Raw genomic sequence first — 57,671 nt, forward strand, 5'->3', positions numbered from 1 at the left:
CATCCCTATAACATGATAATCCTCTTTGATAAACCTGTCGCACAGGTGCGACCCTAAAAAACCGGCCGCGCCGGTTATCAATATCCGTTTACGTTTTGACATGAATTAATTAGAGTAAGTAATAATGGTTAAGTGATCTTTTAAAATACAATGCAACGGCAGGCGCAATAAATTTTATTAGTGTGGTAAGCAGCCCCTTTAAGCACCAATTGCCCATACGGGCTTAAAATGTCGCATGGGCAATTAGCTAAGTAATACAACAACAGTGCATTATTTGATATGATTAAGCTACGAGTTGCTCAATACTTTGTTGAGTTTAAAATGCTGGCGTTGCTCAGCCCGCAGTTTATCAATTGTTCTTCCTTCTGGTAGAATCACATCATCGTAAGTAAGTACTGCATCTTTGGCTAAATCGTGTTTAAGAATACAGTTTTCGGCTACTCCAATAGGCAACAGGTTTTCCATTTCCGCTACATCTGCGTTTTCGCATAAGCCGTAAGTCATGTAATGGCCAATACCATCAAGTATATCGCCTGCTTTTAAAGCAATTTTAGCGGCGGCAACCACCTCAACATATGGTTTATCCAATGGTGTTAAAGCCGCGTCGGTAAACAATACAGCGCGGGCAATAGTAGCCGGAACTTCAAAATGGCACAAATGGTAAGGCGTATAAAAAAGATACAACGGCCCCTCTCCCAATTTATATAAGTTAAGATAATGTTTTTGCTGCGGATGATCATGTGTGCCAATAACAAATACCCCCGGCCCGGGCTCGGCAGCCACTACATAATCTACTATTCCGGGGCCATCGTTCAATAATTCATCAAGCGGGTACAGCTCAATAGCCTCTTTAAGTGGTGTACCCGGCTTTGCGGTGGGGCCAAGCATCCCTCGCCTGGCTACGCGCATACCGGTGCCATTAGCAACAATTGCCTGCTCAAATGAAATTTTACTTCCGTCGGCAAATGACGATACCATAGCTGGTTTTTGCCCCCATCTTTTTGCAAAGCCTTCCTGGGTTGTAGGGTTGCGGTATGGGTCATGCAGGCCCTTTATATTACCTATAAGCACAGGCTTTACGCCCAGGCCCTTTACAAAACGGTAAAGGTTCATTTGTACTCCGGGCTGGTCGCCGTCTACATTTGTATAAACTACGCCGGCTTTATCTGCATAAACTTTTAATATTGGGCCAACAGTACCGTCGACCTCGGCATTCATTAAAATGACATGCTTTTTATTTTCAATGGCAGCAAGAATAACATTCGCGCCAAATTCAACGGATCCGGTCACTTCTACTATAGCGTCTATTCCGTTTGCCTGGCAAAGCAAAAAGGCATCGCTTGTAATGCTTGCAATACCGTTTTTGATATTTCCTTCCAATTGCTCAACCGTAGTTATTTCTTCTACATTAAACACATCTGCCTCATTATAAGCAATTTCAGCTTTCCGGACATCACGGTTTGATATGGCTACCAGTTCCATACCTGGTATGTAATTGCAAATTTGTAAAGCAATGCCTTTGGCCATAAAACCAGCGCCAACCATTGCAACCCTTACAGGGTTATTATCGGCCTCTCGTTTGGCCAAAGCGGTATCAACTATAATCATATTGGTTTGATTGAATAATTAATGAAAGGGAAACACAGACTTTTCAGGCTAATACAGGCGACTCAAACATGGCGTGTGAGCGGTCTTTTTCAGATATAACGATAGGGTCGACAGGCCACTTGATGTTGAACGCCGGGTCGTCCCAACGGTAAGCACGCTCTGCTACAGGCACATACATCTGCGTTACCTGGTAAGTAACATCAGTATTATCCTGCAGGGTTATAAAGCCGTGGGCAAATCCTTCGGGCACATACAACATACGGTAATTATCTGCGCTGAGCGAAACCCCTATCCATTGTTTAAAGGTGTCAGAGTCTGGCCGCATATCAATTATCACATCATATATAGAGCCTCGGGTACAGCGCACCAGTTTTGTTTCGCCAAATGGCGCTGCCTGCATATGCATGCCGCGTAAAGTACCCTTCTTTTTATTGTAGCTTACATTTGCCTGCATTACATTAATGTTCAGGCCATGCATTTCAAACTCCTGCATGCAATATGAACGTCCAAAAAATCCGCGCTCATCTTCAAGGCGTTTTACATCAATAATGTACGCGCCTTTTAATTTGGTTTCGGTAAAAATCATGTGTTTAGGTTAAACTGTTTCAAATGGTGACGATTTTTCTGCGATGTAAGTGGCTTTATCTGTCCACTCCAGATCGGTATTGATCAGATTGTTATCCTGCAGGCCGGTGAGTACTTTAAGCCGCATCAGGTTGGAGTTTCGAAAATCAGCATCGGCAAAATTGATGGCACGAAGCCCTTCTGCCAGCTCTTTTATTGTTTGCCCAAGGGTGTATTGTGGCTGATGATGAGGCGCAAGCAAACCAAACAAATTAAAGTTTACACAGTATGACCGCTTATCTGGCGGAGCATCTGTATTCAGGCTTATTTCGGTACCGGGTATTTCAAGGGCTACAGCCGATGCCAGTTCATGCACCTGATAATTCCATTGATTGCTGCCAGCATTAACAGCTAAAAACCTGCCACCGGTAGTATAATCTCTCTTTACAGCCCACTCAATTGCCCGGGCCATATCTTTAACATGGATAAGCGGCCTCCAGGGGCTGCCATCACTTAGAATACTGATATGGCCTGATGAAACCGCACAGGCCACAAAATCGTTCAATACCAGATCAAGCCGCAGCCTGTTGCTCATGCCGCATGCTGTAGCAAAACGCAGGCATGTTACCGTGAAATTTTCATCGGCCAATGGCTTGAGGTCCATTTCGGTAAATACCTTTGAGCGCGCATAAGCCGTAAGCGGGTTTAATGACGAATCCTCTGTTTTTGGTTCGCTTTCTGCCGCACCATACATGCTGCAGCTTGATGCGAAAATAAACGATCTAACACCGGCATTTTTAGCTATCTGCGCCAATCGTATACTGGACAAATAGTTGACATCCAGCGTTATATCTTCAAAGCGGCTTCCCATTGGGTCGTTAGAAATGGCTGCAAGGTGTATAACAACATCTACCCCCTGCAATACATCCGGCTTTAAATTTCTTACATCACCAAATATCTGCAGATCAAGTTTTCTTTCAGGCAATATTTCGGCATTGGTTAAACATGACCCAAAATAGGCCATATCGTAGCCAATAAGTGTAGCATTAGGTAAGGCAGAGCGCAATTGTGCAACAACTCCCGGGCCAACATAGCCCATGTTTCCGGTAATTAAAATCTTCATAGTTAATTAAGTTGGTTTTATGGGTTAATACTTTGATTATAAAGCGGGGTAGCTAATTTTTGGAACCACGCGGCTTTGCCTGCGGCCCAAAGCTCTTCTAAATACATTTTATCGCGCAGGGTATCCATTGGCTGCCAAAAACCGGTATGTTTATATGCCGACAATTCGCCTTGCCGGGCCAGGTACTCCATCGGTTCTTTTTCCCAGGTTGTATCATCATCGGTTATATAATCCAGCACTTCAGGTTCCAGCACAAAAAAGCCACCGTTTATCCATGGCATATCAGCCCCCGATGGTTTTTCATGGAAATGATTGATGTGGGTATCGCCCTCATTTAAATTAAAAGCCCCAAACCGGCCTGGCTGTTGTACCGCTGTAAGCGTTGCCAATGTGCCCTGCGCTTTATGAAAACTAATGAGTTTGCTGATGTCAACATCACTTACCCCATCACCATAAGTCATGCAAAACGTATCGCTGCCTATATAATCTTTAACCCTTTTAAGGCGCCCCCCTGTCATGGTGTTGTGCCCGGTGTATACCAGTGTAACCTTCCATGGCTCAGCGTGCTGCTTATGCACTTCAACGCTGTTGTTAACCATATCAAAGGTTACATCAGAGTTATTAAGACAGTACTGGGCAAAATATTCTTTTATAACATGCGCTTTATAACCGCAGCATATTATAAACTCATTAACGCCATGATAAGAGTATATCTTCATCACGTGCCAAAGGATGGGTTTACCTGCAATTTCAACCATTGGTTTGGGCCTGACACCGCTTTCTTCGCTTATGCGTGTACCAAGCCCGCCGGCAAGAATTACTGCTTTCATAAAAATATTTTTTTGAGATTAGAAAATGACTGGTATGATGCGGCGCTTTGAGAGTAATTATTAACCGCAATACTTTGTATGAGAATAATTACCTGTTATAAGCCAGGGCCGATTTTAGCTTTTGAATAACCCCTGCCCTGAAAACATATTTTAGAAAGGGGATATAATGCAGGGTTTGCGTGGATAGCCTGATATCGGCATTGGTTCTGTTCAAACGGACTACACTTTCCAGCAAATAGGTAAAAAAAACTTCTGGTGAAAAAAAATTCTCCCAGGCTTCCCGGCTTAGGGCGCATCTCAGGGGCCATTCCTTATCGGCCTTTTCTATTATTGCAGGTACTTGAGCTACATCTTTTTCAGGTATAAACAATGCAAAGTCGCTCCACCTGGGGCCTTTGGGGGCTACCCAGTTATCTGATATAATAACGGGCACTCTGCCGGCCTGCATGGTTTCAAATATCCTGAATGATGATGTACCCGCCCCACGCGGGCATAACACAAATTTGCTTTGGCTAAGCAGCTTAGCGTAACTTAACTTTTCATCTGTCAGATCCTGCCCTCCGAACATATTGCTGGCAGATGCTTTTATAAAGGCGTGCGGGTGGCTTAGTTTTAAAATACTGCGGCGTGGTGCAGAGTTAGGACTACCAACAAATGAGAACAGGTATTCAGGCTTAACTGCCGCGTCATACTTAATGTAAGGGTTGATGTTCTCTATATACGGTGTAGCGGCTATATAATTTTTATTAAAAAACTGTTTGGGCATAGATGCATATAAGCCGGGCAAAACAAGCCAGGGCTTATCATGTGGATTATACATAAATACCTTATCGGGATATTTTTTAACCAGGTAATGGCTTTTAAGTTTATTATAAAACCTGTCGGCATGATACCTGGAGTTTTCAACAAAAAGTATGAAATCAGCATCATCGGCACTATCAACAAGCTCAAATTTTTTAAGCCTATCTAACGATGCATACCTAATTATTGAAGCCAGGGGTTCGGCATCGTTGTATGCCGAAGTTATGTATACTTTAATCCAGGCTGAACCTTGGTTGTACATCATGCTTAGTTTGCTAAAACAGCGGATGCCTGGCTGTTTACAGTGTTAGTGTTAACTTGGGTAACCGGTATATTTATCTCCTCCAATATCCTTTTACAGATATCCTGATTACCCACACCGTTTTTCAGCACACGGTTTCTTCCGGCCATCCGGATGGTATCATTTAGCAGATCATTATCAAGAAGCCTTTTGCACACCTGGACGCATTCTTCAGGCGTGGACCAAAAAACCGCTTCTACCCCTTCCTGGTACATTTCCTGGTGTTCGCTTGTACGCTCGGCACAAAATAAACCACCTGCAAAAGGTATTTCCAACGAGCGCTGCGTATGGAGGTCGCGGTTACCTTTAGAGAGCAGGCCAAGACAAACCTTTGCACCCTGAATAGCAGCTACATAATTTCTGCCGCTTAAAGCACCACCGGCATAATAGGGTTTTAATACTTCCCAATGAGGCGATTTTTGCCACCTGATACCCCATATGCGAAAAGGAATATTCGCCTCTATCAATTTTAAAAATAACTCATCACGCTTTTCGCGGCGCATCCAGGTGCCTATAAAAGCTACTGCCGACCGGTATTCTGTTGGTATGTCGGTATAATTTTTAAAGGGCTGGTGTGCAACTTCATCATAACTTCGCAGTACCCGTAACACATGTTTGGCACCCAGTTTCAGGCATTCTTCTTCAGTATCTTTCCGTACAACTACTACCAGATCATAAATATCAAGCGCCTTAAGTAACAAATCAAACTTTCTTCCGTCGCGTTTACCGGTTGGATCATCAACATTGTACAGTATAACCGGGCAATTATAGCTTTTTAATAATTTTATACAATCAGGGCCAAGTAACTCCCCGCTGTCAACCCAAATAACGTCAGGCTTATATAGTACAACCAATATTGATTTTACCCACTTAAGCATTTTGCCCTGGATTAATCTGTACCCTGTACGTAAATGAAGGGGTTCAAATAAACTTGTGGCAAATACCTTGTAAGGATCTTTAATCAATACAGTGTGCCCCAGGCGTTGAAGAGCGCCGGCCCGGTGCGCGGAGGTTGAACCGGGATTACTATCACCGATATATAAAATGTTAGCCATTACCTTAATACCACATTTGTTTTTAATGATTCAACTTCTTTAAGTATCTGTTCACACACATCCTCATTGCCTACTTTATTACTCCTAACCCTTTGCATGCCATTATAAACTATTTTTTTACGATGGCTGTCTTTATCAATCAACCACCTGCAAACTTTAATACACTCTTTGGCATCGCTCCAAAATACTGCATCTTTGCCTTCTTCATAAAGGTCAAGATGTTCTGAGGTGCGTTCCGCACATAACAATCCACCTGCAAACGGCACCTCCAATGAGCGTTGCGTGTGTAAATCGCGGTTACCCTTTGATAGCAGGCCTAAACAGATTTTTGCTCCTTGTATGGCAGCAACATAATTACTGCCACTTAGGCTTTTGCCTTTATAATACGGTTGCAGTTCTTTAAAGTGAGTAGATTTTTTCCACCGGTCACCGTAAATGGATAGCCCAAGCCCGCCCCTTATCAATTCAAGTAAAAACTCATCGCGTTTTTCGTGCCTCATCCAGGTACCAATAAATACTATATCTGTTTTAAAATCATGCGGTATATCAGCATGGCTGGTATAAGGTTTATGCAAAATTTCATCGTATGACATCCACACCCGCATCACGTTTTTGGCACCTTTAGATTTAAATTCATCTACATTAGTTTCGCGCATTACCGCACAAAGATCATAGTATGGCAAAGCTTTTATCAATGAATTGAATCGCCCGCCATCACGCCCGCCCGTAGGGTCATCGTTATTGTACAAGACGATGGGTACACCTATTTTTTTTAATTCGCGCATGGATCGCGGCCCTAACTTATCGCCACTGTTTACCCATATCAGATCAGCACCGCGGTTGTTTTCAACCACTTTTTTGGTCCATTTAGTTACCCGGTTTTGCAAAAAACTGTACCCCGTTCTAAAATGTAATGGTTCCAGGTATCGCGACAAAGTCAGGTTGCCTATCATTTCGTCGATATCAAAAACTTTAACAACATGCCCCAGCCTGCGTAACGCATTTGCCCTGTGACTTGAAGTAGTTGACGGATGATCGTTACCGAGGTACAGTATCTTAGCCATAATGCAATTATTAAAAATTAAAAAGAAGACGGAATTTGTCAGACCGGGTTATTGATGAGAGCCCTGTTGCCGTAAGAGATACTGGCGGGCTTATGTTTTATCAAGTTAAACAGGCGCGTTAAGTGGTATACAACCAGATAAAGGGCAACAAATTGTATAAAATCGCGCATTAAAAAGGTAATTGTAGCTGTAGCACTCTCTGCCGGCAAAAACCTGAAAATCGCATCGAGCGATAGCATACCGCATAAACTAAAGCATAGTTTGGTATTTACCTGCCCGTTGCCGAGAATAAGCTTCTTAATGAAGAGCAAATCAAATAAATAAAATACAGGAATTATACCTACCCCAAGTATTGCAAGGTACCACCACCCAAAAGCTGCCATGCCTATACCAGCCATGCTACCTGTGCGGTAGCCCCCTAAAGCTGTTTCAGATGCACCCGCGCGGTAATAAAGATAATCGCCTATGGAGTTACCGCGCAGCATTTTCTTATCAATATCAATTTTAAGCAGATCTAATACCGGTTGGGGCAAAACGGATAAAACGTAATCAACGTTAAACTTTTGCATCAGCGGATCTACTTTGCCCATGCGTTTAGCCTCTATTAAACTGGCGTCGTTAAACTTGATGTTTGAAAAGCGTGCAAGAAAAATATTATTCAGATAATTCTCATCCCAGTCCCTTTTTTCGGTAATGTCAGACATGCGGTACTTTTCAATACTATATTTATCCTTATAAGCTTCAAAGGTGAGGCCAATGAGTTCGTTGTAAGGTATATCCATCCGCTTTGCACGCACCAGTACCATAGCAGTACCTATATCTGCAATGGGGCCTGTAAATAACAGGTAAGCACCTAATGCTATAACGGCATTTTTAACAGTAAAAAACTTGGCTTTGTAAACGCCAAGCAATAAGCCTAAAAAGTAAGAAAAACCTACTGATGTGAAACCTATCATAAAACCGCCGCGGCTATTGCGGCCTATGCTCACTAAAAATAATAATAATGTAAAACCTGCCAGATAAAGCAACAGCCGTTTAGGCAGGGGCTCTTTGCTGCCATACATGCTTACAAAAGGAATGAAAAATGGAGCATACGAAAAAGGCATTAAAGATTGAATGGCTTTATCTGATGGTGAACCTGTAACCTCCCATCCTATATTTGGCGAGTACAAATAAACATAAAAGGTAGCTCCTATGCCTATCAAGCCCATAGCCCATAATTGTATGCTTGTTGGTGCATCATATAAACCAGCTTTTGCTAAAAGTGAATCCTGGCGCTTATGAAGATTGTAAGGCAATAAGCGATAAAGGCTATGCGCCAAAACCAGGATGATGAATGTAACAGAAGAATGAAAAAACACCTCATATGGCAGCTTTAAATTGAACACCACTGGCTTCCACTCTGATAAGGTAAATATTAAGGGGAAATAGAACTGGGTTAACGTAAAGCCTAAAATCAAAAATGTGGAAAGTGGATAATCTTTTATCATTTCTATCCGCAGGTAAACGCTTTTTACAACATACCATGCCATTATTACACAAACCACAGCAACGGTATTTGGCAGGGTTGTAAAAATAAATACCTGGAGTACCGAGGCTACAAGCAAAACTATCCATGACCACTTTGCAAGGTCTTTTATAAATGAAGATGAGTTATCGGTACCGGCGCCTGCCATATTTGTAACTGTCATAACGAAATGGTGATAAAAAAACGGCGCTTACTTTCTGAAAACAGATAAGCTACGGAACATTTGCTTTGTTCTGAACCGCGCGAAAAATGGCATAGTGCGCCAGTAATCATATAAATTCAGGAGCAGCATAAACAGGATAACAGCTAATAAGATATATTTATCATGCTTTAACATGATAATAAGGCCCATACCCACTGCTGCAATAAAAACAGACCTGTTTGCTATATATGATGCCTGGCGCGGCCAAATTAATTGATTATTATGCAGCCATGCTTTAGCAGCTGATATGTAACTTACACAGGTAACAATTTCTGCAGCCAGCAATACCAGCCCTGCACCCAGCAACCCAATACGCGGTACAAGCACAATCATGCCGACCAATACAATTAATGCCGCTATGGCGGATATTTTCAATTGCACACGCAGCAGGTTATTGCCTGTAACAATGGCAATTGCCGGCTGGGCGATTGCAAAAACCAATACGCTTAATGATAGTACAGCAAACAACATGGGGTTAAATACCACTTTCCCTCGCGTCCATAAATTAAACAATGGTTCTATAAATGTTTGCAGCGCCACTACGCCCGGCGACATTATGGCAACAATAATTATCCATATGGTTCCTAAAGCAGTTTCACTGCGTTCCTGATCGCGCTTATTTAAAAAATGCATCAGTTCTGGCATCAATGGATTTGTAATCGTATTAAGGCCCTGCATAGCAAAATTAGCACCTGTACGTAAGGTTGAAAATGCAACCAGATTTACAGCCCCGGTTAGGGGTGCAAGTATTACCCTTACGCCTACATTACGGGCGTTTTCCAATATGCTCTTTGCAGATATATGAATTGATTTTAAAAAGTTTTTCCATCCTAAGCGCAATGAGCCTTTGCTAATTCTTATTTTATTTTTATGCAGCAGGTAAAAAAAATCGATATACTGCAAGGCATAATAAATGCCGCATACAACGGTTCTTACAATTGCAGCCTCTAATAAATTTGCCCCGTAAGCTACAGCAATAGCGGGGGCTATTGCAGCTACGGCCATTGCCCCGGCCGTCCACCAGGCTGTTCTTGGATAATAGCCAAATGTGCCAAGCACACGGTTTATGACCCCCCCTCCGCTTAAACATAAACAGTTACTTACACTTTGAATGATCAGCACCAGTCCTGCCGATTGTATTAATGAACTGCTTAAACCCTGGGCCTCATTTAACAACAAACCAAGCAGGTTGGTGAATACAATAATCAATATGAGTAAGACTTGCAAAATACCTACCCCAAAACCAACCCAAACCCCCGACCATAAATATAGACTGACTTTTTTAGGATTGTTTTGACCGATGCGCAGAAACTCAAAATTCAGGTAGGTTTGATGGCCGGTATCAAGCGTAATGAACAGGATGGAAAGTGCCTGTATGGCAAGCCACAAACCATAAGTTTCAACATCCCATGACAATAAGTATACCGGCACTAAAAGCACCTGTGTTAAAACAGTGATAATTATCTGAAACCATGAAGCCAGACTTCCGTTAATTAAGCGTTTAGCTATAGACATGTTTTAGACGGTTAATACGCAACAGAAAGGATATGTTGAACAGAAGAATTCAGAACCGGGCTGCAAAGTCTGTAAATACAGATTGTTTAGTTTCTTTACTTTTTTTATCAGCGTAATAATCCCAATCCATATAATAGCCAAAACGCTCATCCATCTCTACGCTATTGAAAACCACGTGCATGTTTTTAAGCTTGTTAGACTGGTATACCTCTTCTATATAATCAAGTTCGGTTTTATTGGTGTAATTATGCCTTATTATATATAGGCTTATATCGCAAAGAGGCGCTAAGATAGTGGTATCTGATACCAAACGCATTGGTGGAGAATCAATCAATATATTATCATATTCATATTTAAGCTTATTGATCAGATAACTCATTCGCTCACTTTCAAGCAACTCTGAAGGGTTATCCGGAATAGTACCACAGCCTATCATAAACAGATTTGGATGAACGCCGGAAGGCTGAACAATTTCATCTGCAGATGCAGTGCCATTCAGGTATTCGGTTATACCAGGTTTTGAGTTACTCAAGTTAAATATCCGGGATATTTTAGGTTTCCTAAGGTCCAGTTCAATTAAGATGGTGCGTTTACCCGATGCAGCGAGCGACATACCAATGTTGCTTGCTACAAAGCTCTTTCCCTCGCCGGATTTGCTGGATGCAAAAAGCACCACTTTGCCGGTATTTACATCGCTTGAGGCTTGTAGTAAGTTGGTTCTTAGTAACCTTATCTGTTCGCTTATAGCAAAATGATTATTGTTTTGTACTACCAACTCGCTTTTGTTCTTAGAGCGTAAAAGTTCGCATATTATAGGGGCCGAAACACTTTTTTCTATCTCGGTACGGGTTAGCACCCTGTTATTATATGCCTTACGCAACGAAATAAAGCCTGCAGGAATCACTAAACCAAGTAATAAGGCTATTGCCACCGGAAACTTAAGCGACATTACCGGCGGATAATAATACGCATCTTCTACTGTGCGTGCATCCGCTAATGTTGACGCATAACTTAACGCTATCTCTTCCCGTTTTTGCAGCAGATACACATAAAGGTTTTCTTTAATGCCTTGTTGCCGTTTAAAACTAATATACTGGCGCTCCTGACCAGGTATACTTTTAATTGAAGACTCGAAATTGGAGTTATTAGACTGCAGCTGACTTTTAGTAGCCTTAAGAGATGATTTAATACTCCTGATCTTATTTTTGATTGCCTCTTTAGTGCTGGCTATCTGGCTTACAATGGGTACAAATATTGGGTTCTCCTGTGGGGTAGTAGCAAGCATCCTTGTCATGCGCAATTCCAGATTGGTTAGCTGATCAACCAGGTTAATCAACCCGGGATCGGCGATACCAATGGTGGCAGGTACAGCAGAATGCGAAGATGAATTTACAAATGCTTCTATTTCTCTTATTACATTCAACTGAATATTAACCTCGTTGAGTTTAGTATCATTTGATTGTATGTTATTTAAATAAAGCTGCGATTGAGAGGAGATATCCGTAAGGCCTATGCTGCTTTTATAATCTTCAACCGTTTTTTCGGCGCCGGATAATTCATGAGTTAACGAGGCAAGCCTTTCATCAATAAACTTTAGTGTACGGGCAGTTTCGCGGTTTTTGAAATCAATATTGTTGTACTTGTAGGCACCTATCAGATGGTTCAATACCTGAACGCCCCTGGTAGCAACCTGGTCATTCATTTTCATTTCAATCAGAGGGGCGTTCCTGTCTAGTATAACATCTATTTCCTTTTGATATTTGGTAACTACAGCTTCGGGGTCGTCAACTTTTATCCTGATGGTTTTACCAATATAATCTTTCACCCTTGCGGAAGCATTAATTTGCCAGTGCCCTAACTTATTTATCAAAGGCTTGTTGAACGGCATGATACCGGTACTTGCCTTATTACTTTTTAAAGTAAAATGCCCGGGGTCTATAACGGTTAAATCCATTACCCATGCCTTCTCTAATTTATTTAAAGGTGCGTTAGCCACAAATTTCAATGGGACGTCATCATAGATATCTTTATATGTAAGATGATACGGAACCTGATAATTTACCCATAGGTCAAGTTCATTAACTACCCTGCGTATCAACGCCCTTGACTTAATTATAGCCACCTCGCTTTCAATTATTTTTGCTGTTGGTAAAATATCCAGTTTTTCAAGTGCCGCCTTTGTTTCGGTCTGATCCTTTTTTGAATCATTAATGGATATTTTGGCCTGGATCTGATATTCAGGTATAGTATTTTGCACATAGAAATACGCTCCTATCAAACATATTACAATGCTTATCAAAAAAAGCGGCCAATGATAGGAGTAAGTATTCCACAGCTTTTTCAAATACTCTGTTTGATTACTTCCGCCCGACTCTTTATATATATTTTTGATGTTTTCGTTTTTCATGATTGGTTATTACTTAAGTACATTAGCAAGAACAATGGCAACTATTGATAAACCCGACAGTATCAAACTCAGAGTACGGTAGCCCCTGTCAACTTCTGCAAATTTTGTTTTATCCGGTTTTACGTATAGCACGTCGTTATTTTTCAGGTAATAGGTATCGGCCTGAAATAGCTTGGCGGAGGTGAGATCGATGTTGATATAAGATCGTTTACCATTAACCTCTCTTATAAGCAAGACATCTGTTCTGCGGGCGGTAATGTTCAGATCGCCTGCAAGGCTAAGCGCCTCTAAAACGGTTACCCTGGTATTGTTTATCTTAAAAACATCCGGGCGCATAACATCTCCTAATACTGCTATTTTAAAATTGAGGATCTTAACATTTACTGTGGGGCTTTTCAAAAATCTTTTAAGTTCTTCTGTAAATTTTGTTTGTAGCTCTGTAGCTGTTGACCCTGCTACCTGCACCTGGCCAAGCAATGGTAATTGTATATTACCCTGTTCGCTTACTATATATTCAGCCTTATTGGTAGAATCCTGCCAGGCGCTTGCATTTAGGCTGGTAACGTGTACACTTAAAACATCCTGCGGTTGTACAATCAGCGGCGAAAAATTTGTGATATCTTCCTGCGGCACCGGCGACCGTTTTACATCCTGAAAATAAGGCACGTTTTTATATGAGCTGCAGGAAGATAGCCAAACCATTAATACAACAGCCTGGAAAAGTAGTGTTCTTTTCATTATATTTAGTTAAGTAATTAAATGAGTATTAAATAGCGCAGTCTGAAAGAAGAGTTGCTTTGTTATTGGCGGGCTGGTTTCGTTGTTAACCAAAGCTTCGCCATTTCGCTTACAGCGCTTATTTTAATTTAAAATTCAAAGGCTTATTTAAATAAACCCCTTTGTTTAATACTTTAAAATTAATCACAAAAAAATATAATAAATAGAGATTTTAGATTGTGGGTATTATATTGAGCAAAAGAGAGAAATACTGAGAAATAACATTATTAAATAAGATTTAGATACTAAAAATGCAATTTTCTTATAAATATTTTATCTGCTTTGTAATACTGTAATAACCCACCCTTAAAAGGAATCTGTTGTTTAGGATTTTAATATTCAATAAATAATATTAAAATAAATCTTAAATCAAGTAATAGCTTTAACAGCAGCTGTTAATATTTAATGATTATTCGTACTGATCATTAACAACGTAACCAGATTCTTTTAACAACTTATCCCTCCCGAATAGCTCCAGATCTGCCATGACCATTTCATTGGCCAATGAGTAGATATCATATTTGGGCTCCCATCCAAGTTTGGCTTTAGCTTTAGCCGGATTACCTATAAGTAATTCAACTTCGGTTGGGCGGTAATAATTAGGGTCAACAGATACTACTTCCGTTCCTGGTTCCAAATAAAAGTCGGGGTTTGTACAATTTTCAACATAGCCTTTTTCATCGGCCCCATGCCCGGTAAATGCCAGGTATATACCCACCTGTAAAAAAGCCAGGCGTACAAATTCGCGTACTGTAGTAGTAACTCCAGTCGCGATCACAAAATCACCCGGCTCATCCTGTTGTAAAATAAGGTACATTGCCTCAACAAAATCTTTAGCATGGCCCCAATCCCTTTGTGCATCCAAATTGCCAAGATATAATTTGTTCTGCATGCCAAGTGCTATTTTCGCTACTGCCCTTGTTATCTTACGGGTTACAAACGTTTCGCCCCTTAACGGGCTTTCATGATTAAACAAGATGCCATTACTGGCAAATATTCCATAAGCTTCACGGTAGTTTACGGTGATCCAATATGCATACAGTTTGGCTACTGCATAAGGAGAACGTGGATAAAATGGTGTATTTTCTGACTGCGGAACAGCCTGTACCAAACCATAAAGCTCAGATGTTGATGCCTGGTAAATTTTAGTTTTCTTTTCAAGCCCAAGTATCCTTATGGCTTCCAGTAAACGTAATGTACCCAGTCCGTCGGCATTTGCAGTGTACTCAGGTGTATCAAAACTCACTTTGACATGCGACATCGCTCCCAGATTGTATATTTCGTCGGGCTTTACTGCGCTTATTATACGTATAAGATTAGTTGAATCGCTCAGATCACCATAGTGTAAAATAAGGTTAATTTGTTCTTCATGCGGGTCCTGATATAAATGATCTATCCGATCTGTATTCAATAATGAACTCCGGCGTTTAATGCCGTGCACTTCATATCCTTTAGATAAAAGCAACTCAGTTAAATACGCGCCATCCTGACCAGTTATACCAGTAATTAAAGCCTTTTTTTTCATATATATTATATTTACTATTAATTCGTTTGAATTTTTAATTGGTTATCATTAAGACGCATTAGAATATTATTTACAATTGTGATTATTATTACATATAGCAATAAGTTTTAAAAAACCCGAAAAAAACACATTGCATAGATTTAATAATAGAATAATATATATTAACAAGCACAACTACCGTTAATTGCAATAAATATTAATTATTTTTGCCATGAATAATTAATTATGTTTAAAGCAAATATCAGGCACAGTGGTTTCGGCATAGTTTATTAATATATAGTAAAGCTTTAATAATATTTATGAGTACACATTACGGACAAATTGTTGAACGGGCTGTTAGACGAAACTGTTATAGTATTACCGAATTGGCAGCTCTTACAAAAGTTAACCGCAGATCTGTATACAACTGGTTTAACCAGAAGCAATTAAGCCCCACAATTATATACAGGATTGGAAAAGCGCTGAATCATGATTTTTCTGTAGAAATGCCGGAGCTTTTTTCTCCTGATGATTTTAAAACATGTAACACTTTATCCGTGAATCGGCAAAAGCTTACTAAGGTTGATGACGCGGAAAATGGTATCGACTGGAAAAATAAATATATCTGCCTGCTTGAAGAATTTGAGGAATTATTATCCTCTGAGCTAATTAAACAAAAAGCCAAAAAAACCTAAAACATGGGCTTGGTTAAAAATTAACGGTTTGCATTCACCGCTACCATGCCGCTTTTATCGGTCATTTGTTCAACCCTTACACCGTTTTCCAACCTTCCTACTCCCTTTACATATACTGCCCACCTTGTTTTATTTAAATTAACCTGGTAAAATGCGTTTTTATTGGCGCAGATACTACCACCCTCAATTATAATTGTGCCTACTCCTTTACCTTCACCACCGCCGAAAGCGCGTATCATTTTTTCATTATATGGTGTTTTGTTGCCAATGTTACAACCATCAAGTTTTAAATAGCAAGGCATATCCAAATAAAAAAGGCATCCGTTATTAAGGTCTGATTTTTCTGACGGGTCATAATTACTTATCTCAATCCCCCTGAATATTATGCTTGGTGATATATTACTATTGGTTACATGTAATACATGTTTGCCCAATTCAAACCGGCCACCACTTATCACATAAGTTTGGGCGTTAGATATCTCAAACTCCAGGTTATTGTGCGATGTACCCAAGCCGTAAAAATAAAATGCTCCATTACCTGTCTTATTCGTCTCGGTAGAGGTATTACTAAAAAACTTATCTAAATAAGCTCCAAAACAAGTGTTTAAAATATTATTTAAACAGTTTGGCCCCTGGTTATGCCATCCGGTTTGCCCTGTAATTACTTTTCCGTAATTGCCGTATACAGAGCAATTATTCCAGTTTATTACACTTATATCGGCACCACCCCCAGAAATTACACCCAAGCGCCATCCGCGTTGATTGACACCTTTACCCAAACTGATATGACAGCCCGTAAAATTAATATTTGATGTAGAATGAGCGGTATTGTCAGTATCCAGATCTATGCCTGCTATACCCGGCGAAGCCAAAAGCTTTATTTTAAGCCCTTTCCAAACAGAAAAACGCATACCCACTATGCGCAGGCAAGGCCCGGTTGATCCGGAATAGATTAACGTATTTTCGCCATTTGCTTCAACATCCAATCGGAATTCAGATTTGTTTACCGGAGGCACAATGTTGATGGTTTTACTGATTTTATATGTTTTTGATGGAATAACTATCTTAAATTTATTCTTTATGGCGTCAGTAAACATTTGCTGCAAGGCCTTGGTATCATCTGCAATGCCGTCACCTACCGCACCATAAGCCTCGGGCGATACGTTAACAATCTTTGGCTCGTTCGTTACAATTGAATTGCCACTTAAGCCAAATAAACCACCTATAACTATAGCTATTTTTATGAAAAGCACCTGGTCGAAGTTTAAAAACGGCTGCAAGTATCATACAACCGTTTACCCATAATATGAACTGATCTTATAAAGAACTGGATACTCTATTATAAAATTTATTAACCGGCAATCAATTTCCTCATGATTGATAACAGCAAGGCGCGGTCGGCCTTTGCTTCATCAAAACATTCTCTTAGCATCGCTCTTACCGGCTCCATTTTTAATTTATTTGCAATAATCTCTAATACTTGCCATGAAGCCATCTCCAGGTTTTCTACATTTTGCATGTAAAATAGCAGGTACATATCTCTTACCTGTGGTTCCATGCTGTGCTTTTGTATTTTATAAAAAGCATCTTCAGCCAGGTTAATAAAGCTATCGCAAGATGTTAAATTGGGTTCAACATCCATTAAAATATATATTGCCTCTATTCTTAAAAGCTGATTACGCGTATCGTCAATAGTTTCATCAATAGCCAGTTTCAGATCATTAAAATTTGCATCATCCTCAATTTCTGTAAAACGTTCTATCAAATGATGCTTTGCACAGTATACCAAATGCAAATAATTAATAAAAACCGACCTAAGCTTTTCAAAGCTTAGTTTATCAATATAGGTTATCATTGTTTATATGCTATAAGGTAAGTGTTTACTACCAGCGGTGTAACTTTAAGCTACCAGGTTGCCTGTAACCATTTGCATATTTCGAGCCCGCTTGTGATGAGCAGGCTTGCTTCCACCAAACACGGTTCTTCCGGTAATTTTCAAGGGGTTACCATAGGCAACCGAATCTGCCGGGATTGATTTGGTAACTACGCTGCCCGCTCCTATTATTACATTGTTACCAATGGTAATATCACCTATTAATACACAATTAGCCCCTATCTCAACATCATTGCCTATAACCGGCGATCCGCTCATGTTTAAGCCCTTATTGCCTATTGTTGTAAACTGCCTAAGCAATACACGGTCGCCAATAACCGTATCGCTATTAACCACAACCGCACCGCCATGGCCCAGATTAAGGCCTACCCCAATTTTTGTAAAATACGGTATATCTATACCCCATAGCCAGACAATAAATACCTGATAAATTTTAAGAATTGGGTAACCGAGTATACGTATAACCGCTGAGCGGCTCAATGCGATGTGATTGGCTATGCGATACATCACAACAACAATAGCAGCCTTTTTACTATAAGTATTGGCCCTAAGATCAAGCTTTATAGCATTGAGTAACGACATGAATTTATATTTTATATTAAACAATTAAACAGAATGACCATATTGCCTTATACAAGGCAACCAAAACTCACGATTATGCTGTATCCAGCCATGTATACCAAAAGGAAGTGTATCGCTTTTTTTATCGCTAAATGGCAGCTTGGTTTCCTGATATTTTTCATAAGCTGCTCCGAACCAACGTGCCTCAGATAGCGGAGCAATTGTAAACCTGGATGATAGTTTAGGAAAGTGCTGGGTAAAAAACAGGTCATCATAAAATGGCCTGCCGCGCATTTTTCTTATAAAGTGATAAAGATTAATATACCCTTTAAATTTTTTTGTGATATTATAGTATGTCGATACCTTTTTAAGCCCAAACCCGCCGTTACCAAAATACTCTGGACTTACAAAACCTGTAAGTCTTCGCCATAAGGTATTTTTTAAGTTGAATACCGGGTTATATATAACCGAACCAATATAATCATAGTCAAGCTGGCACCATTTTTCAAGTTCGTCGTTAAAAACAAAGGCGTCCAGATGACAGATCAGAATAAATTTGTATGACAAAAAGCGCTCATAAAACTTATGATTGCTTTGCAATACACTGTATTGCTCGTAACCTTTCCAGCCAAACCTTTCAAACACCACCTCTCCTTTGCCTTTGCAAAAAGCTTCATACCATTTTACATCAAGCCCATAAGGTGCCATGAACGTAATTGTGTATTTGTTTAGTACAGACAAGGTTTGTGTTAACGACACTTTTTCAAGCTCTGTCGGTTCATCCAAATGAATAGGGATGATTACGGTTACTAATTTAGTTTTCGCACTCATATAATTATAAGGGACAGCAGTAGCTGGATTTTTGATGCGTTAGTCGGCTTATTGTTGCCTGATAAGGCTATATCTGTATTTACGGCCTTCTTTAACAGCGGATAATAAACTTTTTGATTTCAGTTCAGAGAGCACTGTTGAAAGATGCTTGGTAAGCCTGTCAAGCTGAAGATCCGGCTGCAGTGACACAATGTAGTTTGCAATATCATCTTTCATACCTGCATTTATTTTGTCAAGCACGTAAGAGATTTTTAAACTCATAGGTAATTGTGACCTATAATTATCAGGCACAATCAAGGGTTTAACAACTGCCCTAAAAACCGTTCTATCATTTTCTGTTCTAAGCATTTCTGCCGAAATATTCTCTAACGACTGGTTAGCGTTTTCTGTATTTTCGATATAACTTCCGCTTAATGCGGATAGGATGTCCCTGATACGTTGTATTTCGCGGTTATGGTAAACCACCTTGTTTTCAAGGAAATCAATGATGTCTTTCTCAGTAACATTAGGCATAAAAATTAAATTAGTATAATTAATATAGGGGGTTTGATATCAAACTAATTCAGCTATATCAGCTTACTTCATTTAAGATATACTTGCCTATAGCAAGTGAAGATGTTGCAGCAGGCGAAGGGGAGTTTAGCACATGTACAATGTTTCCCCTGCTCAATATTTTAAAATCATCAATCAGGCTACCGTTACGATGGCAAGCCTGCGCCCTTACCCCCGCTCCACCTGTTACAAGGTCGTCTTCGGTAACTTCGGGTACCAATACCTGCAGCGCTTTTGTAAAAGCCGATTTTGATAACGAACGATGTATTTCGCCGATACTGATTTTACCATACTTACCCATCACCTTCCAGAAGCCTGGCCAGGTAAATGTATCCAAGCAATCCCGGATGCTAAAATCGCTAAATTTGTATCCTTCCCTTTTAAATGCCAGTACGGCATTAGGTCCGGCCTCTACGCCACCATTTATCATACGCGTAAAATGAACTCCTAAAAACGGAAGGTTTGGATCTGGCACAGGGTAAATCAGATTTTTTACCAGGTACCGCTTTTCTTTCTTTAACTCATAATATTCGCCCCTGAAGGGGATAATGCGCAGATCGTTTTTTTGCTCTGTAAAGTTTGCGATCCTGTCAGAGAATAACCCGGCACAGCTTATAAGTTTGTTTGCAATATAACTTCCGGCTGATGTTACTATCTGCACTTTTTCGCCCTTTAGCTCAATTTTTATTACTTTTTCATTGAACTTTGATATACCGCCTAATTCGTGAAAAAGCCTTAACAATGTTGCTGCCATCGCCGGATAATCAATTATCCCTGTTTGGGGTATTTTCAAAGCCCTTATACCGGCACAATGCGGTTCAATTTCTCTTATTTCTTCTTTAGAGAGGTATTTAATACCTTTTAAACCATTATCAATTCCACGTTGATAGATGTTGTTTAGCGGACCGATTTCCTGCTCTTTAACCGCAACAATGATTTTTCCGCAGATGTCAAATGGTATGCCATACTCTTTAGCAAAATTGATCAGACTTTCATAGCCTGCTATACAGTTTTTTGCTTTTAAGCTGCCTGGTTTATAGTAAATCCCGCTGTGTATGACACCACTGTTATGGCCAGATTGATGACGGGCAATACCATTTTCTTTTTCTATGATCAATATCTTAGCAGTGGGCTCTTTCACCTTAAGCTGATAAGCTACGGATAAACCTACAATACCGGCGCCAATAACAATATAATCGCATCTGTTTGCGTACATAACACTATTTATCAGTTTTAAATAATTAAGGCTTTAACCGTTATAGCTACCGCAGCCATAAGCTTGCGGTGCTACTCCGGTCGACTGGTTATATATGGTTTAAGCTTGGGCGTTTGGTTAAAAGGCGTTATTCTCTCCTTTGAATATGTTTATCACTGTTCTGCAAATGATCTCGATATCAAGGCTTACAGACCAGTTTTCGATATACCATATATCATGTTCTACACGTTTTTGCATCAGCATGAGGGTTTGGGTCTCTCCCCTAAAACCATTTACCTGGGCCCATCCTGTAATACCTGGTTTTAAATAGTGCCTTACCATATAGTTATCAATAAGGGTGCGGTATTGTTCGGTATGCTTTAGCATGTGTGGCCTTGGGCCTACCACGCTCATATCGCCCAGTAATACATTTATAAACTGCGGAAGTTCATCAAGGCTTGTTTTGCGTAAAAACCTGCCAATAGTGGTTATTCTGTTATCATTTTTACCAGCCTGTATGGTATCACAAAGCTGGTTAACCCTCATGCTTCTGAATTTATAACAGGCAAATTTTCGGCCGTTTAAGCCATTACGCATTTGCTTAAATATAACAGGGCCTTTGCTCTCACAAATTATCAGTATTGCCACAATAGGATACAGCCAGCTTAAAACCATTATTATAACTAATGAACTAAATAATATATCAAACAAGCGCTTTGTAACTACATTACTGATATCATCCAGCGGCTCTTTCCTTAGACTTAAAACCGGCACATTACCAAGGTTAGTTAAAGCAGGTAATTGCATAGTATTATCATAGTTATATATCAGTTTTAACCTAATACCATGTTTATCGGCTTCCTTTTGCAATTGAGTTGTAGTTTCATGATATGTGGATGGTAAAGAGATATAAACTTCATTTAAACCCTTTTCAAAAGCATATTTAAAAAACCGATCATAACCCGGCACTTCCGGTTCGCTATCTTTATACAATTCATCAGATGGCTGATGTGCATAGCCTTCAAACTGATGTTGCAAAGCAAAATTATTGATATATGGTGCCAGATGCCTGTCTAAAGAACCAAACTCAAATATTGAGATTGGTTTTTTAGGCCCAAATATTTTTTTAAAACGTGGTTCCGCTATGCTGAAAACGTAACGACTGACGATAAAAGCTAACAGCATTATAGCAGTAAATACAAATAAAAAGTTCCATCCGCTATAGTCCCCTATGAAATTTACATATATCCAAAAAATCAAGATTTGTATGAATGCACTTTGTATGGTTGCCCATACAGTACCTTTAAAGTTGTTTATCGGGTTATGTTGATATAACTTGAAAACTGTTGTACTCATCATCCAAATGAGTATTACCATAAAATATGAATATTTCCAGTCATGAAAGTTTCTATAAACATTAAAATTAAGTGCCGCAAAAAATGACAGGTTCAGGATAAGGCAATCTGATATAACTAAAGCTAAACGAAGACAGTATAGATACTTGTTTTGCATGTTGATCTAAATATGATAAGGTTGCGATTAGTTAAGCAGACAACTGTTTTGATGACTTTAACCGGTAATTTTTATGTTCAATCAACCATTTTACAGTCTCTGAAGTCCCCTGGGCACGGGTATAAGGGCCATCGCCTGTCACTTCATACAAATCAGTCAACGGGAAAACGTTATCAGTCATCATGTTATTAAGCCTGAAACTGGTCAGTGGAAACTTAACACCTGCTTTTGATAGCATATCGCCAATTAAGGCAGCTATTTTAATGGCCCTGAATGGGATACGTTTAACCGGCCCCCTACCAAAATCAATAGATATTTCGTTCGCCCAGTCGGCAATGGGTGTAGGTTGCTTGTCGCCGATATAAAAAGTTTTATTGTATATATCATCGGCAGCCATTAATAACCTGATCTGGAATACGGTATTGCCAACATAGCCATACGTTTTGGTGCAAGTTTTGCCAAAGTTGAAATACTTGCCTTGGTAAACCATGTTAAAAAAATCGATATACGGCACTTTGAACCACGGCCCCCAAATGGATGTAGGCCTTATGATGATCCATTTATATGATGGATTTTTGATAGCTTTTACCAACAGTTCGCCTTCAACTTTACTTCGCCCGTACAAAGTATGAGGGGTATAAGTGTTGTAATCAGGCGGTATACTCCCGGGTTTACACACATACATAGATGAAGTAAATATCACCTTCTTTAAGTCTGACAGCTTATCCGATATATCTATTACATTCTGAGTGCCTTGTATATTAGTATGGTAGTAATCAATTGTTTTTCCGTCAAGATCCGTCACGGCAGCCAGATGAATTATATAATCGGGGCTAAACTTTAGCGCTGCTTTCTCAAATTCCGAATATTTTAAAATATTCACTTTTTTCCATTGCGGAAGATGATGGCTATTGGCAGGCGGTTCAATATCTAAATTCAGTACCTGGTACTTATCTCTCAGCAGGTTATCAATAAGGTTGGTGCCAATAAACCCTGATCCGCCGGTTACTAATACTTTTAACATTATTAAATATTAAGCAAAAACAGTATGTTCAGTATTCACAGTAATCCTGTCTTTTATAGGGCGGGCGGGGTACCCAACGCATATTTTGTTTGAAGGCAGGCTATTCAATACAGTACTGCGGGCGCCAACGATAGTACCCTTCCCTATTCGCACACCAGATGTGATAAATACATCATTGGTTATCCAGCATTCGTCTTCAATAACTATGGGTTCCGAAAAAATATCAAACGTAGGCACAGTATATACATGCCCGCCGGTATTTAAGTATACATGATGGGCAATAGCTACGTTATTACCAATCAGTATCTCACCTAAGGAATAAATAGTACAGTTATCGCCGATCCATGAGTTATTGCCAACAGTCAGTTTCCAGGGATAAGTAATTTTTGTTGATGGCCTTATCAATACGTTTTTGCCAATTTTTGCCCCAAATAACCGCAATAAAAAACGTCGCCAGCCATAAAGTGCCTGAGGCGACAAGGCAAACAGCGTGCTCTGCACTATCCACCAAAGTTGGGTGGTCACTTTTGAGCGTCCGCGAAAATCGGACGGCACAGTAAATGATTTCAAATCCTGATACTGCATATTGCTATACGGTTAATTGTGAGTGAAGTACTGTTTGAACCTGCTGATAAAGTATTTTGCCATAAAAATTAGCGTACTCAGGCATCAGGTTTTGCTGGTTAAAGCTGCTACCTGCCTTACCTGGTGTTTTGAGGCTGATTTCTCCGGTTTGAAAAGCTTTATAAACATTTTTTATGTATGCATGTACCGAATCTACATCATGTTTGCAAACCCATCCGGCCTGGGGCATTATGTCTTTCCAGATGTAAACATTATCTGATATCAGCACCGGTAAGTCCGACTGCAGCGCTTCTATTACGGATATGCCATAGTTTTCATTCATAGACGGCAGCACAAAACAATCGGCGCCGGCGTAGGCGTTTGCTTTATCATCTCCGGCTAAAAAACCACTGATTGTTACATGTTTTTCGAGGGCAAGGTCTTCAATTAAGCTCCTTATATAAGTTTCATATTTTGTATTACCCTTACCGGCTATCAAAAGTTTACAATTAACAGCGCCTGCCTTATCAATAAATTGATGTAGTGCTTTTAATAATATGTCCAGTCCTTTTTTATAGTCTATCCTTGCTACAAACAAGAGCACAAAATCCTTATCGCTTATATTAAATTTATGCCTAAATGCAGCTCTGCTGCCCTTACAGGTATAGTTAATAGGCAATGGTAATAAGTGGATGTTATCATTTAACCTATTATAAGTTTGCAACAACCTGCCCTCTAATTCTGACGTACAGCAAATTGCTTTTGCATTTCGGGTTATGTTGCTTATCAATACGTTTCCAACGATTTTCTTAAGCGCCTTTTTTTTCTGCAAATCAAACGGGTCAAGCGATCCATGGGGCCATATAACATACGGAACGCCCATTTTATATGCCAAATGCGCTGCCTTAATAGCAGTAGCACCCCACACCTCATGAATCACAATCAGATTATAATTACCAATGTTATCACTTAACCACTCAGAAGCTTTTATTGAGTTACTAAAAACATAAGGAAAGGAAGGCGGAAATAAGTGTACCCTCCCTTTTAATTCTTCATCATATTCCTGCCCATTTGACACCAGCGACAAGACTTCACTTTGATAGCCTAAAGCGTTTTCCATCCTTATGATAGAAAGTATTGCAGAATAAGTACCTCCAAGCTTTTTATCAAATGCACCGATAACGTGTATTATTCTCATTATAAATAAGTGATGTGGTTACAGATTTTGATAGATATTTAAATATTGCTGTGCAATTGAAGCCTTTGAAAACCTTTTTGTATTTAAAAATCCTTTAGCTATAAGGTTGTTCTTTAACTCATTATCAGCCGCCAGCTTTTCTATGCCAGCCCTTATTGAGCTTATGTCATACGGATCAACAAAATATGCCCCGTCTGCTGCTACTTCGGGCATCGATGAACAGTTTGAACATATAACCGGGATACCTGCTGCCTGGGCTTCTAATATGGGCATTCCAAACCCTTCGTGCGTTGATGTGTAGCAAAGTATATCACTCTTTTTAAACTCCTCATACAACTCGTTGATGGTTAAATCATATTTATTTATATAATTGATTTGCCTGGCCTTAAGTTGTATTAAGATATTTTCTGGTAGTTTGCCTACAATGGTAAGGGTGCAGTCAAGACCTTCAATGGCTTGCAATAAGCGGTCGATATTTTTATTAGGTGTAGTGCCTATCTGCAATAAATTAACAGTGGGTGTTTTTTTTACCGGTTTTAGAAATGGTTGATAAATTTCATCAACAAAATTACCTATCACGGCTATTTTGGTTTCATCAACCTTAACATATTTTAAAAGATCCTGCCGGGTAGTTTCTGAAACTACTGTTACGCGGTGTGCAAATTTCACCGGCAGGTAAACCCAAATCAGCCAGTATATGAGCCTGGCGGCCGGGCTTTTATTCAACATAAACCCTAGATCGTGTATGGTTAGTACACGTTTGCAAAACCATGCCCCTAATATGGTATAATGCACATCGCCGGTAACATGAATAATCTTCTCTTTATAGGCGGTTATAGAAAACAAGTTTCTTAATCTGTTAAGCAGGCCTTTACTATAATAGCTTAATTGCTTGTTTACAATTTCAACATTTCCCCTTTTTAAATAAGCCGACAGGTTGTAAAAAAGATATTCAATACTGATCTGCCCTTCAAAAGGCTTTCTGAATACTAAAACAATTTGCTTCATCAAACTAAAGGATACTTAATTAAGTGCGGGCTCAATAGTTTGTGTATTGCCACCAGCAAAAGCAGGGCTTGATACAGTTGCAAGTACACTCTCCAGAATATTTGTTTGATCCAGATGCTTTTCAACATAATTGCGGCCATTGCTTCTTTGTATAGAAAAGTTTTGCAGGCAACAGTTAAGTATAGCTTTCTCTAAGGCATGGTTATCCTCTGCAGGTATTAAAACACCCATATTGTATTCACTTATCATTTCATACAAATTGCAACCCGGGTCGGCGGTAACTAAAGCCAGGCCGCCAACGGCAAGTATGTTGGTTAACTTTGACGGCATCATCAAATCGCAGGCTTTTTTCTTTTGTATCACAAGATGTACATCTGCCATATTTAAAAACCGGTTAAATACATCTAATTGCTGAAGTGGTAAAAAGAAAAAGTTTTTTAACCCTTTCTCTTGGGCCATTTCCATCAATCTATCCTTGTAAGGCCCCGTTCCGCATATCACAAACTTTATGAATGGGTGGGCTTTTAAATTGATGGCAATGTCTATAAGCGCCTCCAGACCTTGCTTTTCGCCAATACTGCCGGAGTACAACACTATTTTATCCTTTTCATTAAATCCCCAATGGCTTTTGGCCTGCAAATCGTTTTCTATGGGCCAAAAATTATTTACAGCAACCCAATTGGGGAAATAGATTACCTCTTTAGTGGTTTTGAGGGCTATTTTCTTTTTCATTCCCAGGGCAACTGTAGTAACAAAATCACAACTTTCAAGAATATAGCGTTCAATACCAAACAATATTTTAAACACCAATTGCGATTTGAGGATGTTTAAATCCCGGGCGGCCTCGATTTGCATATCATGGATATGATATACCAGCTTACCACCTTTAAAAAAGCGATAAAACAGGCCTAAAAAGCCCAACAGGAATGGCGGCGCCATGCAGAAAATAATATCATGGGATGGCTTAAACAACAACCTGAGCACCACGAAAAAGGCGGTTAAGCAAAACGTCATTTCGTGAATTATCCTTTTTAACCCTGATGGCTTAGCAGGTACATACATTGGGCACCTGTAAACGTATTGATTACCATCGGCCAATATTTCTTTTTTATACCAGTTACCTTTATACGGCAACTGCATTTTCCAGTTGGGATAATATGGAAAGGATGTAACCACCGTGCATTGATAATTATTATCAGATAGCCAGTTAGCCATTTCGCCTGTATACTTACCAATACCTGTAAGCTCCGGATAAAAATTTATACCCAGGATCAAAACACTTTTTTTATTTGCCATAATATTAGGTTTAGATCAATATTTATTAGGAAATACCGATGATTTAAGGTGGTACTTACGTGCCTCTTGAGCGATTAGGAAAACACGGCTGGTTAATTATATAGCTTCGCCATTTCGCTTACATAAGCGGTATTTTTAAAAGCCATATTTATCTGAGAAATTGAATAAATATGATGACCTTAAATTAGTAAGGATATAAGCCGGAAAGTAGCGATTTGACGAGATGTAACGCCAATTGTGAACTTTAGAGAAGTTATGTAAATTTATTTCCCAATCAATATGAAATCATATATGATTTAAGTAATAATAATTACACATTAATATGAATATCAATTTGAATTTTCAGTACTGTCAGGTTAAAAAAAAGCCTAATTAGTCTTACTTATCTACTTAATTGGAAGAAATCCGTAAATAATTTTGCGTAAACAACCTACATAAATAGGTTTCAATTTATGCAACAAAATATATATCGGCAATAGGTTTTTTCAGTGTATACTTTTGGTTTCAATTAAAATTGAAAAGTTTAAACATTATTTATAACGATATGTTATTTCCTAAAAAGAAATAGAGATGAAGAGATTAATTATAACAGTAGTATTAGGTACAGCGTTGATGCTTGGCGCGTGTAAGGGAAATGGAAGTACAAGCGGCGATGCCGATGCAGGTAAGTCTGATTCTGTAAGTTTAAATGATGGCACTGGCGCACCAGGCTCAGGAACAGGCTCTGCAGGCCAGGGCACCGTAGGCGACTCTACCCAAACACCACAAGACACTGTAAATGGTGCACCCCAGCCAAAAAGTTCAGACACTTTAAAACAGCGATAAAAAAAAACGCATAAGTAAAACAACTTATGCGTTTTTTTTAAATACTTTTAAGGTATAACAAGAGCCGTTCCCTTTGCAAAACATTAATTTATATTCCACAAATCTGTATCCTTCAGGTGCTGCAATGATGCAGCTCATTTTCTTCGCTATAAGTTTTAACTATCTTCCATAGAATTAATCGATTGGGATCAGATAAATCTGTATCTTACTTTTACATTATAATCAACCTTGGTTCAATTATAAACTTAACTCTATGGAAAAGGAATCAAACGACATCAGCAAATGCCCATTTCATAACGGCAGTATGAAACAGAACGTTGGCGGTGGCGGCACCCGTAACCGCGACTGGTGGCCAAACCAATTAAAACTGAATATACTGCGCCAAAACTCAGCGCTTAGCAACCCTATGGGCGCAGACTTTAACTATGCAGAGGAATTCAAAAGTTTGGACCTGGAAGCAGTAAAGCAAGATCTTCATGCGTTAATGACAGACTCGCAGGATTGGTGGCCAGCAGATTTTGGGCACTACGGTGGTTTATTCATCCGTATGGCATGGCATAGTGCTGGTACTTACCGTGTAACTGACGGCCGCGGAGGTGGTGGTGCAGGCTTGCAGCGTTTTGCGCCACTTAATAGCTGGCCGGATAATGTAAGCCTTGATAAAGCGCGCAGGCTGCTTTGGCCCATCAAACAAAAGTATGGTCGCAAATTATCATGGGCCGACCTTTTGATACTGGCCGGTAATATCGCGCTCGAATCAATGGGATTTAAAACCTTTGGCTTTGCAGGTGGCCGTGCCGATGTTTGGGAAGCTGACGAATCTGTTTACTGGGGATCTGAAACCACCTGGCTGGGTAATGATAAGCGTTACCCTGAAGGAAAACCGGGTGCAGATGAAGGACATGGTATTGTACCAACCGACGAGGATGCCGATGGTAATATACATGCGCGTAACCTTGAAAAACCGCTTGCAGCAGCACACATGGGCTTAATATACGTTAATCCTGAAGGCCCGGATGGTAACCCCGACCCTATTATGGCAGCGAGGGATATCCGTGAAACATTTGGCCGCATGGCAATGAACGATGAGGAAACTGTTGCACTGATTGCCGGCGGACACAGCTTTGGTAAAACACATGGGGCCGCCCCTTCTGATAATGTGGGTAAAGAACCAGAGGCCGCAGATATTGAATTGCAAGGCTTTGGCTGGAATAACAGTTTTGGCTCTGGCAAAGGCCCTGACACCATTACCAGCGGTTTGGAAGTTACCTGGAGCAAAACGCCAACGCAATGGAGCAATAACTTTTTTGAAAACCTTTTTGGCTTTGAGTGGGAACTGACCAAAAGCCCGGGTGGTGCACATCAATGGGTTGCCAAAACCGATGAACATATCATTCCGGATGCGTATGACAGCGAAAAGAAACATCGCCCTACCATGCTCACTACCGATCTTGCCTTAAGGTTTGATCCGTCATATGAAAAAATTTCAAGGCGTTTTCTTGATGATCATGAGGCCTTTTCTGATGCCTTTGCCCGCGCGTGGTTTAAGTTAACACACCGTGATATGGGCCCTCGGGCACGTTACCTCGGGCCTGATGTACCACAGGAAGAACTGCTTTGGCAGGATAATATCCCTGCGGTTGATCATGAGCTGGTTGACGAGGCAGATATCACTACACTGAAAGCAAAGCTGTTAACATCGGGTTTAAGCGTAGCTGAACTGGTAGGTACGGCATGGGCTGCTGCCTCCACTTTCCGCGGATCGGATAAACGCGGTGGTGCAAATGGCGCCCGTATCCGCCTGGCCCCTCAGCGCTACTGGCAGGTTAATAACCCGGCACAGTTACAAAAGGCATTAAACGTACTTGAAGGTTTGCAAAATAATTTCAACGGCGCCCAGCAAGGTGGTAAAAAAATCTCCCTTGCCGATCTGATAGTACTTGCAGGTGTTGCAGGTATTGAAAAAGCTGCAAGAGATGCAGGCCATAACATTACCGTGCCGTTTACGCCGGGACGCGGAGATGCAACTCAGGAACAAACTGATGTTGAATCATTTGGTTACCTTGAGCCACAGGCTGATGGTTTCCGCAGCTATCGCAAAAAAGGCTCAGGCGTATCAACAGAAGAGTTACTGATAGATAAGGCACAGTTGCTTACGCTTACTGCTCCTGAGCTGACAGTATTAATGGGTGGTTTAAAAGTTATCAATATCAATTATGACGGCTCAAGCCATGGTATACTTACATCACGCCCGGGGCAACTAACTAACGATTGGTTTATAAACCTACTGGATATGCGTACTGCATGGAAAGCTGCATCACCTGACAAAGAGGTTTATGAAGGCAGCGACCGTACTACCGGACAGCAAAAATGGACCGCTACACGTGCCGACCTGGTATTCGGCTCAAACTCTGAACTAAGGGCCGTTGCAGAAGTTTATGCAGCAAATGATGCGCAGCAAAAATTTGTGAATGACTTTGTTGCTGCTTGGAACAAGGTCATGAATGCAGACAGATTCTGATCTGACAGGTTACTGTTTCACGTAACTTATAATAAAAAGCTATCTCTTGGTTGAGATAGCTTTTTTTATAAAACATCACACTGTTACTCCCAAATAGATTTCACATTAAAAACTTCAAGGTTTTTCACTTCAATATTATTTCCCCAGAAATTAAAGCCTACATTGTTATTAGGCTCGGCCTTTCTTGAAATAGAGTAAGAGTAAGCGCCGTTATCTATAAAAACCTCTATAGATGTCCTGTCGATATAAATATCAGCCGTTAATTGCATACTGGTCATGTCTTCCGGCGAATAAAATACACCGTTGATCAGGTTGGAGTTCATATCGTAGTCTATTATATGCTGACCAAAAAAGTTAAGCCCTGCACTGGTAGCATGCGAAAGTTTAACAGTAGTACGGATGCGCAGGCGATCTTTTCCGTTAAAGGCTTTTAACTTTTCGCTTGCGTCGTCAGCACTTAAATTACTCCATTGTGCCGCTTTATCAAATAATTGTTCGGTTTCTTTAATCGGTGTGCTAAATAATCTTACCCCGTTTTTAGTGGTCTTTAATTTCAATTCCGTTGGTAAAAGCATCATGCCGTTAAAAGGCATACCCGGATGATCGATTCTCGACCAGCCGATCTGTATTCTCCTCCCATCGCTTTCAGGGATGTTTGTAAAAGTTTGCGCAGCGTAAATGGTACCCGTTGTAAAATAGTGCTTGCCCGATTCCGGCTTAAAAGTCTTGCCATCAAACGAGCCGATCATGTAAGTATCTGATGCGCCATACATTACCCATTTAGCTTTGCTTTTATCGCCATCAACAGGTAACTCAAACAGATCCGGACACTCCCAAAAGCCGCTAACATGGCTTTGAAATTTCCAGTCTTTCAAATCATTGGAGTTATATATTGAATGCCCATCGCGCTCGTTCAGTACCAGTACCCAATGTTTGCCTGGCGCGTACCAAAACACACGCGGGTCGCGCGTATCGCGACTCTTCCATTTTTCTTTTGAATCGATAAGCGGGTTCTTGCTGTACTTCGTCCAGGTACGTCCCCTATCCAAACTATAGGCCATGCACTGCACCTCCCGGTCTTTCATTTCAGTGGTGTAGGTAGCAATCATAGCAGGTGTATTGCCTTTATTAAAGCCAGCCGTGTTGTTGTAGTCGATTACTGCAGAGCCAGAGAACATCGTACCAAGCGTATCCGGAGTTAACGCCACCGATAGTTCCTGCCAGTATATCATGTCCTTACTTACCGCATGACCCCAGGTCATATTTTCCCACTCCTTTTCGTAGGGATTATGCTGGTAAAACAAGTGGTATTCACCTTCGTAATAAATTAGACCATTGGGGTCGTTTATCCATCCACGGCGGGTAGTAAAATGATACTGCGGGCGGTTTTTTTCATGGTACATGGAGTCCTGCCCTGCAATCTTATCGTCCTGATATATTTTAGTGAGGCCGGCCTGGTCTCCGTCGTAATTTATAGTAACAGTTTTCCCTTTTAACGCCGAAACATCAGAGAATACCCAATACTCTGGTTTGTCAGTTGCCAGCCTTATCTTAAAGTAGCGTTCAGTTTTACCGCTAACCATAAAACGCATTTCATGCCTTTCTACATTTTGCGATACAGGAAAGTTCAAATATTTTTTAGTAATCTTGATGCGGATGTTTGCTGCCGTTACCTGCATTGAAACACAAAAGCAAAAGCCAAGTAAGGCCAGTGATCTTAAGAAAGCTTTCATAGTTGAAGGTTTGGTGCAAATTAAACATTCAACCGCTTGTTTCAAATATCCTCGACATACGATGAAAATTCCATTTCAAGTTACAGGCAAATTTTTACCACTCAGCTTACGTACAATATAAGGCAGGGATAACCCCTGAACGAGTATGGATAGCAGCACTACCCCAATCGATAAAAAAATAATTTCATTACGCATGGGGAATGGTACCCCATTCTCCAGTGTTGTGGGTATACCTATGGCGATAGCCAGCGATACAATGCCGCGCATGCCCGACCAGGAAATGATAAAACTTGTTTTTGAGTCGAACAATGCATCTTCGCTAACTTTTCTTTTTCGCCGTTGAAAAGCCTTTCGCAAATCATTTTGCTGACCGTAAACCCTTACCATCCGCACCAACAAGGCCATAAAGGTAATGGCGGCTGCATAACCAATGTAAGGCCATACCTGCGCATCAGGCATTCTCTTAAGTACTATCGGGAACTGCAAACCTATCAGCAGGAAGATCAATCCATTTAATAAGAAGATTATTACATCCCAAAAATGCCGCGACTGCTGTTTAATCCGATCGGACGCTTTCTCTCTTGTAAGCCTCGACATGCCTAATCCTAAAATAACAACCGCTATAACACCCGAAACCTTAAAATGCTCAGCCGTTAAGTAAGTTACAAATGGCATTAACAGCAGCAAACTAATAACAACCAGATCATTTGTTCGAAAGAAACGTAATACGATACTCAACACTCTGCTAATGATGATACCAACAAGCACACCCCCGCCTAAAACCAATAGAAACTGAAGCGCAGCCTGCCATAAAACAAATGCTATACCCGTTACAGCAGCAATGGCAAAACGGTACGCTATCAACGCCGAAGCATCATTAACCAGGCTTTCGCCCTCTAATATGGTAATAGTTTTATGAGGTAAACCTAAGCCTTTTGTTATTCCTATTGCGGCCACTGCATCTGTTGCAGATAAAATGGCACCTAACACAAATGACAGTGGCCAGGTCATGCCTGGGATAAGGTAATGAACTGTTACCGCAATAGCTACGGTAGTGATAAATACAAGACCTATTGAGAGTGTACCAATTGTATGAATGTTAGTTTTAAATTCCTGGAAAGAGATATTAAAGGAAGCATCATACAGCAACGGAGGCAGAAATAGCAGCATGATAATTTCAGGATTAATCTCAATACCCGGCATTGCAGGCATAAACCCAATTGCAATACCGGCTAACAGCAGCAGCACAGGTACCGGGATCTTAATCTTTTCTGCAATGCCCGACACCCCTATCATAAGTGCCATTATTAACAATATAAGCGTATAGTTTTCCATAGATAAAAACAAGTATACAAACTTTATCCAAGTCCTCTGCCTGTGGCACATTCATACCTGTGCATGGATGCAGGCTTTACTGTCTGCCTACGTTTTGTGGTAGCTTACAGCAGCTGCTTGGTAATAATGGTATGGCATACTAAATACTGTTCTTGATTTTAATATTTGAATTATGCTATTAAGATCATTATGGCGAAACTGTGGATGCTATACCTTTCTATTTTTTCATATGCAAAATTGGTGGGTTTGTGACTGTGAGGTACAGCAGCCAGTACAAGGTAATGTGAGCACTTATATGCATATCTATAGCTATAATAGCTATCAGAAATTACTTAGACTACAGCTTACTTCACAACGATTGTTACTCAATACTGCTATTGTTTAGCAAGTAAAAGAAAAAAAAATACTGGGTAGAAAAGTTAAATAATAATCAGGCAGATGCTCGATTAACCAACATCATTTAAGAACAATGATACTTACTGATTAACTATGCAAACCAGGTTAGTTATGTTTACGCGATTTTGAAAAGTTCTTTATCAATATATAAACAGATGCGACGAATACAACTAAATAGATAGCTGCTAAGGCGGGTTTCTCAAATTTTAAATTTTGGGAGTCAAATTGCTTTAACAATTCCACGCCCAATATAATTGCCACGATACTTAATGTAAATGTTGGTACCTTTTTAGTTTCCATATTTATAATTTATCATTCAATCTTAAAGCATAATTAATTGCAGGTATTTTTAGGAACTGATGCCGATGGGTCAGGATTTAAAACCTAAATCGATTATTATTCCTAAAAACACAACTGCTAAAGAAAAAGTAATCATACCTAAAATATAGGCGGCAAGTGCCTTGAAATACGAACCAGGTTTCCTGTGATCAAAAAACTGTCCTATTGCCCAGGTGGAGTAGCCCATACATATTATACCCGCAAGCCCCATTATATTAAACTTGGTAATACCCGCAAAAAGAGTAAACAACGCCAGTATCAGCATCATCATACCCATAACAAAACAAAGCACAATCAATATTTCAAAAACGTTGTAGCCCTGTCGTTTAAACAACAGCTTCAACCAACTGGCAATAAATAAACCCATTATAATATTTGCATATCCATAGTGCGAACTTATCCACGAAAAAATGGCGTTTATTGCAGTGTGTTTGTTGCCCTGATAGTTTATATATCCTGTTTCCAATTCAAAAAAATGGCTTACAGCAGAATATACCAAAGAAGTAACGATAATGAATATTACCGGCTTTACTAACCGGCTCCGGTTATCAGTAATAAACTCTTTAACGTTTTGCCCCGGACGGATCAATAACTCTTTTATAGTATATAATATCCCTTTTTCAAAATGTAAGATATGCTGCAGTTCATGAAGTATGTAATGACTATCAACCCTTGGTAATTTTGAAGGCTGCCCGCATGAACTGCAGAATTTTCCAGTTAACGGGCTTTTACATGTTCCGCATTGCCCTATGGCCTCTTTTATTTCATATTTTAAAACTGTCTCTTCCACTGAATGTGATTCCCGGTGTTGGTGTTGACCCCGAAGGTCATGTTTTAATTGCTTTGTATTCCTACACTTGAGTGTAGATTTTGTAATTTGGCAGTAATTATACCAATGGATAACAAAGACTTTTCAAGCCTTCTGACCAAGAACAAAATCGGACCGATTTACGATAATGAACGGCCTCAAAAAGACAACTACCTTGAGGTAGTCAAATCCTTTGCACGGCTGACCTATGAAAGTATTTATATTATAAATTATGAAAAAATGGGGTTTGAATACGTTTCCGACAATCCCCTGTTTTTATGCGGTTATACTGCAGAAGAAGTATTGGCAATGGGTTATGAGTTCTACTTTAAAAATGTTCCTGAAAGTGATCTGCAATTACTAACAGTAATTAATAACGCCGGATTTGATTTTTATGACAAGTTGCCAGCTGAAGACCGCATGATGTATAGCATCACTTATGATTTTAACCTGACGAATAAAGATGGCAGGCAACTCCTTATTAATCATAAACTTACTCCCTTATTCCTTAACGCCGAAAAAAAAATATGGAAAGCCATGTGCATCGTATCCATATCTCATCAAAAAAAAGCGGGTAACGTTTATATATATAAACAAGGAAGTGCGGATAGATGGGAACTGGATACAATACACGCTATCTGGCGCAAATCGTTAAAACCACAACTTACCAAAAGAGAATTGGAAATACTACGCCTGCATGCCCGCAGATTTTCAATAAACGAGATAGCGGAAATGATATTTGTTGCTCCTGATACAGTTAAATATTACAGGAGACGAATATTTGATAAATTAAAAGTAAGTAACATGGCAGAGGCGCTTTTTTATGCAATTGAAAGTAAAATTATTTAAGTGGTTAAATTGAATGTTTTAAAATGTTGTGCAAATAAAATTTTAAAACACCTGTAAGGTTAGCGGGCGCCGGCCTACTAAGCCAATAAAACAAACCACATCAAATGAGAACATTCAAATTAAAAGCTATCTGTATAGCAACTGCTGCTGCATTATTTCTATCGGTAACTACTCATGCTCAAAGTAAAATGAGCAAAATGAAAAAAGACACTACCAAAATGTCTAAAATGGATCACCAGAAAACCCATGGCAAAATGGATAAGGTGGGTAAGTCTGGGAAGATGGATAAAATGAAAAAAGACACCAGTAAGATGTAGTTTAATGTGCAGGTGGGTTTATCCCGCCTGCTTCTAATTAATTTAAAATTTTATGATCAGGATATTTACTATTGTAAGCATTACATTGCTAACATTCATGACTGTTACACGGTCAGGCGCAAAGCCGTTAATGAAAAGCCAGACCGACACGCTTAAGACACAAACTTATCCGGAAATCCCGACCGACATTAGTCCTCTGTTGATCGGCGAAAAAATCCCGGTGGTTAAACTTCCGGCGGCAGATGGCCGGCTTTATGACCTTAATGCCGCGGTTTCGCAAAAGCCCACCATATTGGTATTTTACCGGGGTGGCTGGTGTCCTTTTTGTAACCGGGAACTGGCGGGCATACAAAGCATTCAGGCTGATCTGGTTAAAATGGGTTACCAGATCATTGCCATTAGTACCGACAGCCCCAGCAATTTGAGCAAGTCGGCTGAAAAGAACCAATTGACCTATACCTTACTTTCCGACGCCGATCTTGCCGTTTCCAAACAATTCGGGCTGGCCTTTAAGGCACCGGAAGGTTACTCTAAAACGCTGGAAACAGGTTCAGAAGGAAAGAATACGGAAAAGTTGTTGCCTGTACCTTCAGTGTTCATCCTCGACAAAAAAGGAGCTATTCAATTTGAATATATTAACCCTGATTACCGTCAGCGCATTAGTACCGAATTGATGACGGCTGTTGCCGGAGCATTGATCAAATCAATAACGGTAAAATGAAAAAATGGTTAAGCTTGTATATTTGCGGCCTACTCTCTACTATGATTATCACTGTTCAAAAAGTTCATGCGCAGCGACAAGACGTTACAGTAAATAGCCCGGGCATCAATTTTAAAACAGAAAAATGGCAGAACATATTGGCTATGGCAAAAAGACAGCATAAACAAATTTTTGTAGATGCTTATGCCCTATGGTGCGCACCCTGCAAACAACTAAAAGCGCAAACTTTTAAAGATCAGAAGGTCGCTGATTACTTTAACCGGCAATTTATTAATGTATCAATAGATATAGAAAAAGGTGACGGTTTGGTTTTGGCCGATGAGTTTGACATTTCTGCTTACCCAACTTTGTTATGGTTGGACGAAAATGGCAGGCTCATTAAACGGTCAGAAGGTTTTATGAACGCCGAACAGTTGTTAGCTATGGCCAAACATGAAGAAAAACTTAATTGATCAGAGCAAATAACAATAGCAAAAAAAATACATATATTTTGTAAGGTTTACAGGTAGCAACCGACTAATGCGCAAAAACCCTTTAGACCATCGCTAATGATGTTTGACCCGATCAACGATGACCCTATAATCAATAAGACAACTCAACACCGGTTGGAGCCACAGTTATGGGTGGAGCGCCATGCAGATTTCCTGTATAGCTATGCCTGTGTGCGATTAAATGATGACGAGCAATGCCGCGACCTGGTACAGGACACCTTTTTAGCTGCACTTCAAAAAGTGGAAAGCTTTCGCGGCGATGCAAGTGAACGGACCTGGCTAACGGCAATCCTGAAATATAAGGTGATCGATGTTTATCGTAAGCGCTCTGGGGCTTTTGCGGCTAAAGATGAATATGGTACCGCTGCTGACGAAACAGAGTTCTTTGATCCGGATAATCACCACTGGAAACGCGAACACTGGCCCGCATTGTTCGGAGTGGAAGATAAGGACCCGCTACATCATAAAGAATTCATGAACATCCTGCAGCAATGTCTGCAGCGGCTACCGCCGCTATGGATGTCCGTATTCCGCTTAAAGCACCTTGATGACGAGGGAACAGAAATGATCTGCCAGCAAATGAAGATCTCCTCAGCCAACTTTTGGGTGATCATCCACCGTGCGAAAGTGAACCTGAGAGCATGTTTACAAAAAAATTGGATCTGACATGAAAGAACTTAAAACAGAACTGGAAAGGATTGCCTACAATTGCCGGAAGGCCACGTTCCTGATTGAAAAGAAACAGGAAGAAAAGCTTACTCTGAGAGAAAAGCTGGAATTGAAAATCCATCTTGCCGGTTGTTCGATATGCAGGATATACGAAAAGCAAAGCGTGCTGATTGATCTTATGATGAAAAAAATCTTCAAGGAAAATCATAAAGATATCAGATTAGACAGCAACTATAAACTGAACCTTCAAAGACGGATAAACGATCAAATGCTCGGTAACCAATGATAAAATAAGCGGACAAAGCATGAAGCTCATTAAGGAAAAACATTCGCTCGCCATGCGCTGGGCACACTGGGTCAACTTTCCGCTCTTGGGTATTATGATCTGGAGCGGGCTGCTGATTTACTGGGCAAATGATGTATACGAGTTCACGATCTTTGGCCATCGCTTTATAAAGTTCTTTCCGGAATGGTTCTATCAGCTGCTCCACATACCGCACCGGTTATCGGAAGGCATGGCCTTTCATTTTCTGTTCATGTGGTTCTTTACTTTAAACGGCATATTTTACGTCATTTATACGTTAATCTCAGGCGAATGGCGGGAACTCTGGCCGCAGAAACGCTCATTTAAAGAGGCATGGCTGGTGTTGCTGCATGACCTGCACCTGCGCAAAACTGCGCCACCACAGGGCAAATATAACTCGGCCCAACGTATAGTTTATTCAGCCATCATCCTGATGGGAGTTGGTTCTGTGCTGACCGGGTTGGCCATCTACAAGCCGGTACAACTGTACTGGCTAACCTGGCTAATGGGCGGTTACCATCTGGCAAGGATCTGGCATTTTGTACTTACACTCGGTTACGTCTTTTTCTTTGTAATCCATATCATCCAGGTCATCCTTGCTGGTTGGAATAATTTCAGGTCCGTTATTTCCGGTTTTGAAGTGGTGAACGAGCCGGACAAACCCACAAACCATGAAGAAGCAAAAAATTAAGCAGCCGTTAACAGTCGATCAGAAGATCAGGCGTCGCAACTTTCTCTCATTCGGAATCTTCGGCACGTTAGGTGCGGCGGCTTACGGCGGTTGGAAATGGCTTTATCATTCACCCAAAGAAACAGCGGGTGTCACAGCCGGCGCCCACGCTCCGTTACGCCGCGCACTAAACAAGACTGAACTATTCTTTCGCCGGTTAACCTTTAATGAAAGCCATCTGGTTAAAACTTACCCGGTAGAGATGGCCGCAAAAACCGTTCGGCATAATTCAGACATCGGCTCGGAAGGCGACGTTAACATAGATGAATGGCGTTTGAAGATTATTCGGCGAGATAAAAGCACATTAAATATCAGCTACAATGAGATACTGGCGCTGCCTAAAACAGAACTGGTATTTGATTTTAAGTGCGTAGAGGGCTGGGATCAGATACAGCATTGGAGCGGGGTGCGTTTTAATGACTTGCTGTCTCATTTTGAGTTGCACGAAGAAACAAAAATGAGTTATGTGGGCTTGATGACACCTGATGAACAATACTATGTGGGCCTGGATATGCCCAGCGCCATCCATCCACAAACCATCCTGGCTTATGAAATGAATGGCAAGCCGCTGCCTCCAAAACATGGCAAACCACTGCGGCTTATCATTCCTGTTAAATATGGCATCAAGAACCTCAAACGGATTGGCACCATCACCTTCAGCAACAGGCGCCCACCTGATTATTGGGCGGAACAGGGATATGACTACTACTCCGGCCTCTGACCTAAGATATTAAAAATTTGTTGTAAGTATCCTATACGTTGCCCGACAAAGACTAAAAAGCAACATAATGGATCTTAAAAAATCAGGCTACATACTCGGGGTTATCTCGACGATAACTGTTTTGCTATGGATTGGTATATTCAAATTTACGCCGGGGGAAGCGGCGGCGATAAAGGGTTATGTTTCCAACAGTTTCCTGATGAGCTGGCTGTATAATGTCACTTCAGAGCAAGGCGCTTCCAATATCATTGGTATTTACGAGATCACATCAGCTATCTTGCTTATCGCTTCGTTTTGGAATAAAAAGCTTGGGTTGATCGGCGGTTATCTGACCGCTTCAATATTTCTTGGCACATTGAGCTTTCTGATTACAACGCCAGGTGTATGGAGAATAAGTGACGGCATACCGGTCACAGATTTTTTTGTAATTAAAGATTTTGCCTTTCTTGCAGTTGCACTGCAGGTAATTGGTAAAAACAGAAATCCCTAAAACTATATAACAGAAGTAAATTTACAAGGACTCGTTAATTTCAACCAAAATCACTGCTCAGGTGTGATGGCTGCATCTAAGCCTTCATGGGTAATATAAAAAGTAGTGCTATATTATAAGTTTGTCTTTTAATGCCGGCATTGTTTTACTATCTAATTTTAGGAAGAAGTATGCATCATCTGAAGGTGCATACTCCTTTCCGGTTCAATTTAATCTGCAATATGGGCCGGTATCCCGGTTTTATGGGGATCAACATCCGCCGCCAGTACATGCCTGTCTGGATAATCGCCGCCATTTTGCGCCCGGTATGCGATCGGCGCATCTGTAAACAGATTTTCCAGCCGCTTTTCCCATATCCTTTTTTCATCTTCAACTTGTTCTGGTTGTATAAATGCCGAACCATAGATGACGTGGGTTGGCAGTACATCCATTCCAGGATAAAACAATGCCCCATGCGTTAACGGAAAAAGCAATTGTTCAATAGGCCCATTAATACCCCTGGGACTATAATCCGCTTGCGGACCGCCTGCATATACTGATACCAAAGCTCTTTTGCCTTTGAGAATTCCTTCTCCGAAACGAAATTGATTCGTACCGTTTTTATAGCCATAGGCAAAACCAAAAGCGTAAACTCTTTCTATCCATCCTTTCAAAATAGCCGGCATACTGTACCACCATAAAGGGAATTGAAGGATGACCGCATCAGCTGCCAGCAATTTTTGCTGTTCAGCCAGCACATCTGCTGTTTGATTTTGCGTGGCATACGCATTCCCGGACTCATGAATAAACGAAAGCCGATCCTCATTCACCCTTTGCGGAAAATCATGTTCGTCATAAACAGCTTTCCATTTCATGCCATACAGATCCGACAACATGACTTCGTAACCTAACTGTTCAAATTTTTCTATGCTTGTATTTACCATCGTCCTGGTAAGCGAAGTGGGCTCAGGATGGGCAAACACGATCAATATTTTCTTTTTCATGATTAATGAATTATAGTTTATTTGATTTTTACTTTTAACAAGTGATTTATTTGCAAAATATACCCCACCAGGCTATCCTGAATGGGCTTTACCTTCATTCGTCTGAAGGTTAGGATAAAGAATTTAGATGAAGCCCGCCGGATACTTTTAAATCAGTCCCGGTAATGAAGCTGGCTTCGTCGGAGGCCAGGAATGCAACGGCATTTGCCACTTCGGAAGGGTCGCCGAACCTGTTAAGCGGAATGCTGTTCTGTACACCCGAGTTCATTTCACCGATCTGAGTACCGGTCAAACTAACTTTTGTCCAAATTGGCGTATCGATCGGACCAGGTGAAACGATGTTGACCCGGATCCTTCTTGGAGCCAGCTCAATAGCAGCTACCCTTGCTAAGGCGTTTAGTGCCGCCTTACTGGCGCTATAAGCCACGGTATTTGCCATTGCTGTCTCGGCGACAATAGAGGAAAGAAAAATTACTGATCCACCTTCATTCAGGTGAGGAATGAAAGTTTTTAACGTGAAAAATGCTCCCCGGAAATTGATATTCATCTGTTCATCCAGGTGACTGGCGTCGACCTCCGTGATCGGGGCTAACTTAAAAATACCTGCATTGATAAAAAGCACATCTACTTTAGCATTATTTTTGGTCGATTCAGTTACCATTTTCATAATGCCTTCGTGAGTGGATTGGTCTGCTACAATACCCCGAACGCCTAATTGATCCGCTTCTTTTTCCAGCAGTTCACCATTCCGTGCGGTAATAATGACGTCTGCCTCGCATTTTTTAAATAATTTGGCAGTTGCCAACCCGATACCGCTGGAACCGCCCGTAATGACTACTCTTTTATTTTTAAAGTTTTGCATGTTCATTCAATTAATACGAACACAAAACTCCGACAGTAAAAGCTGTTTAAAAATCAGCTATATAAAGAAATTTGATTAAAGTAGTTTAACTTTTTCCGGCCTTTGGATTGCGTAGTTGCGATAAATAAACCGGTGTAATACCCAAAAAGGATGCTATCGCATATTGTGGCACCTTCTGTAAAATTTCGGGGTACTGTTTAGAAAATTCAATGTAGCGTTCTTCTGCAGTTTTGCTCAAGTTGGATAATATTCGTCTTTGCAGATAGGCAAATCCGCGTTGGGTGATGATGCGAAAAAAACGTTCAAATTTCGGGATCTCGTCTAACAATTTCTGCTCGTCCTCATACGCTATCTGAATTATTGTACTGTTGCTCAAAGCTTCAACAAATAGAGTTGCAGGTTTTTGATAAATAAAACTATTGAAGTCAGAAATCCACCAATCGTCAATCGCTAAAGCTATGGTATGCTCTTGTCCTTCGTTACACAAGATGTACGAGCGCAACGCACCTTTTACTACGTAACTTCGGTATTTACAGATAAAATCGGGCTGTACAATAAATTGCTTTTTTTTAATTTTTCTCACCCGAAGCTTTGAAAGAAATACTTTTTTCTCATCTTCTGTAAGGTCAATATACTTACCGACGCAGGCAAGTATCTGGTCAAAATCTCCCATTTTACAAAAATAGAAAAACAATCAGAAAACAACTGAGGTCCCTTACCTTGTTATTTTTGTCCGGATTGAAGATTTCGAAAAGCCCGAATGATCAGTTGCTAGCTTCATATTGAAATGAGTTTAGTATATTTTCTTAGTGATTAATGCACGGCCTTTCGACAAGCGTATTTGTTAACCATTAATTCTACTTTCCCGATACAATAAGTGTAGTCATTTCTGTATCAGTTTTATTTATTTGAACGGGGAACTTATGAGGAACTTTTTCTAAGTTAAGGATAATTGTTTGAAATTCAAATAATTATAAAAAATATTTTTTAGTTTCTGAAACCATAATTTGTAACTATTGAAATTTCAGTGAGTTATGCACCTCAAAGGAACATTTTCTGTATTTATTCTGTATTTGGAAGTAATTTATCATAATTGAAGCCAATCCAGATCGAACTAAAACGGAGTACGATCAATCGCTGAACCTTTGCAGGAGGTAGCGGAAGTTAAAGCAAAAAGCCCCTTCCGGGGCCTCATCTCGTTTCGGTGTTATCTGTTAACAATCTAAAGTAACTGCAATTTATATCCCGCAGCAATCGGTCAATCGCCGCTAAGGTTTCGGTAACTTCCTTTGAATGCGGGTTGTGCCGCTCATTTTCCGCTATATCGGAAACGCTGTACAAGTGCTCACTCAAGATCAGATCGCGATAGATCGGCAGTTCATTGGACAAAAACGCTATAAATTCTGTACAGAGATCAGCGATTGAGATATTTGCTACCTGCATAATATTTTCTGCTTTCATCGTCATTCGTTTAAATTTCTATAATTAGTCCGTCCTGACAATCGGCGGCTTCGGCCTCCGCATCTTCGCGGTTTTCAAAGACCAGATTATTCCCGTCGGCATCGGTCACCACCGCAGCATATTCCGGGCCGCCGTGCGTCTCTATGATAATAAAACTCATACCCTGTCCTCCAGGAACTGAATTAATAAGATCCTTTCCTCGGTGGTTCTGTGCGACACCCAGACCTGTGTTTCGTCCCGGTCCGTTATAAACAGTTCCGCATAAGGTTTGACAAAAGCCCGGCAATCTGCTGCGATACAGCGCAGCACAAAGTTTTGAAGCGTTTCGCCCTGATGGGCATTGATCGCATACATGCGCTGCGCTTCCTGATTCCAAAAGGAGAGGCAATGCACAATCTCGAATAACTCCGACGGTAAGACCTCCGTTTCTAAAAAGCCGGTCAATACCTGCCCATAGGGTGCCTGCCACCGAATGCCCCGGAGGTAATAAAAACGTTTGCATTTAAAACCGGCGTTGGTATTCAGGTGATGCTGGTCACAAAGCGCCCTCACCCGGCTGATCGTTTCCCCGGAAACGTCCTGTGCGTTCACAAGGATCTGCGCCTCTTTATAAGTCACCTTACTAAAAGTTTTATCGGGGTTTCTTGAAATAAAATTCATGGCTAAAAAATTAAAGGGGGATCGCTCCCCCGTTCAACATTAATTCAACAGTAAAGCACGGCTTCCCTCCTTCGCAAAATCATTGCAGAGGTTAAAAGCAGCTTGCGCCCGGTCAAAGCCCGTACCGTACATAATAGATTTGAATTTGCTTTCCTCCGTTTTGAAGCTGCGCACGTTTTGAAAGTAACCCGTTACGGCGTTGTAGGCACCGAACAAAGTCCCCTTGGTGGTTTCCTCCTGCTGGGTCGGGCTGGTCATGGCATAATCAAAAACGCTGCTCACCATATTGTTAAAATGGCTGCTCAATTCGTCCTCTTTGCCTGCCTTGATCTTTTCGTAAACCTCCCGATTAGGTATCATGGCCAGTTGGATCAGCTTTTTGACTTCGGGGTCGGTGATGCGCACCCTTGACCACCTGTTATAGATCGCCTCCAGTTCGACGGATAATTGATTGGAAATACCCAGCATTTTATAGGCCTCTTTCAGTTTATCGCCTGCACTGGCGATATGCCTTATTTTAATGCCGTTGCTATGGTGGCGTAAAGCTGCATTTAATGTATTCTGACAAACGATACGCACGGGCGTAAAGGCAATATTAATACTGCCCGAACCATCATGCGAAGAGGTCAGGAACAGGTATTTTTCAATACAATCATTGCGCCCGACACGGATAAAATCAGGGAGTTTTGCGGTAATAAAAATGATCTCACCCTGTCCCAGCGCGCCGGCCGTTTCATACAGAATACCATCCCTGCCGCCGACAATACTGTCAAAGAAACTGAAGGCTTCGGTATTCTGTACTACTTCGTAATCCCTGCCGATCTTATCGCCTAAAACCGCCTCGGTATCCGTTCGAAAGGTAAAGTAACTATTCTCGGAAATCACGTTGATCCCGCTGGGTAAGGGATGAATATTAGGGCGTTTTAACACCTCGTAATTCAAACCCGCATGTTCGATCGCCTCTGCGCTGGTCGGATATTTTTTAATGATCTGTCCCAGTCCGTGCCAGGCCTTTTCCTTGACACTCATGAAACTGTGTTTCTGTGTCTGCTCGTTATAATTAAGATGGTGTGCCATTGTTTCTGTTTGTATAGTTATATAAAATGATCTTTGAACTGATGATCTCTACATCAGCCGTATCGGTGATCAGGCAAGCCGCCTGCTCGGATCTGTACCACCGCATCCTCGATCCTCGGGAGCTCGGTCATAAATTCCACCCTTACCAAAAAAAGCATGGTATCTTTCATAAATCAGGCGTTAAATGAATGGATAAACTCTGCCAGTTCGTACCGGTATAGCAGCGGTTGCTCCCGTGCCAGTTGTTCTGCGTAACCTTCCCAGAATAGCTGGTCGGTCAGTTCAATAAATAACTCTAACATTCCTGTCGCTTTAAGATTAGAAATTGGGTTCAATAACGCCCCCGTTCCTTGTAAACCGGGGGCGTTTCCATTCGGTTACTGCGGTATCACAATACCCGCTTCGATCTCGGCTAATTTGTCCACGCACATGTTATTCACCAGCTGGGCTACTGTCCAGATGATCGTCGGATTCTTTGTCTCGAACTTGCGGCGGTTATCATCCTCAATGGTCAGCGTACAGCCATTGTAATAATTCGTGTCGGTGGTGTCCGCTTCGTCCCGCAATTCAATTTCAAAATCATCGAGATTTTTAATGGTATCCTGCAGCTTGGTGCGCTGTTTCGCTTTGCGGTGCATCTCCTCAATAAATTTTAAGGTGCCTTCCAAATTCAGCACAACCTTTTTAGGCTCCGCTTTTACTTCCGCTGCCTGGGCTGTTTCAGCAGGCTGAACCGCTGCTTTAGGTGCATCGGCTTTAACCTCTTCCGCTTTCGGCGCCTCGGCTTTAACTTCGTCAGCCTTTGCGGTTTCAGGCTGTGGTTTGCTATCCTTATTTACGGGGTTGGCATTTACAAAAGCGGCTTTGTTATCTTTCTGTGTAGTACCATTCAGGTTGGTATTTTTATCAATTACTAAAGTTTTCATATTTTCTAAATTTTAAGTTGTTATAAAAAATCTGTTCGCTATGCTTCGGTTCTGTGGTCTGCTTTGTCCGCTGCGGCGGTGCCCTGCAATGCTTCGTCTTCATGGTTCGCTGTCATTAAATTATTTGCTCTTTTAAGTCACCCTCGGCTACGCCTCGGTGGCTTTTGATGACAGCCTCACCTAACAGAGGCGGGCAGAACGACAAGACTTTTTGGAAAAAAATACGACCCGAGCGAAGCGAGGTGTGGAGATTTTTTTTCAAAAACCCGCAGGGACCGGTCTTGGCGAACTGACCGGCTCTTTAGAACTTTGTTCTCAAAAAGCCCCGTGGAGAGAATGGGAAACCGTAAACAACCTATAATTAAACCTTAAAAAGTGCCGCAAAAAATCCTGCACATTTTGGGCGGAGCGACAGCGGCGGACAAATGCGCAGGTATTTTATCATGCGGGGAAGCGGCTGACGAAGGAGGCGGCTGGACCCGCGCACTTCATTACTAACGAAACACAACAGATCCGCCTTGCCACTCCCTCACTTCGACTCCCCTAACAGGATCTTTAATTGAGCCAACCTTGCGGAGAGCTCCATAGCCGCCAGAATGGTGGTCGACTTCGCATGCCCCATGCCGCGAAACGCACAGAGATCGTCTACGGTCAGGCGGCTCAGCCGCAATAAGCTATAATCAACACTCGACAGGATACGCCCGGCCAGTTCTACGGCCGTTTCTCTCGGAGAACCCGAAGAGATCAGCAATGCTATCAGTTCCGCATCTGCCATGCACTCGCGCCCTTCGGCGATCAGTTTTTCGCGCGGACGGCACTCCGGGTCCCAGCTCTTGATGCCCCGCGTTCGGACATCAGCCGACAGGTGTATGCCTTTGCCCTGGGCGGCGCGCTGGTAACCCGCTGTGCGGAATAAAGACGACATGGCCTGCTGGAGAAACTCGAAATCCTGCTCAAAGAAAACTACATCTTTTTTCTCATAGCCACCCTGCGGTAAATGGTCACTTCGCGTTATTTTGATATAATCATTACCCGTGACGGCCTGCATATAATCAAAAAAATAAAAGCGGTTGCCGCTGGAAAAACTCTCCGTTGCGATCACCTCCCTATCTGTCTTCATAAATCTCATAAAGCCTCCTTTTATTGGAAGCAAAACTGAAGTTCAATCCAACAATTACCCGGTAAGGAAACACAAATACCCGATATAAACGTTTACAGATCGGATATACAACTGATAATTAGCCGATTACTATGATATCAATGCTGCAACCAGAGAAAGAAAACAACAATTGCGAAGAATGTGGAAGGGAACTTCACGGCCGCATCGACCAGCGTTTCTGTAACGATACCTGCCGAAACAGCTTTAACAGAAAAAAACGAATATCAGAGCTCCAGGGTGAACCGCCTTTCATTCCGCAGATTATTAGTCTATTAAGACTTAACCGTAAAATACTGTGGCGATTATTAGCTCACGAAGAAACTAGACTGGTGTCCAGGGAACAACTCATCATACAAAAGTTCTCCTTCAAGTTTTACACCAGCGTTTATCAAACCAAAAAAGGAGAGATCTATCATTATGTATTTGATTATGGCTGGCTTGCTACGGAGACAGGGAAAATTCTTTTAGTCAGAAGAATCGAACAGGCAGATTTATAAAAACGTTTATCGCTGGTTCCTCAGAAGTAATCTGGTATTTATCTTATTTTTACCAGATGGATACCGATAACCTAATCCTTGAACTGGTTGAAAAACACATTGGCTCGTTAGACCTGCATGAAGAATACGTAACCGTTGCTGAATTGAAATCAGTGAAAGTTAATGGGATAAGCAAATCCGTAGATATTAATACCGCATTGATTTCCCCCAGGCTTTTCAAAAAAATAAAACCTCCGCATGTTAATCCATTTGTAAACACAACAGGCGCGTCCTACCAGGAAGATTGGGCCTATAGTCCATCTTTTTGGCTATATCTCTCAGCCTCACCAGGGCTAAAAAAGGCGGAAACTTTAGTAGTATCGTGGGAATCTGCTAACAAAACAACTTTACTCCCTGATCAGGGATTTCTTAAGACATTCGACCTGATACCGAAATTTGCCGGCGATCAAACCTTATGGCATGATTTGTCTCGACCAATATATGATGTGGTAGTTAATCAACCCGTTTCCGGATATAGTTTTCCCGAACGTACCGAGGCTTATGTGAAAATCAGAAGTGAATACTTCAGAGATTATCTTTTGATGAGAAAGAAATCTGCGGTAAGGATATTAACTATTAAAACCACCGTGATCATTGATGATGGAGTGGCAGCCTTGTTGAATGGGAACGAATATTTTGTTGGAGAATCAGGTCAATATGAAGTGAGAATCCGAAAGCCGTTTGACAAAGATGGTTCCGCATATTTGGAGATCAATGGCTTTCAGCTGCTCTTTGATCCTACTTTAAAAAGCGACACAAACGAAACAGGACCTGTTGGGCATACCTGGAAAGGTATTGAGGGTATTGTCGATGGTTGGCGTGCGAGGCATGAGATGTTTGGCAAATTTATCTATGTTTCCGACGATGTATTAGGAAGGTTTGAAAGCGACGACGATTATGAAGTTTATCCTGATTCAGGAGCTGTCAGCTACTTAGGTCAATGGTCGATTACGCATTGCGAACGTGTGGGACGTAATGCGATCAGGATAGAAGTAAAGAAGCTTTATGAGAGTGCGCCTGGCGAAGAAATTGATTATTGGAACAAGTTTTCTATCGATCCCAAGGAAGTCAAAGCTGGCGAAAACATTTCAGAAAAGGCTAAAAGCCTTATCAGAAAATACTTCTTGTTTGGCAGAATCTTGGCCAACTTAATTAATCGCAGCAACAGCTATAACTATAAAGCCTCTGATATCATTTCACTCGATGAAGAACAAATTAATTACGCGGGGTGGACAGAATTTCCTGACTATAAACTAGTAAGCAACCATGTTCCTGCACGCGGTTTTTCGAGAGATCATTTTCTCACCCGTTGTAAATATTTATACCAACTATTGGGCGAAAATTTGAAAGAATCAAAAATTCGTCAGGTAATTAATGACCTGGGATTCCCGGAAACCGAATTAGTGGGATTCAAGGGCCTTAAATTGCTGGAACTGCTCATCAAATATTATCAGGTCGCCCATGAATCGGGATTAGATATTAAAAATGCTCAAGCAGAAATTGTAGAACGGGTGGTCGAGCGAAAAGACTATTTTCCATTGAAGGATTTGAATATTCTCGCGGCAATAAGAAATCTGGGATCCCATAAAGGAGGTGACATAAAAACGAAAATACAGCCTTTATTAAATGCACTTGGCATCGAAGCTGGTTCAATTTCGAATAATTATGGTGCTGCCACTGATTTACTCTATGATCGCTTGACCCAACTTTTTGCCGATCTTAATTCCTGGCTGGGAGAAATTTAATTAACTCATATGCTTATAACTGCTCAAAGATGAACAACAGACCTACACAGACTACCAACCGATTTCATTTCTCAGATCTTGATCCTTTACGTTTCGAGGATATAGCTTATGAATTGCTTTATGTGAATTACCAATGGCTCGAGCTCACCCATTTGGGACGCTCTGGTTCTGACGGCGGGATCGACATCCGAGGCACACAAATAATCGACGGCAAAAGCGAACTATGGCTAATTCAATGTAAGCGTTATCAAAAATTAAGTAAAAATGATCTGACCGTTATGGTTGATAAGTTGTTGCAAAGTGGCGAGCATCCAGATAAAATAGTACTGATCATTTCCTGTGACATCAGTGCTGCTAAATACAATGCGGTTAATAATTACTGCAGCGAATTAGGAATCCCGCAGTTGATCATCTGGACGGCAACAATGTTAGAAAGCCTGCTTTACGCTCATCCCAGGATCAAAGCAAAAGCTTTTGGTGAAGATTTTGAAAAAGAAGAAACCAAGAAAAACGCTGATCGCATTAAGCGCGGACTGAAAATGGAAAAACGCATTCTTAAAGAACTAATCAATCATAAATTTATAAAGAACAGAGCGAATTGGGATACGATCATGAAAAACCCTAGCACACGATTCATCAGTGATGAATTTTACATCCGCGATGTTAATGATAAAACTTACCCGAACTTGGTAGAAAAAGAAAAAGGAAAAATCTCTCCCTGGTTTCGCAGCTTTATTTATGACACTTACCATCAGGGCCTGGAGTTTTGGCTATCTCCCTCAATTGGAACTGATATTATTATGAATAAAGAAGGATTGTGGGAAGCCATATGGAACTCTAATGATCCCCGATTAAAAGACCCCCAATATAAAGTGATTCCAGTAAAGGCCATCGGTAGAATTCCCTATCATGGAATCGTAGATTTTAGTGCTGATGGTGACAATCTTAATCCCTGTCCTCACCTCTATTGTTTATTCGATCAAGAAGACGGCATGCCCTACGAAGAAATCTACTATCGTTATTATGGCGGAGAGAAAAACGGTTTCATAGATTGGGAGGTAGAGCGGTCAAAGCGTACAGAGTTCCCTAAATAAAGAATACAAAAAAAGCCCGGTCAACGACCAGGCTTAAAAACAAATGAGAGGCAGCTACCTTATTTCGCCGCATTCTTTTTCTCCGTAACCTCTTTCCGAACATCCGTAGCGGCCACCTTTAAAGCCTGCATCGCATTACGCAGACGCGTTCCCGCAGCTTTATTCCCTTTTTCATAAAATGCGACCGCATCTTTTTCTGCTCCGCTTAACAATTCCTGTAACAACCTGAACTTTTGCATGATTTTCAATTTTAATTAGAAATGAATATTTGAGTTAACTAATGACAGTTCGAAGGACCTAAACCGCCATTCCCTGGCCTTCCTGTTTAGCGGCAGCCTTATCCTGATTTTTGCTTTTAGCCATCGCCTCCGCTATCTTTTGTTCCTTATAGGCGGCTGTTTCAAACTGTTCGCGTTTTTCCGGCTTACCGTTCTCCTGGTAAAAATTCACCTGCGAATAACGCGGTACAGCCTCCAGATGCAATTTTACTTCTTTATCGTCCAAAGTCGTCGTGACCAGCGGTCTGTTACCCAGTTTCAGTTCCGCAATGATCGCCTCTTTTTTCTCAGGATCGGCTACTACCTTGATCCGGTAATTATCCAGCACCTCGCTGATATTAAACCCATAGGCGGGGTCTTTATACTGGTTCATCATATAGTTACCGTGACGATCCCTGGCCCCGTCCATATCCAGCTTCATCCAGGCTTTATAAGGCTGACCACCGATATTCAACAGATCATCCCGGTAGACCGAACGGCCTTCGATCATATTGGCCGCCTGTATGACGGTAAACCCGCGTCCTTTCTCCACATAACAGGTCTGATCCTGAACCGGCTCATTAAAGGTCTTGTTAAATTCTTTAGTTACGTAAATGGTTTTACCGTTTTCCCGCTCAGCAAGCAGCTGGTCTCTGACCAATTCCTCCTTGCCTTTTTTGTTCACCGCCATATGGCCGACCACCAACTCACTTTTCTCCGCAACTTCTTTGAAAAAAGCGACTGCTTCATAAGGACTGTCAAACCTGCGCATCAGCGGCTGTACGTTTTCACCCTCCGGACGTTGCGTAAGCACTGCATACTGCTGTCCTTCCTCCAGTTGCTGCGCTTTATTCAAGGTCACATTAAACTTATTCAGGTAATAATTATCGGACTGGTTAGACTGCTTGAAAAACAGCACCGTATCGATGACACCTTTACTGCCAGGTATTTTGGTCAGTACTTCAAACGAAGGCAAATTCTGAATCATTTTTTCCTTCATCTGCGTGATCTCTTTCTCACCCAGACCGAGCATTTTCATTTCCTCGGTCAGGTTCTCTAAATTGTTTTTGTTCATATCTTGTTCTTTAATTAAACCATTAGCTATTTTGATCTCCTCCAGCAGGTCATCGATCCGTTTGAAATAATAGGCCGGCTGCTCCTCCCAAACCGGCGTATCGTCAGACATTGTTTGACGCAGCCAGTGCTGGTGCGCGGCTCCGTACGTATCGAAAAAACTGAAAGAGGACCTATTCAGCGGCCAGTCCATGATGCCCTTCTCCCAGAACGCATAGCTGATCCCGATATCCTGCGCTTCCTCCAGCATATCAATGATGGCCTCCGCATAAGGCGTTTCCAGGTTCATCTCAGTTCCGGTTGATCCGTAACAGGACCTGCTGTCCCCCTTTCAGCCTGACCCGGATCTTTTTCACCTTCTTCGTAAACAGCTCCTTGGCGGCTGAAATACCTGCCGATGCCGCCTGCGTGCCGATCGACTGATCCATACTCACGAACTGCATGCCGCTCAAAGCGCCGCCGGCACCATTGCCCGCTGCTTCTCCCAGTTCCGCTTCCGGCGCGTTGATACCCGCCATACCATCTAAAGAGAACACGGTTAAGTTCACCGGCATGATCGAGGTACCGATCCGTATATTCCGGATCTCCAGTAGCAGCCGCTGGTTCGTCACCGAGCATGAACCCGACAAGGACTGCCCTTTCTGAAAAACATATGATTCCCGTAGGTTATCGTATTGTTTCTTTGCCGATTCATCTGCGAGATACAAGGCCTTTGTCACCTGTGTCTGGATCACCTTGTCATCCGGGCTCAGATTAAAAAAGTCCTCGTGAAACGTTTTGATATGATCCCGCAAGACTACCGGCAGGTTCGTCTTCCGATCGGAGGCAAAAGCCGAGAGTTCCTTCCCGTTATGCAGGATATAGACCCGCTGCTGCGCCTCATCCACCGAATAGTAACATAAGAGCGAAGCAAAGGCAGCGATCAGCACGTTCCCGGTTAGAAAGCAGATACTGAACACCTTGATATGCTTGAAGGCCGTATCGATATTTTTGAAGTGTGTAAACATAAAATTCGCTTAAAAGATCAATCCCCTGATAATTTATCGTGCATATAGGCACCGGTCTTACCGGCAGTGCGACCCGCAGCCCCATACGAACCGCGTCCCTCGCTTTCTCCGGCTAAACCCGAAGCAAAATGCCCTGGTGCGGAGACCAGATTGCCCGCACCCTGAGCGGCCCGGCCTGCCGCGGAAGCTGCCGCCTGATTGGCTATCGTCACCGTCGAATTGGTGACCTGCGTTACCTTGCTCAGTAAACCATTCCCGCCATGGGCATGGATCACATAATTGGCCACGCTCGGTACCGAGAAATAGCCGACGATACCGATACATAAAAAGATGAGGTAAGCCGTATCTGTCGGACTGAAGAACGTATCCCCCGCATCCTGGATCTGTGAAATATCCAGCGCGATCATTTTCTCCTGCACCTTCCCGATAATACTGCCGAAGATGTTCGCGATCGGCAGCCACAAAAAGATATTGATATAGCGGCTGATCCATTGCGTCAGCGTATGCTGCAGGCCATCAAATACCGCGAAGCCGAACACCAAAGGGCCCAGGATCGCCAGCACAATCAGGTAAAAGGTCCTGATCGTATTGATACATAAGATCGCGGCCGCATACAGCACCTGCAGGATCTCGCTCATCCATTGCTTGATGTTGTTCTTAAAGTTATAGCTCTGTTTATCCATCCAGAACTTCACATCATTGCCCAGGCCGGAGAATACCCCTTCCTCATCTCCGTTCGGATCATCCGGATGGGTATACTGGTACCATTTATCGCGGTCACCGTTCCCATCATCGCCGACATATATCTGGTAGGCACTGCTCTTTTTGACCGCCGCTTCCTTCTGTTTCAGCAGCACCGCAATAGATTGGTTGGAATTGTGCACCATGCCGGCGGTCACGGTCCCAATGGGCTGTAAGATCCCGTTCATTACCGGGATGACCAGCACCTGAAAAGAGATAATGGCCAGGCCCAGCACGAAAGGGCGTAGTAAAGGATAAAAATCGATCGGTTCCGCCCTGGCGATATGCCGCCATACGCGCGAAGCAATGAACCACAAAGCGCCGAAACCCGCAATGCCTTGCGCGACACCGATCAGGCTGCCGCACAGTTCCAGCATCTGGCTGTACAGGTTATCCAATACCGGCTGCATGCCCTGCAGGCTCGTTGTTACATCCTGCGCCTGGCTCAGCAAGGGTAAGCTCATACAGGCCAATACCAGCAAGGCCGCTTTGCGTAGAGAACCCTGGTAATTCCTGCTTTTTTTCATGGCGATAGATTTGTTGAAGGGTACGCGTATCATTTAATTCTTTTTGCCGCTGTAGCTGCAGCACACTCGTCCGGCGGTTAAAACTGCGGAGAAAGGCCAGCTGGTTACTCGTATCCGCCCAGATGCGGTCAATGGCCGAAAGCCGCTCCTCATCGCTCATCCGCAGCTTGCTGTCCGTCAGCACATCCGTCAGGTCAGACGCGTTGCGTAGGGCCCGCTTCGTCAGCTGCGCATAGACATTGGACAGATAACCGAGCTCCTGAGCATTGAACAGGCCGCCTGCGCCAAAGCGCCGGTAAGCAGCCTTATACTCGGACAGGATACTGCTCTCCGCCGTGATGATATCCGCTACCCGCTTATACTTCCGGACTTCCGGGTTCACCAGCAGCAAGCCATCCAGAAACACCTGGTGCAGACTAAAATTTCCCTGTGTCAGGTTCTTCACCTGCCCGTAGCCCTGCGACAGGATGGTATAACCCTTCTCCATATCCGACAGGATACTTTTGAACTGCGAGAGCTTTTCGATATCCAGCAATAACTGCTGCACCTCATAGGACTGCGCCTGCGCGGGCCGCATACAGCCGCCGATCAGCACAAAAACCGACAATACCGCATACATGACCCTGCGACAAGTCCTACCGTAAAAACTACTGGAAACCATACCACCTCCTGACCGTTGACAGTCCCCGCTGTTCCTGCGCCCGCTGCAAGACCAAAGCCCGTACCCGCGCAGAATACCCAGCCGTGAAGGAGACCATATCTTTGACCGCCGCCTCAACCTTCCCTAAACGCTCCAGCCGCTCCTCATCCGTCAGCTCCGCCTCACCGCGTTTGATCACCAGCTCCAGTTCCGCGGCCTCCGCCTCACATTCCGTCTGCACTTTCGCCTTCACCTGCCCCAGGTACAAACGGTCCGAAGCAGACAAACCCGAAACCACATCCAGGTGAGTCAAAGCCCGGACGATCCCTTCCAGTTGCCCGGCAATAGCTGCGGCCCTGCCGTCATCCCGGATCACCGGGTTCACCTGCCGCAAAGCCGCATAACGGGCAGTATGCAGATCCAGTTCAGCCTTCACCCAGCCGCCGATACTGCCCAAACCCTGCTGCGAGATGTTATAACCAGCTTTGAGGTACCCGCCATATACCATTAAGGCGGCGATCTGCTGGTTCAGGTAACTGATCTGCGTTTTCTTCTGCGACCACCATTCCGCGAAGGTCTGCGCGGAGCTGCGCTCCGCAGAACCAAGAACCAGGAAACAAGAGCCAAGAACAGCGAACGCCAACACTTTCCGGGAACCTTTTCCCTTTAACCTTTTCCCTTTCTCTTTACTGAATCCCATAATACCGTTTTAAAGTCTGCACCTCTGTTTCCGTCTTGCCCCGCTGTATGCTCATCAGGTAGTTCTGGTTATTGAACTGTTTCAGATCCGCGTAATTCGCATCCATCCGGTCAGCCGCTTCGTTGATCAGCTTCAGCCTTTCCGCATCGCTCATCTGCGTTTTAAAAGCATTGACCACGACCAGCAGCTGATCCAGGTTCTTCACACTCTCCTCCAGTAAACCCGCATAGACCTTCTGCATGTAAGCGATCTCCTCCGGCGTAAAGTGCCGGTCGTTCCGCAGCAATCCCCAGGCATGGTTATACTCCTTCAGCATCGCCGTTTGCCGACCTGTCATTTCCCTGATCCGCTCATAATAAGCGATCACCGCCTTCACCTTCCAGAGCTCTTCATAATACTGCCCGTACAGTTCCTTCTGCTTCTGTGACCAGTCCGATATCTCCGTTAATTTGAGTTTGGACAACTGGTTCTCCAGCGCCTTCTGTGCATTCTGCAGCCAGATCGTTTTATTCTGCATCCGCTGCACCTGCAGATCGATGGCCTTCACCACCTTTTTGATCGCCGCCGTGATTACCTCCGCGATCGCGAACTGCGCATCCGCCTCTTTCGGCAACGCCACAAAGAGCGTCATCGCCGATAAGGGCAGGATCACCATATACTTGTTCATATATACCCCTCCTGACCTCCCCAAAGGGGAGGCATCTTAAAACATTCTTAAATTAATTGATTAACACAGCCGGGGATACCCCCAACCACACACCTACAGCTTCCGGTAAACCGCTTTGTTCACCAGCAGCAAGCCCTTCTGCACATCAAAGGCAAACACCCTTCCCTTGGTCGTTTCAAACAGCACCTGCTTTTTCGGATCATAATCCCCGCTCAGCACTTCTACTTTAAAACGTTTCGGCAACAACTGCCCGTTGCGCAGCGGCTGAAAGCCGGCACGGCGTTCGATCCGGTAATTCTGCGCGCCGACCAGCGTAATGATCAGCGTATCTTCCGCACGACTGTAAGCACCTGCCGAGGCATGCACATATTTACCCGGAATAAAAGCAGCGACCTGCTCGCCCCGCCCGCCGCAGCCGGTGAGCAGCAATGACAAACCACCTAAACCCAAAACCCAGATAGAACCACATAAATTCTTCATCAGTAAACAGTTAAAATTTACAAATAAGCCTGTAACACTACGCCTTAGCCCGGCGCAGCTCTTCCGCCAATACCGAAATACCTTTCTGCATACTCCCGTACTTTTTCGCATAGGCCGCCACCTTAATTTTCTCACTTTCCTCGGTCGTATAGGCCAGGTACTCCTCTTCCGATACCTCCGTCCGGTACACCTTCGTCTGCTGCCCCAGCACAAAGGC

Annotated in this window: 61 protein-coding genes and 1 pseudogene (1 of these 62 running past the window's edge); 15 read left to right on the forward strand and 47 right to left on the reverse strand. The window is 42.0% G+C overall.

Annotated elements, in window-relative coordinates:
* From ACFQZX_RS00005 to gmd, 13 genes are all read right to left on the reverse strand, one after another.
* Positions 1-102 (reverse strand): NAD-dependent epimerase/dehydratase family protein (locus ACFQZX_RS00005; protein ID WP_377111273.1); only part of this gene is annotated, 102 nt, incomplete at its 3' end.
* A gap of 186 nt (positions 103-288) precedes the next feature.
* Complete coding sequence (locus ACFQZX_RS00010; RefSeq protein WP_377110674.1) at positions 289-1,608, reverse strand: NAD(P)H-dependent oxidoreductase; 1,320 nt, start codon at positions 1,606-1,608, stop codon at positions 289-291.
* A 43-nt stretch (positions 1,609-1,651) separates the two neighbouring features.
* Entirely contained in the window at positions 1,652-2,194 is a 543-nt protein-coding gene (rfbC, locus tag ACFQZX_RS00015; protein ID WP_377110676.1) for a dTDP-4-dehydrorhamnose 3,5-epimerase, read from the reverse strand.
* A 9-nt stretch (positions 2,195-2,203) separates the two neighbouring features.
* Entirely contained in the window at positions 2,204-3,295 is a 1,092-nt protein-coding gene (locus ACFQZX_RS00020) for an NAD-dependent epimerase/dehydratase family protein (RefSeq protein WP_377110677.1), read from the reverse strand.
* Positions 3,296-3,312: 17 nt separating this feature from the next.
* On the reverse strand, positions 3,313-4,125 hold the full coding sequence (gene rfbF, locus ACFQZX_RS00025) for a glucose-1-phosphate cytidylyltransferase (protein ID WP_377110678.1): 813 nt from the start codon (positions 4,123-4,125) through the stop codon (positions 3,313-3,315).
* 88 nt (positions 4,126-4,213) lie between these two features.
* Entirely contained in the window at positions 4,214-5,191 is a 978-nt protein-coding gene (locus ACFQZX_RS00030; protein WP_377110679.1) for an exostosin domain-containing protein, read from the reverse strand.
* A 2-nt stretch (positions 5,192-5,193) separates the two neighbouring features.
* Complete coding sequence (locus ACFQZX_RS00035) at positions 5,194-6,282, reverse strand: CgeB family protein (RefSeq protein ID WP_377110680.1); 1,089 nt, start codon at positions 6,280-6,282, stop codon at positions 5,194-5,196.
* The gene (locus ACFQZX_RS00040) at positions 6,282-7,346 is read right to left on the reverse strand and encodes a CgeB family protein (protein ID WP_377110682.1); all 1,065 of its coding nucleotides are present in this window, start codon (positions 7,344-7,346) and stop codon (positions 6,282-6,284) included. The genes ACFQZX_RS00035 and ACFQZX_RS00040 overlap by 1 nt, the downstream gene beginning before the upstream one ends.
* Before the next feature lie 38 nt (positions 7,347-7,384).
* Positions 7,385-9,037, reverse strand: a complete 1,653-nt coding sequence (locus tag ACFQZX_RS00045) for a hypothetical protein (protein WP_377110683.1) — start codon at positions 9,035-9,037, stop codon at positions 7,385-7,387.
* A 27-nt stretch (positions 9,038-9,064) separates the two neighbouring features.
* Complete coding sequence (locus ACFQZX_RS00050; RefSeq protein WP_377110684.1) at positions 9,065-10,591, reverse strand: hypothetical protein; 1,527 nt, start codon at positions 10,589-10,591, stop codon at positions 9,065-9,067.
* A 49-nt stretch (positions 10,592-10,640) separates the two neighbouring features.
* The gene (locus ACFQZX_RS00055) at positions 10,641-12,998 is read right to left on the reverse strand and encodes a GumC family protein (RefSeq protein WP_377110685.1); all 2,358 of its coding nucleotides are present in this window, start codon (positions 12,996-12,998) and stop codon (positions 10,641-10,643) included.
* A 9-nt stretch (positions 12,999-13,007) separates the two neighbouring features.
* The gene (locus ACFQZX_RS00060; RefSeq protein WP_377110686.1) at positions 13,008-13,736 is read right to left on the reverse strand and encodes a polysaccharide biosynthesis/export family protein; all 729 of its coding nucleotides are present in this window, start codon (positions 13,734-13,736) and stop codon (positions 13,008-13,010) included.
* Positions 13,737-14,184: 448 nt separating this feature from the next.
* Positions 14,185-15,300, reverse strand: a complete 1,116-nt coding sequence (gene gmd, locus ACFQZX_RS00065) for a GDP-mannose 4,6-dehydratase (RefSeq protein ID WP_377110688.1) — start codon at positions 15,298-15,300, stop codon at positions 14,185-14,187.
* Positions 15,301-15,599: 299 nt separating this feature from the next.
* Between gmd and ACFQZX_RS00070 the strand changes: the two genes are divergently transcribed.
* Positions 15,600-15,974 carry a hypothetical protein gene (locus ACFQZX_RS00070; RefSeq protein WP_377110689.1) on the forward strand — a complete coding sequence of 125 codons (375 nt, stop codon included), beginning with the start codon at positions 15,600-15,602 and terminating at the stop codon, positions 15,972-15,974.
* 20 nt (positions 15,975-15,994) lie between these two features.
* Here the strand turns inward: ACFQZX_RS00070 and ACFQZX_RS00075 are convergent, their stop codons facing one another.
* The 12 genes from ACFQZX_RS00075 to ACFQZX_RS00130 form a co-directional block, all read right to left on the reverse strand.
* Positions 15,995-17,254: a hypothetical protein gene (locus ACFQZX_RS00075; RefSeq protein WP_377110691.1), complete on the reverse strand. Its 1,260-nt coding sequence runs from the start codon at positions 17,252-17,254 to the stop codon at positions 15,995-15,997.
* A gap of 71 nt (positions 17,255-17,325) precedes the next feature.
* Complete coding sequence (locus ACFQZX_RS00080) at positions 17,326-17,829, reverse strand: DUF892 family protein (RefSeq protein ID WP_377110692.1); 504 nt, start codon at positions 17,827-17,829, stop codon at positions 17,326-17,328.
* 45 nt (positions 17,830-17,874) lie between these two features.
* Entirely contained in the window at positions 17,875-18,450 is a 576-nt protein-coding gene (locus ACFQZX_RS00085; RefSeq protein ID WP_377110694.1) for a serine acetyltransferase, read from the reverse strand.
* A gap of 24 nt (positions 18,451-18,474) precedes the next feature.
* The gene (locus tag ACFQZX_RS00090; protein WP_377110696.1) at positions 18,475-19,260 is read right to left on the reverse strand and encodes a DUF5672 family protein; all 786 of its coding nucleotides are present in this window, start codon (positions 19,258-19,260) and stop codon (positions 18,475-18,477) included.
* 48 nt (positions 19,261-19,308) lie between these two features.
* Positions 19,309-19,773, reverse strand: coding sequence for a hypothetical protein (locus ACFQZX_RS00095; RefSeq protein ID WP_377110698.1), 465 nt, complete (start codon positions 19,771-19,773; stop codon positions 19,309-19,311).
* 58 nt (positions 19,774-19,831) lie between these two features.
* A complete protein-coding gene (gene lhgO / locus ACFQZX_RS00100; protein ID WP_377110700.1) occupies positions 19,832-21,028 on the reverse strand; it encodes an L-2-hydroxyglutarate oxidase in 1,197 nt (398 codons plus the stop codon).
* 117 nt (positions 21,029-21,145) lie between these two features.
* Positions 21,146-22,519 (reverse strand): undecaprenyl-phosphate glucose phosphotransferase, encoded by a 1,374-nt coding sequence (locus ACFQZX_RS00105; RefSeq protein WP_377110702.1) that lies wholly within the window; start codon positions 22,517-22,519, stop codon positions 21,146-21,148.
* 31 nt (positions 22,520-22,550) lie between these two features.
* A complete protein-coding gene (locus tag ACFQZX_RS00110; RefSeq protein WP_377110704.1) occupies positions 22,551-23,543 on the reverse strand; it encodes an NAD-dependent epimerase/dehydratase family protein in 993 nt (330 codons plus the stop codon).
* A 9-nt stretch (positions 23,544-23,552) separates the two neighbouring features.
* Complete coding sequence (locus ACFQZX_RS00115) at positions 23,553-24,128, reverse strand: WcaF family extracellular polysaccharide biosynthesis acetyltransferase (RefSeq protein ID WP_377110706.1); 576 nt, start codon at positions 24,126-24,128, stop codon at positions 23,553-23,555.
* A 4-nt stretch (positions 24,129-24,132) separates the two neighbouring features.
* On the reverse strand, positions 24,133-25,305 hold the full coding sequence (locus tag ACFQZX_RS00120; RefSeq protein WP_377110708.1) for a glycosyltransferase: 1,173 nt from the start codon (positions 25,303-25,305) through the stop codon (positions 24,133-24,135).
* Positions 25,306-25,323: 18 nt separating this feature from the next.
* Positions 25,324-26,313, reverse strand: coding sequence for a glycosyltransferase family 4 protein (locus tag ACFQZX_RS00125; protein WP_377110709.1), 990 nt, complete (start codon positions 26,311-26,313; stop codon positions 25,324-25,326).
* Between the two features lie 15 nt (positions 26,314-26,328).
* Complete coding sequence (locus ACFQZX_RS00130; RefSeq protein WP_377110710.1) at positions 26,329-27,609, reverse strand: WcaI family glycosyltransferase; 1,281 nt, start codon at positions 27,607-27,609, stop codon at positions 26,329-26,331.
* A gap of 570 nt (positions 27,610-28,179) precedes the next feature.
* Between ACFQZX_RS00130 and ACFQZX_RS00135 the strand changes: the two genes are divergently transcribed.
* Both ACFQZX_RS00135 and katG read left to right on the forward strand, forming a co-directional pair.
* Positions 28,180-28,434: a hypothetical protein gene (locus tag ACFQZX_RS00135; protein WP_377110711.1), complete on the forward strand. Its 255-nt coding sequence runs from the start codon at positions 28,180-28,182 to the stop codon at positions 28,432-28,434.
* Between the two features lie 253 nt (positions 28,435-28,687).
* Positions 28,688-30,955 (forward strand): catalase/peroxidase HPI, encoded by a 2,268-nt coding sequence (gene katG, locus ACFQZX_RS00140; protein WP_377110712.1) that lies wholly within the window; start codon positions 28,688-28,690, stop codon positions 30,953-30,955.
* An 83-nt stretch (positions 30,956-31,038) separates the two neighbouring features.
* Here katG and ACFQZX_RS00145 read toward each other — a convergent pair whose 3' ends face one another.
* The 3 genes from ACFQZX_RS00145 to ACFQZX_RS00155 form a co-directional block, all read right to left on the reverse strand.
* Positions 31,039-32,688 carry a DUF4980 domain-containing protein gene (locus ACFQZX_RS00145; RefSeq protein ID WP_377110713.1) on the reverse strand — a complete coding sequence of 550 codons (1,650 nt, stop codon included), beginning with the start codon at positions 32,686-32,688 and terminating at the stop codon, positions 31,039-31,041.
* Positions 32,689-32,763: 75 nt separating this feature from the next.
* The gene (locus ACFQZX_RS00150) at positions 32,764-34,023 is read right to left on the reverse strand and encodes a Na+/H+ antiporter (RefSeq protein WP_377110714.1); all 1,260 of its coding nucleotides are present in this window, start codon (positions 34,021-34,023) and stop codon (positions 32,764-32,766) included.
* A gap of 766 nt (positions 34,024-34,789) precedes the next feature.
* A complete protein-coding gene (locus ACFQZX_RS00155) occupies positions 34,790-35,548 on the reverse strand; it encodes a DUF3667 domain-containing protein (protein WP_377110715.1) in 759 nt (252 codons plus the stop codon).
* 105 nt (positions 35,549-35,653) lie between these two features.
* Between ACFQZX_RS00155 and ACFQZX_RS00160 the strand changes: the two genes are divergently transcribed.
* The 9 genes from ACFQZX_RS00160 (at position 35,654) to ACFQZX_RS00200 (ending at position 40,858) form a co-directional block, all read left to right on the forward strand.
* On the forward strand, positions 35,654-36,415 hold the full coding sequence (locus ACFQZX_RS00160; RefSeq protein ID WP_377110716.1) for a response regulator transcription factor: 762 nt from the start codon (positions 35,654-35,656) through the stop codon (positions 36,413-36,415).
* A 104-nt stretch (positions 36,416-36,519) separates the two neighbouring features.
* Complete coding sequence (locus ACFQZX_RS00165) at positions 36,520-36,732, forward strand: hypothetical protein (protein WP_377110717.1); 213 nt, start codon at positions 36,520-36,522, stop codon at positions 36,730-36,732.
* A gap of 52 nt (positions 36,733-36,784) precedes the next feature.
* On the forward strand, positions 36,785-37,453 hold the full coding sequence (locus ACFQZX_RS00170; protein WP_377110718.1) for a peroxiredoxin family protein: 669 nt from the start codon (positions 36,785-36,787) through the stop codon (positions 37,451-37,453).
* Between the two features lie 41 nt (positions 37,454-37,494).
* Positions 37,495-37,905 (forward strand): thioredoxin family protein, encoded by a 411-nt coding sequence (locus ACFQZX_RS00175; protein WP_377110719.1) that lies wholly within the window; start codon positions 37,495-37,497, stop codon positions 37,903-37,905.
* Between the two features lie 96 nt (positions 37,906-38,001).
* A complete protein-coding gene (locus tag ACFQZX_RS00180) occupies positions 38,002-38,610 on the forward strand; it encodes a sigma-70 family RNA polymerase sigma factor (RefSeq protein WP_377110720.1) in 609 nt (202 codons plus the stop codon).
* 1 nt (position 38,611) lies between these two features.
* A complete protein-coding gene (locus ACFQZX_RS00185) occupies positions 38,612-38,899 on the forward strand; it encodes an anti-sigma factor family protein (RefSeq protein ID WP_377110721.1) in 288 nt (95 codons plus the stop codon).
* 19 nt (positions 38,900-38,918) lie between these two features.
* Positions 38,919-39,608: a cytochrome b/b6 domain-containing protein gene (locus ACFQZX_RS00190; RefSeq protein ID WP_377110722.1), complete on the forward strand. Its 690-nt coding sequence runs from the start codon at positions 38,919-38,921 to the stop codon at positions 39,606-39,608.
* Entirely contained in the window at positions 39,589-40,368 is a 780-nt protein-coding gene (locus ACFQZX_RS00195; protein ID WP_377110723.1) for a molybdopterin-dependent oxidoreductase, read from the forward strand. The genes ACFQZX_RS00190 and ACFQZX_RS00195 overlap by 20 nt, the downstream gene beginning before the upstream one ends.
* A 67-nt stretch (positions 40,369-40,435) precedes the next feature.
* Positions 40,436-40,858 carry a DUF417 family protein gene (locus tag ACFQZX_RS00200; RefSeq protein WP_377110724.1) on the forward strand — a complete coding sequence of 141 codons (423 nt, stop codon included), beginning with the start codon at positions 40,436-40,438 and terminating at the stop codon, positions 40,856-40,858.
* Positions 40,859-41,067: 209 nt separating this feature from the next.
* Here ACFQZX_RS00200 and ACFQZX_RS00205 read toward each other — a convergent pair whose 3' ends face one another.
* The 10 genes from ACFQZX_RS00205 to ACFQZX_RS00250 form a co-directional block, all read right to left on the reverse strand.
* Positions 41,068-41,841: an NAD(P)H-dependent oxidoreductase gene (locus ACFQZX_RS00205; RefSeq protein WP_377110725.1), complete on the reverse strand. Its 774-nt coding sequence runs from the start codon at positions 41,839-41,841 to the stop codon at positions 41,068-41,070.
* Positions 41,842-41,950: 109 nt separating this feature from the next.
* Positions 41,951-42,703: an SDR family NAD(P)-dependent oxidoreductase gene (locus ACFQZX_RS00210; RefSeq protein ID WP_377110726.1), complete on the reverse strand. Its 753-nt coding sequence runs from the start codon at positions 42,701-42,703 to the stop codon at positions 41,951-41,953.
* Positions 42,704-42,788: 85 nt separating this feature from the next.
* Positions 42,789-43,376, reverse strand: a complete 588-nt coding sequence (locus ACFQZX_RS00215) for a Crp/Fnr family transcriptional regulator (RefSeq protein WP_377110727.1) — start codon at positions 43,374-43,376, stop codon at positions 42,789-42,791.
* A gap of 518 nt (positions 43,377-43,894) precedes the next feature.
* Positions 43,895-44,164 carry a hypothetical protein gene (locus ACFQZX_RS00220; protein WP_377110728.1) on the reverse strand — a complete coding sequence of 90 codons (270 nt, stop codon included), beginning with the start codon at positions 44,162-44,164 and terminating at the stop codon, positions 43,895-43,897.
* 10 nt (positions 44,165-44,174) lie between these two features.
* The gene (locus tag ACFQZX_RS00225; protein WP_377110729.1) at positions 44,175-44,324 is read right to left on the reverse strand and encodes a hypothetical protein; all 150 of its coding nucleotides are present in this window, start codon (positions 44,322-44,324) and stop codon (positions 44,175-44,177) included.
* Positions 44,321-44,824, reverse strand: a complete 504-nt coding sequence (locus tag ACFQZX_RS00230; RefSeq protein ID WP_377110730.1) for a hypothetical protein — start codon at positions 44,822-44,824, stop codon at positions 44,321-44,323. Before ACFQZX_RS00230 ends, ACFQZX_RS00225 begins: the two co-directional genes overlap by 4 nt.
* Positions 44,825-44,863: 39 nt before the next feature.
* Complete coding sequence (locus tag ACFQZX_RS00235) at positions 44,864-45,901, reverse strand: DUF932 domain-containing protein (protein ID WP_377110731.1); 1,038 nt, start codon at positions 45,899-45,901, stop codon at positions 44,864-44,866.
* A gap of 173 nt (positions 45,902-46,074) precedes the next feature.
* A complete protein-coding gene (locus ACFQZX_RS00240) occupies positions 46,075-46,203 on the reverse strand; it encodes a hypothetical protein (protein ID WP_377110732.1) in 129 nt (42 codons plus the stop codon).
* A gap of 75 nt (positions 46,204-46,278) precedes the next feature.
* Positions 46,279-46,827: a hypothetical protein gene (locus tag ACFQZX_RS00245; protein WP_377110733.1), complete on the reverse strand. Its 549-nt coding sequence runs from the start codon at positions 46,825-46,827 to the stop codon at positions 46,279-46,281.
* A gap of 529 nt (positions 46,828-47,356) precedes the next feature.
* Positions 47,357-47,947, reverse strand: a complete 591-nt coding sequence (locus ACFQZX_RS00250; protein WP_377110734.1) for a UPF0758 domain-containing protein — start codon at positions 47,945-47,947, stop codon at positions 47,357-47,359.
* Between the two features lie 140 nt (positions 47,948-48,087).
* Here ACFQZX_RS00250 and ACFQZX_RS00255 point away from each other — a divergent pair, with 140 nt between their 5' ends.
* The 3 genes from ACFQZX_RS00255 to ACFQZX_RS00265 are packed head-to-tail and all read left to right on the forward strand — an operon-like array spanning position 48,088 to position 51,361.
* A complete protein-coding gene (locus ACFQZX_RS00255) occupies positions 48,088-48,483 on the forward strand; it encodes a hypothetical protein (RefSeq protein WP_377110735.1) in 396 nt (131 codons plus the stop codon).
* A gap of 56 nt (positions 48,484-48,539) precedes the next feature.
* Positions 48,540-50,267, forward strand: coding sequence for a hypothetical protein (locus ACFQZX_RS00260; protein WP_377110736.1), 1,728 nt, complete (start codon positions 48,540-48,542; stop codon positions 50,265-50,267).
* A 29-nt stretch (positions 50,268-50,296) separates the two neighbouring features.
* Positions 50,297-51,361, forward strand: a complete 1,065-nt coding sequence (locus ACFQZX_RS00265; RefSeq protein ID WP_377110737.1) for a restriction endonuclease — start codon at positions 50,297-50,299, stop codon at positions 51,359-51,361.
* Positions 51,362-51,420: 59 nt separating this feature from the next.
* Here ACFQZX_RS00265 and ACFQZX_RS00270 read toward each other — a convergent pair whose 3' ends face one another.
* The 9 genes and pseudogenes from ACFQZX_RS00270 to ACFQZX_RS00310 all read right to left on the reverse strand — a co-directional run.
* Complete coding sequence (locus ACFQZX_RS00270; RefSeq protein ID WP_377110738.1) at positions 51,421-51,600, reverse strand: histone H1; 180 nt, start codon at positions 51,598-51,600, stop codon at positions 51,421-51,423.
* A 58-nt stretch (positions 51,601-51,658) separates the two neighbouring features.
* Positions 51,659-52,981: a hypothetical protein gene (locus ACFQZX_RS00275; RefSeq protein ID WP_377110739.1), complete on the reverse strand. Its 1,323-nt coding sequence runs from the start codon at positions 52,979-52,981 to the stop codon at positions 51,659-51,661.
* Between the two features lies 1 nt (position 52,982).
* Positions 52,983-53,699: a conjugative transposon protein TraM gene (gene traM, locus ACFQZX_RS00280; RefSeq protein WP_377110740.1), complete on the reverse strand. Its 717-nt coding sequence runs from the start codon at positions 53,697-53,699 to the stop codon at positions 52,983-52,985.
* 17 nt (positions 53,700-53,716) lie between these two features.
* Positions 53,717-54,967 carry a conjugative transposon protein TraJ gene (gene traJ, locus ACFQZX_RS00285; protein WP_449288922.1) on the reverse strand — a complete coding sequence of 417 codons (1,251 nt, stop codon included), beginning with the start codon at positions 54,965-54,967 and terminating at the stop codon, positions 53,717-53,719.
* A gap of 4 nt (positions 54,968-54,971) precedes the next feature.
* A pseudogene (locus ACFQZX_RS00290) lies at positions 54,972-55,586 on the reverse strand (TerB family tellurite resistance protein); the annotation flags it as partial.
* 28 nt (positions 55,587-55,614) lie between these two features.
* Positions 55,615-56,307, reverse strand: coding sequence for a hypothetical protein (locus ACFQZX_RS00295; protein ID WP_377110742.1), 693 nt, complete (start codon positions 56,305-56,307; stop codon positions 55,615-55,617).
* On the reverse strand, positions 56,294-56,962 hold the full coding sequence (locus ACFQZX_RS00300) for a conjugal transfer protein TraI (protein ID WP_377110743.1): 669 nt from the start codon (positions 56,960-56,962) through the stop codon (positions 56,294-56,296). The genes ACFQZX_RS00295 and ACFQZX_RS00300 overlap by 14 nt, the downstream gene beginning before the upstream one ends.
* Before the next feature lie 105 nt (positions 56,963-57,067).
* Positions 57,068-57,454 (reverse strand): hypothetical protein, encoded by a 387-nt coding sequence (locus ACFQZX_RS00305; RefSeq protein WP_377110744.1) that lies wholly within the window; start codon positions 57,452-57,454, stop codon positions 57,068-57,070.
* Positions 57,455-57,491: 37 nt separating this feature from the next.
* Positions 57,492-57,671: the 3' portion of a TraG family conjugative transposon ATPase gene (locus tag ACFQZX_RS00310; RefSeq protein WP_377110745.1), read on the reverse strand. 2,301 nt of this gene lie beyond the right edge of the window; 180 of the gene's 2,481 nt are visible here — the last part of the coding sequence; the start codon falls outside the window, past its right edge; the stop codon is at positions 57,492-57,494.

It is taken from the genome of Mucilaginibacter litoreus (genome assembly GCF_042676805.1).
In the GTDB taxonomy this organism is placed as follows: Bacteria; Bacteroidota; Bacteroidia; order Sphingobacteriales; family Sphingobacteriaceae; genus Mucilaginibacter; species Mucilaginibacter litoreus.

What these genes read in the sequence shown, in the direction of transcription:
- ACFQZX_RS00010 (WP_377110674.1), bottom strand. Translation starts at nt 1,608, where the DNA reads ATGATTATAGTTGATACCGCTTTGGCCAAACGAGAGGCCGATAATAAC.
- rfbC (WP_377110676.1), bottom strand. Translation starts at nt 2,194, where the DNA reads ATGATTTTTACCGAAACCAAATTAAAAGGCGCGTACATTATTGATGTA.
- ACFQZX_RS00020 (WP_377110677.1), bottom strand. Translation starts at nt 3,295, where the DNA reads ATGAAGATTTTAATTACCGGAAACATGGGCTATGTTGGCCCGGGAGTT.
- rfbF (WP_377110678.1), bottom strand. Translation starts at nt 4,125, where the DNA reads ATGAAAGCAGTAATTCTTGCCGGCGGGCTTGGTACACGCATAAGCGAA.
- ACFQZX_RS00030 (WP_377110679.1), bottom strand. Translation starts at nt 5,191, where the DNA reads ATGATGTACAACCAAGGTTCAGCCTGGATTAAAGTATACATAACTTCG.
- ACFQZX_RS00035 (WP_377110680.1), bottom strand. Translation starts at nt 6,282, where the DNA reads ATGGCTAACATTTTATATATCGGTGATAGTAATCCCGGTTCAACCTCC.
- ACFQZX_RS00040 (WP_377110682.1), bottom strand. Translation starts at nt 7,346, where the DNA reads ATGGCTAAGATACTGTACCTCGGTAACGATCATCCGTCAACTACTTCA.
- ACFQZX_RS00045 (WP_377110683.1), bottom strand. Translation starts at nt 9,037, where the DNA reads ATGACAGTTACAAATATGGCAGGCGCCGGTACCGATAACTCATCTTCA.
- ACFQZX_RS00050 (WP_377110684.1), bottom strand. Translation starts at nt 10,591, where the DNA reads ATGTCTATAGCTAAACGCTTAATTAACGGAAGTCTGGCTTCATGGTTT.
- ACFQZX_RS00055 (WP_377110685.1), bottom strand. Translation starts at nt 12,998, where the DNA reads ATGAAAAACGAAAACATCAAAAATATATATAAAGAGTCGGGCGGAAGT.
- ACFQZX_RS00060 (WP_377110686.1), bottom strand. Translation starts at nt 13,736, where the DNA reads ATGAAAAGAACACTACTTTTCCAGGCTGTTGTATTAATGGTTTGGCTA.
- gmd (WP_377110688.1), bottom strand. Translation starts at nt 15,300, where the DNA reads ATGAAAAAAAAGGCTTTAATTACTGGTATAACTGGTCAGGATGGCGCG.
- ACFQZX_RS00070 (WP_377110689.1), top strand. Translation starts at nt 15,600, where the DNA reads ATGAGTACACATTACGGACAAATTGTTGAACGGGCTGTTAGACGAAAC.
- ACFQZX_RS00080 (WP_377110692.1), bottom strand. Translation starts at nt 17,829, where the DNA reads ATGATAACCTATATTGATAAACTAAGCTTTGAAAAGCTTAGGTCGGTT.
- ACFQZX_RS00085 (WP_377110694.1), bottom strand. Translation starts at nt 18,450, where the DNA reads ATGTCGTTACTCAATGCTATAAAGCTTGATCTTAGGGCCAATACTTAT.
- ACFQZX_RS00090 (WP_377110696.1), bottom strand. Translation starts at nt 19,260, where the DNA reads ATGAGTGCGAAAACTAAATTAGTAACCGTAATCATCCCTATTCATTTG.
- ACFQZX_RS00095 (WP_377110698.1), bottom strand. Translation starts at nt 19,773, where the DNA reads ATGCCTAATGTTACTGAGAAAGACATCATTGATTTCCTTGAAAACAAG.
- lhgO (WP_377110700.1), bottom strand. Translation starts at nt 21,028, where the DNA reads ATGTACGCAAACAGATGCGATTATATTGTTATTGGCGCCGGTATTGTA.
- ACFQZX_RS00105 (WP_377110702.1), bottom strand. Translation starts at nt 22,519, where the DNA reads ATGCAAAACAAGTATCTATACTGTCTTCGTTTAGCTTTAGTTATATCA.
- ACFQZX_RS00110 (WP_377110704.1), bottom strand. Translation starts at nt 23,543, where the DNA reads ATGTTAAAAGTATTAGTAACCGGCGGATCAGGGTTTATTGGCACCAAC.
- ACFQZX_RS00115 (WP_377110706.1), bottom strand. Translation starts at nt 24,128, where the DNA reads ATGCAGTATCAGGATTTGAAATCATTTACTGTGCCGTCCGATTTTCGC.
- ACFQZX_RS00120 (WP_377110708.1), bottom strand. Translation starts at nt 25,305, where the DNA reads ATGAGAATAATACACGTTATCGGTGCATTTGATAAAAAGCTTGGAGGT.
- ACFQZX_RS00125 (WP_377110709.1), bottom strand. Translation starts at nt 26,313, where the DNA reads ATGAAGCAAATTGTTTTAGTATTCAGAAAGCCTTTTGAAGGGCAGATC.
- ACFQZX_RS00130 (WP_377110710.1), bottom strand. Translation starts at nt 27,609, where the DNA reads ATGGCAAATAAAAAAAGTGTTTTGATCCTGGGTATAAATTTTTATCCG.
- ACFQZX_RS00135 (WP_377110711.1), top strand. Translation starts at nt 28,180, where the DNA reads ATGAAGAGATTAATTATAACAGTAGTATTAGGTACAGCGTTGATGCTT.
- katG (WP_377110712.1), top strand. Translation starts at nt 28,688, where the DNA reads ATGGAAAAGGAATCAAACGACATCAGCAAATGCCCATTTCATAACGGC.
- ACFQZX_RS00145 (WP_377110713.1), bottom strand. Translation starts at nt 32,688, where the DNA reads ATGAAAGCTTTCTTAAGATCACTGGCCTTACTTGGCTTTTGCTTTTGT.
- ACFQZX_RS00150 (WP_377110714.1), bottom strand. Translation starts at nt 34,023, where the DNA reads ATGGAAAACTATACGCTTATATTGTTAATAATGGCACTTATGATAGGG.
- ACFQZX_RS00160 (WP_377110716.1), top strand. Translation starts at nt 35,654, where the DNA reads ATGGATAACAAAGACTTTTCAAGCCTTCTGACCAAGAACAAAATCGGA.
- ACFQZX_RS00165 (WP_377110717.1), top strand. Translation starts at nt 36,520, where the DNA reads ATGAGAACATTCAAATTAAAAGCTATCTGTATAGCAACTGCTGCTGCA.
- ACFQZX_RS00170 (WP_377110718.1), top strand. Translation starts at nt 36,785, where the DNA reads ATGATCAGGATATTTACTATTGTAAGCATTACATTGCTAACATTCATG.
- ACFQZX_RS00175 (WP_377110719.1), top strand. Translation starts at nt 37,495, where the DNA reads ATGATTATCACTGTTCAAAAAGTTCATGCGCAGCGACAAGACGTTACA.
- ACFQZX_RS00180 (WP_377110720.1), top strand. Translation starts at nt 38,002, where the DNA reads ATGATGTTTGACCCGATCAACGATGACCCTATAATCAATAAGACAACT.
- ACFQZX_RS00185 (WP_377110721.1), top strand. Translation starts at nt 38,612, where the DNA reads ATGAAAGAACTTAAAACAGAACTGGAAAGGATTGCCTACAATTGCCGG.
- ACFQZX_RS00190 (WP_377110722.1), top strand. Translation starts at nt 38,919, where the DNA reads ATGAAGCTCATTAAGGAAAAACATTCGCTCGCCATGCGCTGGGCACAC.
- ACFQZX_RS00195 (WP_377110723.1), top strand. Translation starts at nt 39,589, where the DNA reads ATGAAGAAGCAAAAAATTAAGCAGCCGTTAACAGTCGATCAGAAGATC.
- ACFQZX_RS00200 (WP_377110724.1), top strand. Translation starts at nt 40,436, where the DNA reads ATGGATCTTAAAAAATCAGGCTACATACTCGGGGTTATCTCGACGATA.
- ACFQZX_RS00205 (WP_377110725.1), bottom strand. Translation starts at nt 41,841, where the DNA reads ATGAAAAAGAAAATATTGATCGTGTTTGCCCATCCTGAGCCCACTTCG.
- ACFQZX_RS00210 (WP_377110726.1), bottom strand. Translation starts at nt 42,703, where the DNA reads ATGCAAAACTTTAAAAATAAAAGAGTAGTCATTACGGGCGGTTCCAGC.
- ACFQZX_RS00215 (WP_377110727.1), bottom strand. Translation starts at nt 43,376, where the DNA reads ATGGGAGATTTTGACCAGATACTTGCCTGCGTCGGTAAGTATATTGAC.
- ACFQZX_RS00220 (WP_377110728.1), bottom strand. Translation starts at nt 44,164, where the DNA reads ATGAAAGCAGAAAATATTATGCAGGTAGCAAATATCTCAATCGCTGAT.
- ACFQZX_RS00225 (WP_377110729.1), bottom strand. Translation starts at nt 44,324, where the DNA reads ATGAGTTTTATTATCATAGAGACGCACGGCGGCCCGGAATATGCTGCG.
- ACFQZX_RS00230 (WP_377110730.1), bottom strand. Translation starts at nt 44,824, where the DNA reads ATGAATTTTATTTCAAGAAACCCCGATAAAACTTTTAGTAAGGTGACT.
- ACFQZX_RS00235 (WP_377110731.1), bottom strand. Translation starts at nt 45,901, where the DNA reads ATGGCACACCATCTTAATTATAACGAGCAGACACAGAAACACAGTTTC.
- ACFQZX_RS00240 (WP_377110732.1), bottom strand. Translation starts at nt 46,203, where the DNA reads ATGTTAGAGTTATTTATTGAACTGACCGACCAGCTATTCTGGGAAGGT.
- ACFQZX_RS00245 (WP_377110733.1), bottom strand. Translation starts at nt 46,827, where the DNA reads ATGAAAACTTTAGTAATTGATAAAAATACCAACCTGAATGGTACTACA.
- ACFQZX_RS00250 (WP_377110734.1), bottom strand. Translation starts at nt 47,947, where the DNA reads ATGAAGACAGATAGGGAGGTGATCGCAACGGAGAGTTTTTCCAGCGGC.
- ACFQZX_RS00255 (WP_377110735.1), top strand. Translation starts at nt 48,088, where the DNA reads ATGCTGCAACCAGAGAAAGAAAACAACAATTGCGAAGAATGTGGAAGG.
- ACFQZX_RS00260 (WP_377110736.1), top strand. Translation starts at nt 48,540, where the DNA reads ATGGATACCGATAACCTAATCCTTGAACTGGTTGAAAAACACATTGGC.
- ACFQZX_RS00265 (WP_377110737.1), top strand. Translation starts at nt 50,297, where the DNA reads ATGAACAACAGACCTACACAGACTACCAACCGATTTCATTTCTCAGAT.
- ACFQZX_RS00270 (WP_377110738.1), bottom strand. Translation starts at nt 51,600, where the DNA reads ATGCAAAAGTTCAGGTTGTTACAGGAATTGTTAAGCGGAGCAGAAAAA.
- ACFQZX_RS00275 (WP_377110739.1), bottom strand. Translation starts at nt 52,981, where the DNA reads ATGAACCTGGAAACGCCTTATGCGGAGGCCATCATTGATATGCTGGAG.
- traM (WP_377110740.1), bottom strand. Translation starts at nt 53,699, where the DNA reads ATGTTTACACACTTCAAAAATATCGATACGGCCTTCAAGCATATCAAG.
- traJ (WP_449288922.1), bottom strand. Translation starts at nt 54,967, where the DNA reads ATGAAAAAAAGCAGGAATTACCAGGGTTCTCTACGCAAAGCGGCCTTG.
- ACFQZX_RS00295 (WP_377110742.1), bottom strand. Translation starts at nt 56,307, where the DNA reads ATGGGATTCAGTAAAGAGAAAGGGAAAAGGTTAAAGGGAAAAGGTTCC.
- ACFQZX_RS00300 (WP_377110743.1), bottom strand. Translation starts at nt 56,962, where the DNA reads ATGGTGATCCTGCCCTTATCGGCGATGACGCTCTTTGTGGCGTTGCCG.
- ACFQZX_RS00305 (WP_377110744.1), bottom strand. Translation starts at nt 57,454, where the DNA reads ATGAAGAATTTATGTGGTTCTATCTGGGTTTTGGGTTTAGGTGGTTTG.